The sequence below is a fragment of the bacterium (Candidatus Blackallbacteria) CG13_big_fil_rev_8_21_14_2_50_49_14 genome (assembly GCA_002783405.1).
Classification (GTDB): domain Bacteria; phylum Cyanobacteriota; class Sericytochromatia; order UBA7694; family UBA7694.
This window is the reverse complement of sequence record PFGG01000044.1, coordinates 1-40,480: the sequence shown is the minus strand read 5'-3', so window position 1 is coordinate 40,480 and position 40,480 is coordinate 1. Positions and strand designations below refer to the sequence as shown.

Annotated in this window: 33 protein-coding genes; 27 read left to right on the top strand and 6 right to left on the bottom strand. The window is 46.9% G+C overall.

Annotated elements, in window-relative coordinates; all coding sequences use genetic code 11:
* The first annotated feature begins 800 nt into the window (after nucleotides 1–800).
* The 3 genes from COW20_10695 (at nucleotide 801) to COW20_10685 (ending at nucleotide 3,805) form a co-directional block, all read left to right on the top strand.
* Complete coding sequence (locus COW20_10695) at nucleotides 801–1,589, top strand: hypothetical protein (protein ID PIW48128.1); 789 nt, start codon at nucleotides 801–803, stop codon at nucleotides 1,587–1,589.
* 404 nt (nucleotides 1,590–1,993) lie between these two features.
* A complete protein-coding gene (locus COW20_10690) occupies nucleotides 1,994–2,365 on the top strand; it encodes a hypothetical protein (GenBank protein ID PIW48130.1) in 372 nt (123 codons plus the stop codon).
* A 171-nt stretch (nucleotides 2,366–2,536) separates the two neighbouring features.
* Nucleotides 2,537–3,805 carry a hypothetical protein gene (locus COW20_10685; protein ID PIW48127.1) on the top strand — a complete coding sequence of 423 codons (1,269 nt, stop codon included), beginning with the start codon at nucleotides 2,537–2,539 and terminating at the stop codon, nucleotides 3,803–3,805.
* 15 nt (nucleotides 3,806–3,820) lie between these two features.
* On the opposite strand, the gene COW20_10680 is transcribed toward COW20_10685, so the two are convergent.
* The gene (locus tag COW20_10680; GenBank protein PIW48126.1) at nucleotides 3,821–4,399 is read right to left on the bottom strand and encodes a hypothetical protein; all 579 of its coding nucleotides are present in this window, start codon (nucleotides 4,397–4,399) and stop codon (nucleotides 3,821–3,823) included.
* A gap of 78 nt (nucleotides 4,400–4,477) precedes the next feature.
* On the opposite strand from COW20_10680, the gene COW20_10675 reads away from it, so the two are divergent.
* Nucleotides 4,478–5,884 (top strand): recombinase RecQ, encoded by a 1,407-nt coding sequence (locus COW20_10675; GenBank protein ID PIW48125.1) that lies wholly within the window; start codon nucleotides 4,478–4,480, stop codon nucleotides 5,882–5,884.
* 38 nt (nucleotides 5,885–5,922) lie between these two features.
* The gene (locus COW20_10670; GenBank protein ID PIW48124.1) at nucleotides 5,923–7,392 is read left to right on the top strand and encodes a sodium:solute symporter; all 1,470 of its coding nucleotides are present in this window, start codon (nucleotides 5,923–5,925) and stop codon (nucleotides 7,390–7,392) included.
* A gap of 84 nt (nucleotides 7,393–7,476) precedes the next feature.
* On the opposite strand, the gene COW20_10665 is transcribed toward COW20_10670, so the two are convergent.
* Nucleotides 7,477–8,904: a hypothetical protein gene (locus COW20_10665; GenBank protein ID PIW48123.1), complete on the bottom strand. Its 1,428-nt coding sequence runs from the start codon at nucleotides 8,902–8,904 to the stop codon at nucleotides 7,477–7,479.
* Between the two features lie 144 nt (nucleotides 8,905–9,048).
* On the opposite strand from COW20_10665, the gene COW20_10660 reads away from it, so the two are divergent.
* The 3 genes from COW20_10660 to COW20_10650 all read left to right on the top strand — a co-directional run bounded on the left by COW20_10660 (nucleotide 9,049) and on the right by COW20_10650 (nucleotide 11,030).
* Complete coding sequence (locus tag COW20_10660; protein ID PIW48122.1) at nucleotides 9,049–9,726, top strand: hypothetical protein; 678 nt, start codon at nucleotides 9,049–9,051, stop codon at nucleotides 9,724–9,726.
* 81 nt (nucleotides 9,727–9,807) lie between these two features.
* Nucleotides 9,808–10,404 carry a D-glycero-beta-D-manno-heptose-1,7-bisphosphate 7-phosphatase gene (locus COW20_10655; protein PIW48121.1) on the top strand — a complete coding sequence of 199 codons (597 nt, stop codon included), beginning with the start codon at nucleotides 9,808–9,810 and terminating at the stop codon, nucleotides 10,402–10,404.
* Between the two features lie 104 nt (nucleotides 10,405–10,508).
* Nucleotides 10,509–11,030 carry a hypothetical protein gene (locus tag COW20_10650; GenBank protein PIW48120.1) on the top strand — a complete coding sequence of 174 codons (522 nt, stop codon included), beginning with the start codon at nucleotides 10,509–10,511 and terminating at the stop codon, nucleotides 11,028–11,030.
* A 67-nt stretch (nucleotides 11,031–11,097) separates the two neighbouring features.
* Here COW20_10650 and COW20_10645 read toward each other — a convergent pair whose 3' ends face one another.
* Nucleotides 11,098–12,255, bottom strand: coding sequence for a hypothetical protein (locus tag COW20_10645; GenBank protein PIW48119.1), 1,158 nt, complete (start codon nucleotides 12,253–12,255; stop codon nucleotides 11,098–11,100).
* A 523-nt stretch (nucleotides 12,256–12,778) separates the two neighbouring features.
* Between COW20_10645 and COW20_10640 the strand changes: the two genes are divergently transcribed.
* From COW20_10640 to COW20_10605, 8 genes are read left to right on the top strand one after another with little or no spacing between them, the layout of a single operon-like run.
* Nucleotides 12,779–14,623 (top strand): hypothetical protein, encoded by a 1,845-nt coding sequence (locus tag COW20_10640; protein ID PIW48118.1) that lies wholly within the window; start codon nucleotides 12,779–12,781, stop codon nucleotides 14,621–14,623.
* A 5-nt stretch (nucleotides 14,624–14,628) separates the two neighbouring features.
* Nucleotides 14,629–18,738, top strand: coding sequence for a hypothetical protein (locus tag COW20_10635; GenBank protein PIW48117.1), 4,110 nt, complete (start codon nucleotides 14,629–14,631; stop codon nucleotides 18,736–18,738).
* Between the two features lie 20 nt (nucleotides 18,739–18,758).
* Entirely contained in the window at nucleotides 18,759–19,163 is a 405-nt protein-coding gene (locus COW20_10630; GenBank protein PIW48116.1) for a hypothetical protein, read from the top strand.
* Nucleotides 19,164–19,176: 13 nt separating this feature from the next.
* Nucleotides 19,177–19,602, top strand: a complete 426-nt coding sequence (locus COW20_10625) for a hypothetical protein (GenBank protein ID PIW48115.1) — start codon at nucleotides 19,177–19,179, stop codon at nucleotides 19,600–19,602.
* Nucleotides 19,603–19,636: 34 nt separating this feature from the next.
* Complete coding sequence (locus COW20_10620) at nucleotides 19,637–20,173, top strand: hypothetical protein (protein PIW48114.1); 537 nt, start codon at nucleotides 19,637–19,639, stop codon at nucleotides 20,171–20,173.
* Between the two features lie 29 nt (nucleotides 20,174–20,202).
* Nucleotides 20,203–22,098 (top strand): hypothetical protein, encoded by a 1,896-nt coding sequence (locus COW20_10615; protein ID PIW48113.1) that lies wholly within the window; start codon nucleotides 20,203–20,205, stop codon nucleotides 22,096–22,098.
* A gap of 27 nt (nucleotides 22,099–22,125) precedes the next feature.
* Nucleotides 22,126–23,148, top strand: a complete 1,023-nt coding sequence (locus COW20_10610) for a hypothetical protein (protein PIW48112.1) — start codon at nucleotides 22,126–22,128, stop codon at nucleotides 23,146–23,148.
* A 59-nt stretch (nucleotides 23,149–23,207) separates the two neighbouring features.
* Complete coding sequence (locus COW20_10605; protein ID PIW48111.1) at nucleotides 23,208–25,505, top strand: hypothetical protein; 2,298 nt, start codon at nucleotides 23,208–23,210, stop codon at nucleotides 25,503–25,505.
* On the opposite strand, the gene COW20_10600 is transcribed toward COW20_10605, so the two are convergent.
* On the bottom strand, nucleotides 25,502–26,878 hold the full coding sequence (locus COW20_10600) for an ammonium transporter (protein ID PIW48110.1): 1,377 nt from the start codon (nucleotides 26,876–26,878) through the stop codon (nucleotides 25,502–25,504). The two genes, COW20_10605 and COW20_10600, sit on opposite strands and share 4 nt — an antisense overlap.
* A 217-nt stretch (nucleotides 26,879–27,095) precedes the next feature.
* Here COW20_10600 and COW20_10595 point away from each other — a divergent pair, with 217 nt between their 5' ends.
* A complete protein-coding gene (locus tag COW20_10595; protein PIW48109.1) occupies nucleotides 27,096–28,292 on the top strand; it encodes a hypothetical protein in 1,197 nt (398 codons plus the stop codon).
* On the opposite strand, the gene COW20_10590 is transcribed toward COW20_10595, so the two are convergent.
* Nucleotides 28,289–30,166: an RNase adapter RapZ gene (locus COW20_10590; GenBank protein ID PIW48108.1), complete on the bottom strand. Its 1,878-nt coding sequence runs from the start codon at nucleotides 30,164–30,166 to the stop codon at nucleotides 28,289–28,291. The two genes, COW20_10595 and COW20_10590, sit on opposite strands and share 4 nt — an antisense overlap.
* Before the next feature lie 134 nt (nucleotides 30,167–30,300).
* Here COW20_10590 and COW20_10585 point away from each other — a divergent pair, with 134 nt between their 5' ends.
* Genes COW20_10585 through COW20_10575 form a run of 3 tightly spaced genes read left to right on the top strand, consistent with a single transcriptional unit; the run spans nucleotide 30,301 to nucleotide 31,530 of the window.
* Nucleotides 30,301–30,744 carry a hypothetical protein gene (locus tag COW20_10585; GenBank protein PIW48107.1) on the top strand — a complete coding sequence of 148 codons (444 nt, stop codon included), beginning with the start codon at nucleotides 30,301–30,303 and terminating at the stop codon, nucleotides 30,742–30,744.
* 20 nt (nucleotides 30,745–30,764) lie between these two features.
* Nucleotides 30,765–31,220 (top strand): hypothetical protein, encoded by a 456-nt coding sequence (locus COW20_10580; protein PIW48106.1) that lies wholly within the window; start codon nucleotides 30,765–30,767, stop codon nucleotides 31,218–31,220.
* Between the two features lie 52 nt (nucleotides 31,221–31,272).
* Complete coding sequence (locus tag COW20_10575) at nucleotides 31,273–31,530, top strand: TIGR02450 family Trp-rich protein (protein PIW48105.1); 258 nt, start codon at nucleotides 31,273–31,275, stop codon at nucleotides 31,528–31,530.
* 5 nt (nucleotides 31,531–31,535) lie between these two features.
* Here the strand turns inward: COW20_10575 and COW20_10570 are convergent, their stop codons facing one another.
* Complete coding sequence (locus COW20_10570; protein PIW48104.1) at nucleotides 31,536–33,098, bottom strand: hypothetical protein; 1,563 nt, start codon at nucleotides 33,096–33,098, stop codon at nucleotides 31,536–31,538.
* A gap of 224 nt (nucleotides 33,099–33,322) precedes the next feature.
* Here COW20_10570 and COW20_10565 point away from each other — a divergent pair, with 224 nt between their 5' ends.
* The 7 genes from COW20_10565 to COW20_10535 form a co-directional block, all read left to right on the top strand.
* Nucleotides 33,323–34,345, top strand: a complete 1,023-nt coding sequence (locus COW20_10565) for a hypothetical protein (protein ID PIW48103.1) — start codon at nucleotides 33,323–33,325, stop codon at nucleotides 34,343–34,345.
* Entirely contained in the window at nucleotides 34,338–35,150 is an 813-nt protein-coding gene (locus tag COW20_10560) for a TlyA family rRNA (cytidine-2'-O)-methyltransferase (protein PIW48102.1), read from the top strand. Before COW20_10565 ends, COW20_10560 begins: the two co-directional genes overlap by 8 nt.
* A gap of 625 nt (nucleotides 35,151–35,775) precedes the next feature.
* Nucleotides 35,776–36,639: a ribulose-phosphate 3-epimerase gene (locus tag COW20_10555; GenBank protein ID PIW48129.1), complete on the top strand. Its 864-nt coding sequence runs from the start codon at nucleotides 35,776–35,778 to the stop codon at nucleotides 36,637–36,639.
* Between the two features lie 150 nt (nucleotides 36,640–36,789).
* Entirely contained in the window at nucleotides 36,790–37,416 is a 627-nt protein-coding gene (locus COW20_10550; GenBank protein PIW48101.1) for a hypothetical protein, read from the top strand.
* 228 nt (nucleotides 37,417–37,644) lie between these two features.
* Complete coding sequence (locus COW20_10545; protein ID PIW48100.1) at nucleotides 37,645–38,997, top strand: hypothetical protein; 1,353 nt, start codon at nucleotides 37,645–37,647, stop codon at nucleotides 38,995–38,997.
* Nucleotides 38,998–39,004: 7 nt separating this feature from the next.
* On the top strand, nucleotides 39,005–39,532 hold the full coding sequence (locus tag COW20_10540) for a hypothetical protein (protein PIW48099.1): 528 nt from the start codon (nucleotides 39,005–39,007) through the stop codon (nucleotides 39,530–39,532).
* A 97-nt stretch (nucleotides 39,533–39,629) separates the two neighbouring features.
* Nucleotides 39,630–40,480: hypothetical protein (locus COW20_10535; protein PIW48098.1), on the top strand; the 851-nt coding region annotated here is incomplete at its 3' end.

The window sequence follows — 40,480 nt, the reverse complement described above, 5'->3', positions numbered from 1 at the left end:
ATGAATATTACGAACTCCGAGTGAGCTTAAACAAAGCGTCACGCAGGGCCGGGTGTAAGTCCCGGTCGGAAGTCCAAGAAGGAAGGCAGCGTTCAGCCAGCCGATCCGATCTGAAGAGGCAAAGCCTTGAAGCCAGGTTCTCGCAAGGGAATAAGGGCAAGAAGGCAGTCGGGCAGAAGTGCCGGAGAAGTTTCAGACGGGGAGAAATCCTTGAAGGGCCAAATCCAGGAGGGTCAAGTTCTGGTGGCAACACCGGAAACACTGCACGCAGGGTTATAACCCCCTGAAACCGTAAAAACGGTAAGAGGGGCAGGCGCCGGTAACGGTGGTCAATCTGCGGATGGTGAAACACCCTGAAGGAATGAAGTACAGGAGGGGAGCGGGTTTCTGGCGACAGGAACTACGGATCTGGTTCGGGTGAAAAGCCTTGAAGCTGTTAAAACAGCAGGAAGGCCCAGGCAGAAGCGGTAGCAATCGGTTTTGCACAGACGAGCCAGGGGAAAGCCCCTGAAGTACCCAGATGAAAGTCTGGAGGAGGATCGGGATCTTCGGGTTCCGATAGTCGTGTCCGGCAGCTCGGGCTGAAAGGCCCGGTGTCAGGTGCGCTGAAGGCGTTTCAAACGTCAGGAGTGCAACCGGGGCGCCTGAGATGGAATGGCCCCGCCGGTCAACGATGAAGACTCCATGAGACTGCTAAGGACGCGGGAAGTTTAAGGTTCGCCGGAGTTCTTCTCTTTTTTGTTTTCCTTTTTTCAAGGGCGTATAATAAGCTCAGGTGAGAATTCACCCAGGAGGCATATATGCCAGGAATTTTACCTATTATCTTTGTCATTCTACTTTTCCTGATTATTTCCAGCATTCGTATCGCCCAAGAATATCAGCGTGCAGTTGTTTTTCGTTTGGGACGTTTTGTGGGTGTCAGGGGGCCAGGTCTCTATTTTCTGATTCCTGTTTTTGAATGGGATCGCAAGGTGGATATCCGCACCAATACAGTGGATGTAGAGCAGCAGGAAACCATTACCAAAGACAGCGTAACCGTCAAAGTCAACGCAGTGCTCTGGTACCGTGTCACAGATCCTGAAAAAGCCCTGATCAGTGTTGCCAATTACAGTGAAGCTGTTTACCAAGTTGCCTTGACCTGTTTGCGAAACATTATTGGCCAGCATCAATTGGACGAAGTTTTGAAAGAGCGCAGCTCGATCAATGCTACCTTGCGCCAGATTGTGGACGACGCCACGGATCCCTGGGGGGTAAAGGTTGAAATGGTCGAAATGAAAGATGTTGAAATTCCTTCTTCCATGCAGCGGGCCATGGCCCGAGAAGCTGAAGCCTATCGTGAAAAACGGGCGCGGATTATTAAAGCAGAAGCCGAACTTGAAGCCTCTGAAAAACTGGCCGAAGCATCGCGCCAAATAGCAGAAAACCCTGCTGCACTTGAATTGCGGCGCATGCAGATGATTTCAGAGGTGGGAGCTGAAAACAATACCACCACCTTGATCATGATCCCCTCTGATTTTGTGACCCTTGCCAAGGATGTCAGCCAGAATCTTCAAAGCAAACGCAAACAGGATATGGCCTCAGAGTCTTAGTTCCAGATTTATCCTTTAAAGATTTTCTTTGTATTCAAGGCTTGAGAGCGTTGATAAAAGATCTTTGATATAAAATACTTGATATACCATAGGGGGTATGGTAAGATAATTTCAAAAGAGAATTTGGCAGGAGAAACAAATACATGAAACTCGCATATTTTAGAAAAAGTACCCGTTCCTTTGACGAAACCCTGGCAGCTTTGCAGGCCACCGCAGCTGAGCAAGGCTGGAAAGAGTTAGGCACCACTGCTTTACCGGAGGATCAGGGAACAATGGTTTTGCTCTGTCGCCCAGATTGGTTGGGCGAGCTGATCAAGCACGATCACCAGGTTTTGGGATTTGCGCCTTGTTCAGTGACCCTTTTGAAAAAAGACAATGAGGTTCAGGTGGGGGTCAGCCAACTCATGCAGTTGTTGGCTCAAAGCCCTGATTTCGCCAAGATTGCTGCTCAAGCCAGCGCACAGCTCAGAGAACTGGTACATGCCGCTGCCGGCGTGGGGGAGCCAAAACTGGAAAAGGTCAAGCTTTACTCCACAAAATCCTGTCCCTATTGCCGAATGGAAAAATCCTGGCTCGAAGGTCAAAAAATAGAGTTTGAAGAGGTTTATGTGGATCTTGATCAAGCTGAAGCTGAGCGTTTGGTTCGCAATACCGGTCAATTGGGCGTCCCTGTAACTGAATTTGTATATAACGAGGGTGAAGCCGAATATGTTGTAGGGTTTGACCGCGCACGCCTGCAAGATTTGCTTAAACTTGAAACACCTGTAGCGGTCTAATGTCCTCCTGACCTCCTCTTTTACAGGCCATCCCGGAGAGTTTCTCTCCGGGTTTTTTCGTTTTAAGAATAAAATCAAACAAAATAAAGATTAAAAAATATTTAATCTCCGCAAGAACCCTGTCGAAATACCAGATGATAGAGTTATCGGGATCGCGCAGAGAGGTTATTTATGAAGCGAGCATTCAGCTCAAAATTTGTGAGTTTAAAATTGCAGATGGCAAGCGCTTTGAAAAAAACAAGCCTGGGTCTTTTCGCTGCTGCTTTGAGTGTAAGTGCTTTTTCTGCCTGTTCCTCTTCACCGCTTCCGTTTTTACCTCCTGTTGCGACGAATTCTGCTCTGCGCGCCTATGCTCCGCTTTATTTTGGTGATTTGGCAGTTAAATTCAACAATGCCTATCATGCGCTCTATGCCGATAATGAAATTGCAGGGCACCAAGATCCACAGAACCCCGATAAAATATTTGCCAAGCTGATTTCTGAAGCCCAAAAAACCATTGATATTGCAATTTTTGATCTGGAAGAACCCTCTGCTGCTGAAGCCTTGATCGCTGCACGCAAGCGCGGGGTGCGGGTCAGAGTCATGACCGACAGTGACAATATGAGTGTCTCAGGTAAAGACGGCGCACCCCGCCCGATTCATACCGCCATGCGCAAGGTGGGTATTCAAATCAAAGGCGATAACCGCCGGGCCTTTATGCATCATAAATTTATGATCATTGATGGGCAGCACGTGATCACAGGCTCTCTCAACCTAACTCCCTATTCCATGTACCGCGACAACAATAATTCTATCAAAATTACGTCTCCACAATTGGCTGCGAATTATCAGGCCGAGTTTAACCGACTTTTCGTCAAGGGCCTGTTGGGACCCAATGACCATCAGATTCCCTATCCTGTTGTACAGGTCGATGGGGCGGTAGTGCAAACCTTTTTCTCTCCCAAGGGAGGAACCAAGCAGGCGATTATGGATGCCCTGGGCAAAGCCCGAAAACGGATTCGTTTTATGGCTTTCTCCGTCACTGATGAAGACCTGCAAAAATTATTGGTGAAGAAACATCGGGATGGCGTGAAAATTGAAGGTATTTTTGATGGCTGTATGATCACCCAATATTCGGTTTATCAGGATTTGTTGACCAAAAATATACCGGTGATGATTGATGGCAATCAGGCACTTTTACACAGCAAAGTCTTTATTGTGGATGATCAGGTTGTAATTACAGGGTCGTATAACTTTTCTAAAAATGCCGAAGAACGCAACAATGAAAATACGCTGATTATTCGTTCTCCCAAGGTCGCTCAGTTTTACCTTGCCGAATTTGAACGCTTAAAACAGGCTTCTTTAAACAACCGAGTGCCCCCTTATGACAACCGTTCCTGTAGCAGCACTGAAAGTGGGAATGATACCCAACTGCCTCCGGCTACACAGCCTGGAGAATGATGCCCAGTCTGAGATTCAGGCGATAAGTTCTTGGATACTGAGCATCAATTGAGAAATGCCTGTCAGCAGGCCCAGAAAACTGAACCCCAAAACCAGCATGCCGCTGATGACCAGGCTGCCGATGGCCTTATCCAGGCTGAATTTTTGAGCAGATTGTATCCCCATGACAGAGAGTACCAAAACCCAAAACCCAATGCCGATGCTCAGGAGCAATTGAAGGGTGACACCCGCTTGGCCTAAAAAATTGGGCAAAGCGCTGATGGGGGCCAACAAGACCAAGGGCAAGGCAGCCAGACCCAGACCTGTCATGGTATCTGTGATGCGACCCGTTCCACCAAAAAGATCAGCACTCAGGCTGATCATCAATGAAAAGATCATCCAGAGCACAAAACAGCCCCCTCCATTTACCATCAATTGAGGCAAAAGGGTGAACAAAGGTTGATGCGATGAACCCGCTTGGGTAAGGGTGTGCAAAAGAGTAGTCAGGGCCAGAATGCAGGCCGCCAAACCCCAATGACCGCGCTGGGCCAATTTGGGCAAAGCCTGCGCTGGGCGCAGGAGCAATTCATAGCAATTCAGGCTCCAGGTATTCACAGGGCTTCCTCTTTGGGGGTAGGATCAAAGGCAGGATAACGTATTTTTGCCCTGATGCCCAGGGTCTGAAAAGGAGATCTGTTTTTGCAAGCAAAAGCGTGGCCCACTGTTTTAGCGCGATATTGGGGTAAAGAATTTCAATTGCGTTCGCATCAGCAACCCATTGTAGAAAACCTGACTGAAAAGCGTGATGTTTTGGCTCTTTTGCCGACAGGTGAAGGAAAAACCCTCTGTTTTCAATTGGCAGGTTTGGTTTTGGGAGGGCTGACCTTGGTGGTTTCACCACTTTTGGCTTTGATCCAGGAGCAGGTAGAAGACTTACAGGCCAAAGGATTGCCTGCTTGGCAACTCAGCAGTCAACTCAGTCCAGAACAGCGACGCAAACTGCTAACCGCCTTAACGAACACTGCTCAGGCCTTTCTTTATTTGTCCCCAGAACAGCTCCAAGGAGCCGCTTTGCAGACCTTTCTTGCAGAACTGCCTCCCCGTTTATTGGTCATCGATGAAGCGCATTGCATTTCTCAATGGGGCCGTAGTTTTCGCCCGGCCTACCGCGAGATTGGTTCATTATTATCAAGCTGGAAGCAGCGCCCTGTGCTTGGAGTCTTTACCGCGACAGCCCCTCCCCAGGTTCAGGCGGATATTTCACAGGTTTTGGGCTTAAAGGCTCCGAAGCTCTTCCAGGGATCCGTTTTGCGTGACAATATCGCGATTCGGATTCAGCGATGCTGGACACCCCGCAGCAAACGCAAGGCATTATTGGCAGGTATTCAGGGCAAGACCCTGATTTACGCACGGTCTCGCCAAGCGACAGAAGAATTGGCTCAGGCACTGCGTGAAAAGGGCTTCCCAGCAAGTTTTTACCATGCAGGGGCTTCGTTGACTCAGCGCCAGGCAGCCTATCAGCACTTTCGCTCAGAACCCCTGGCGGTTTTGGTGGCGACCACCGCCTTTGGCATGGGGGTGGATATCCCTGATATCGCAACGGTGATTCATTGGCATTTGCCCGAGAGCCTAGACGCCTATGTTCAGGAAATTGGGCGGGGGGGACGAAATCGCAAGTTTCAGGCCCAAGCCCTGGCGCTTTGGCTTTGGGGAGAAAAAGGCGGCGGATTTAACAAACTTGAAGCTGAATTGCCCAAGCGGGTTTGGCAGCTCTTGGGCAAAGGACTTTCGCTGATAGAGGTTCAGGATCGTCTGGATCTCAGTGACCAATCTCTGAATACCATGCTTTTGCCATGGCTGGCGCAAGGCTGGATTCAACCCTTGGCAGGTAAGCGTTACCGTTTGAATGCAGAGGTTTTGAGTCGCGAAATGGAATGGGCTGTGTTTCGGGCAGAAAAACAGGAACAGCAGTTTTTGCGAAATCAGCAAGCGGCTTTTAGACGCTATTTAAAAACCCGGCGTTGTCGCAGAGAGCAATTAGAGCGTTATTTTGAAGTTCCTTTACAGCCTGGCTGTGGACTTTGCGATTGCTGTATTTAAGAGGCTGTTTTCTAAATGCAGAGCTGATATACTGAACCATGCTTTTTGGCTTTGTACTTCTCTATCTGTTTTTATCGGTCGGGATTGGGCTTTGGGCCGCGCTCAAAGTCAAAAATACCCGCGATTTTGCTGTGGCGGGTCGGCATCTTTCTTTTCCTGTGGTGACCGCGACAGTTTTTGCGACTTGGTTTGGCGCAGAAACCGTTTTGGGACTTTCAGCTACCTTCTTGCAAGAGGGCTTAAGCGCTACGGCATCAGATCCCTTTGGCGCCAGTATGTGCCTGATTTTTGCGGGTCTCTTTTTTGCCCGCAAACTCTACCGCCTCAATTTGCTGACGATTGGGGATTTTTTCAGAATTCGCTATAATCGCGTGATTGAAATTTTAGCCACGGTTTGTATTGTTGTTTCTTATCTGGGCTGGGTCTCTGCTCAGATTCGCGCTTTGGGGCTGGTCTTTGCCGTGATCAGCGGCGGGGAAATCTCGGAACACAATGGCATGATTTTAGGGGCCCTGATTGTTTTGACCTATACGGTTTTTGGCGGCATGCTCTCGGTTGCTGTGCTTGATTTTGTGCAAATGATCGTGATCATGGCTGGTCTTTTGGGCATTGGTTGGTATGTCACCACCCTGCCGGGAGTGGGGGGGCTGGGCAATGTGGTGCATCAAGCCGCCAGTCAGGGGAAATTTGTATTTTTTCCCCGCCAGGCTTCGGCCTGGATGCCCTTTATTGCGGCCTGGTTGACCATGATGTTGGGATCGATTCCTCAGCAGGATGTTTTTCAACGCATGACCTCAGCCAAAGACGAAGATACTGCCGTCTACAGTACGGTTTTGGGGGGAGGCTTGTATTTTGTCTTCGCTTTTGTGCCCATGCTGCTGGCTTTTACCGCTTTGCTCGTGGCACCTGAAAAATTTCAAGCTATTTTGGCAGTAGATGCCCAGAAAATTTTACCCACGCTGATTTTGGAACACACGCCGCTCTTTGCCCAGGTCTTGTTCTTTGGTGCTTTGCTTTCTGCCATTATGAGTACTTCTTCGGCCACGCTGCTGGCACCCTCAATTACCTTTTCTGAGAATATTCTCAAGGGCTTTTTCCCGCAAATCAGCGATGTTGCTTTTCTGCGCATGATTCGAATGGTTTTGCTGGTTTTTGCGCTTTGCGTGCTTTATTACGCTTTGCAATCTGATTCTTCCATTCATAAAATGGTGGAAAATGCCTATAAAATTACCCTGGTTGCAGCTTTTGTGCCGCTGACAGCAGGACTGTTCTGGAAAAAAGCCACGACCCAAGGCGCTTTGGCTGCTATGTTGGGGGGCTTGGGAGTCTGGTTGGCGATGGAAATCTTCTTACCCAAGCCATTGCTTGAGGTTTGGCCCCCCCAGCTCGGGGGGCTCTTGACCGCGATTCTGGCCATGTTGATTGGTTCACTTTTGCCCCAATGGTACCAAGCCAAAATCAGTACGCTCGAGAGTGAGTTTTTACAGGCCGAGCATGCTGATGCCTGAATTTGATGGCTGAAAAATACGGTAGTCCGCATTAAATTCCAAAGAAAAAAGCCCGGCCAAAATCCGGGCTTTTGTTTGGCGGGCTTAGCTATAAATCACAGTGGTAAGGTATTCATCCGCATTGGCCCGGAAGATATTTTCCATCATGTCTTTATAGTAGTTGAAGAAATGGCCATGTTCATGCTCAGGGAAATCGCTATACTCCATGAAGACACCCATCAGTTGATCAAAATACTGATCATAGAATTCAATCATGCGCTCGTTTAGATCGCTGAAATTGTCTTCGCAGAACTGATTGAAATCATCAATGCTGAAATAATCGCGGGCTTTGGCCATGCAAAGCTCGTATTTCTCTTCTTGGCTCTTGTCAGGGTCATTGATAATCGCGAGATAATCTTCCTGCTCAAGATCCAAGCGCATATCCTTCTGTGTGACAGCGCAGAAGGAGAACCATTTCAGCAGTGCGCAGATCAGCCAGGGGAAATGCACGTGTAAGGAAGTGAAATTGCTGTCAGGACAGGCATTGGCGAAATCAATCGGGTGAATGGCGCCATCTTTGATCAGGGCCTCAAAGGAATTGTAGGTCCAGCGGTGAAAGGCATTGATAAAGCTTACATAGTTTTCAAGGCGACCGAACATGTCTTTTTCAACCCGCAGTTTTTCAGGGCTGTAGTGTTCGTGTAGGGGGGCATCGGGTTGGAAGCGCATGGGCATAATCTGAGGGCCAATGCCCATACAGCGGATAAAGGCATCGTAGTTTTCGACGGCTTCCTGCAAGTGAAAGGCACGGCCTTTGGTGACCGTATCATATTTTTCATAGAGTTCTTGCATGGAATCAATTTTGTAGACATCGCTGCCGCCTCCCCCGAAAGGTTTTTTCAGAAAGAGCGGGAACTTATTGTCGAAAAATTTATCAACGGCGTCTGCGACATAATTGCCTTGAACATAGAATTGTTCACGCAAAAGCTGTTGCTTGGCCATGTGTTTTTTTGCGCGATCCAGAGTGCTTTTGACTTTGGCCCAATCCGTTGTGCGGCGGCTTTCATCCCAGCCAAACTGGGTATTTTCGATAATGACTTCCTGTTCGTATTTCCACCATTCCTCCATTTTCTGGTCATAGGTATAGGGGCTGAATTGAGGTAGCAAAACGGTGGTGGGGACGCGATCGCGAGGGTGAACCACGCGGGTCAGCAGATCGGTGGTGCTGTGTTTGTCATAAATATTAAAGGTATAGCTGTGATTGGCGAAAGAAAGTCCAGAGTTGACCGCTGTACCTGCCCAGCATTTATAGTAATCGTTCCAATGAATGGTGCGATCGACAATAAAATCGGTACTGCCCTGCAAATTGGCGCCGCAGGCGACAGGTTCCGCAATGACACGGTGCAGTTCAATTTTGTATTCCTTGCCTTTATAGTGCAGGGTGCGATCGAGAAAATCTACAAAGGTGCGCATGGCATAGCGCATGCTCCAGTCCTGGGAGGCCATCAGGCTGATTTTTTTGATTTCGGCCATGATACTCTGAATCTCCTTGAATAATAGATTGAGGATTTTTAACTTCGGATTCCCTTTCAGTTGGAACCTGATGATCAGGATACCTGATCTCATCAAAGTCTGGGTGATAGACTGAATTATTCCAGAAAAGAGAGGCATAAGCAGATGTGTGGGCGTTTTGTGAGAAAAACTGAATTAGAAGCCTTGGCTGAAATTTTTGATGCACAATTGGAGACCGATCTGGCGCCGAGTTATAATATTGCGCCCACAGAGGAAATCGCCGTGGTATTGTGGCATGCCCGTTTGCATAAACGCGCATTGGTGGCTGTGCGTTGGGGCTTGGTGCCCGCCTGGAGCAAAGATGCTTCGGGGGCTGCGCGCATGATCAATGCCCGTGTGGAGTCAGTTGCAGAAAAACCAAGTTTTCGTGAAGCATTTAAACATCGACGTTGCCTGATTCCCGCAGATGGCTTTTATGAGTGGAAATCCGGTCAGGAAAAGCAAAAGCAGCCCGTTTATATTCATTCCGGTCAGCCTCATCCGATTGCTTTTGCCGGTATATTTGAGCATTGGAAAAAACCGGAGGGAGGATGGCTTTCGACCTGCGCCATTTTGACCACCGAAGCCCATCCAACTTTACAGGAGGTGCATCATCGCATGCCTGTCATTTTAGCGCCTGAACAGCAAAAATTGTGGCTTGAACCCAACTTGAATGATTCGGAGCAGGTTCTGGCTCTGCTACGTTCTTTACCTGAGCAGGAATTGCTTTATTATCCGGTTTCACCCCAGGTCAATGCTGTACGTTATAATCAACCCGAATGTCTTTTGCCTTTAGAAGCTTGAGTCTTTCAAGCCATTTGGGCTGACAGCACTTGTCTGGCCTTGTAAAATACAGAGTAACGAAATTAAATCAGGAATTGAACTATGACTTCTTCACCCAGACCTGCTGTTTTTTTGGATCGTGATGGAACGATTAATCAGGAGGTGGGCTATATTCGTGAACTTGAAAAATTGGTTTTAATTCCAGGCGCTGCTGAAGCTATTCGAGGTTTAAATCAGATGGGAATTCCTGTTGTCTTGGTCACCAACCAGTCGGGTGTGGCGCGGGGGTATTACCCTGAAGATTGGTTGGGAAAACTTCACCAACGTCTGGCTGAGCTTTTAGCGGTCGAAGGGGCTCATTTGGATGGCGTTTATTATTGTCCCCATTTGCCAGAGGGCAATGTGGCTGAATACAGTTATGCCTGTGATTGTCGTAAACCCGAGCCCGGCATGCTTGAGCAGGCGGCTCGGGACTTGAACCTCGATCTCGCTCACTCATTCATGGTGGGTGACAAGGCCACGGATATTGATGTGGGGGTTCGGGTGGGGGCCCAAACGGTTCTTTTGCGTTCAGGCTATGGAGAACAGGTTTTACGGGGTGAGTACCAGCATCGGCCAGATCCTGATTACGTCTTCAGCAGCCTGAATGAAGCCTATCAGACCGTGATGAAAGCTTTTTTTGAAAAACTTTTAAATTAAAACTTAATCTAGTTTTATTATTGAATGCTTCTAGCTTTGTAAGAATGAAAAACTCTTCTGTATAAAATAAAATGGGTTATTTTTTATCTAGGAGATAAAACAGTGTGTTCAAGGGATTAGAGCCTCATAATTTGGATCAGGTTCTTGAGTTGGTAGCAGTTTGGAAAAATGCCTTTTTAAAAAGTCCTGAATATTTTAACCTTTCTGAAGACGCGCAGGATGAATCGGGGCCTGTGATCTTAGGCTTTGGGGAGTATATGTTCAGTTATCGATCGCTTTCACCGGCTGAATGGGCGCCCGACGCCGCGCAGGAATGTTGCTTAGAAGATTTTCCTGCACATATGATTGCAGAACCCAATTTTTTTGAATCAGTCTCACCTGTACTGGTGGCTTTTTTTGAATTTTTGGGAAGAGAGCGTCAATATTTACAAGCCAAGGATTTATCTGAACGGGTATCGGGTTTGAAAGATGAAATTACCCGTCTTTCCGAGGATCCTGCCCGTTGGAGTAAGGAAAAACTTCTGATTATGCAGGCGACTTTAGATGGGCATGACTTAAATGATTTGGATATTTTAGTCGATTATGCGCGTTCATATGAAGAACAGTTTCATGATTTGGTTTTTTAAAAAAAAATGCCGGAGGAATTTTCCTCCGGCAGCGTCATGCTGAAAGCCAGATGGTGGCTGTGGTTGTTTAGAACCAGATGCCGGTATTGGCGAGTATTTCGAACCGATTGCTGGATGTATTGCCATTGGCATCCATAAACAATTGGTTTTTATTGGGATCCATCATCAATTCACGGGCTTCAAGGCGAACATAGGATTGTTTGGTTGGGCGGTATTCCAAACCGAGAGTTGCCCCCCAGCCTTGAAGCTTATCTGCAGTTACAACCCCATTGGGATCCTGAATCATTTCACCACGAACGGTGACGCCAAAATGCTCAAGAAAATCGTAACGGGCAGTCAGTTGTCCACCGTAGTAGAGACCTGCATTTGATTGATTGGCCACATCGACCTGGCCACGAATACCCAGGTTTTCGAGGATCATATAGTTCAGGTTGAAGTTATTGTAAAAGCGAACGAAACTTGCATCGCCAGTATTGCTCTCATCGCCGACAAGACCACTCCAGGAAACACCGAGATTGTCCATGGGGTTATAGCCAATCAGCCAGCCCACACTTTTGTTTGCATTGTTGTCTACGATATTTCCGTAGCCATTCAGAACATGTAATTGTGCGGTGAGCATGCTGCCCAGATTGTAGCTGACACGAACGCCAGACTGATAAAAGGGTTCGAACATCGTGACCAAGGCCAGATTACTCAACCAATTATAGCGGGGCAAGAGCGCTTCATTTCCAATATGGGTTAAAAATATTCCGCCATCGACCCAGAGATCATTGCCTTCTCCACCCAGGTTGCCCAGGGCTTTAAAACCCAGATTTGCTTCTTGGATCGCACTATAGGCTGCAGGTGTCCAAGACTGTTGGCTGATGGTTCCTACTTGAAGTGTGGTGCGTCCACGATACCAATCTTGTTCCAAACTGGCTGTGATTTGTGCAGTGTTCAGGTTGAATTCATTTCTGCGCCAGCCAATGGTATTGAGTGAAGATTCAATTTTGGGACTTAGGACACCCTTGGCATCTTTCATGTGGGTATCCGTGTCATAACTATAATAAGCATCTAAATAAACTTCCAGTTTGAGGGGAGAGGCTGCAGCCGTTTCTGTAACGCTCATTGTAGCGGTGCTTTCCTCTTGTGCCAAAGCAGGAGCTGCAATAAAGCTGCACAATAAACTTAATGCAAGTGTTTGATGCAGTTTCTTTTTCAGATTCAACGAGATATTTTTCTTCATTCAGATGTCCCTTTCATTTCCTTCAGTGTGCAAAATATTGCATATTAATTATTTATTTGGTTTGTGATTGAATTTATTGTAAAGATAGCTTTTGCTATTTTTACACTTAAAACCCTCACGGACTGCTTGTTTAAAGTTAATTGGTATAGTAATAACTTTTATTCTCTCAATAGTATAGTCTAGGTCAAATGGGTTCTGTCAATCCCTCCATTTATCGTGTCTTAATACAGAGACTAAAAGCTCTGAACATTTAATTGAAAGAGATTCAGGGGGGATATGGGAATGATTGTGACTTAAATGGTTATTTAAAATTAACAATTATCATACAAAAATTTACAATATTACATTTATGACGCTTAAGCCCTTTGTTTGTGACTGTTTCGCTTTCGCTTATATTAAAAGTAATTACTTAACAGTTCTTGCAATTGTTGTTTGCAAATACTATCATGTGTAGATTAATCTCCACGAACTGTGGATTTATTGATTCAAACCGGCCAAAGGGCCTGAGGAGGAAGAATATCTCGTGTCACTGCTACGTATAAATATTTCAGCCAAGATGGCATTGGTCGGAGCAGCTATCCTGTTTCCGATTATTACGCTTTTGTTTTTGCTGGTTTCGGAAAAAAATATCGCGATTAATTTTGGTACCAAAGAATACTATGGGGATGCCTATTTGGTGCCCCTTAAAAAAATGTTGGATTCCATGCCTGAACACAAGGTGGTAGATAATCGCCGCAAGTCGCTTAAATTAGGGGGGGATCTTGCGCCTTTGCAAGCAGCTGTGAATTCTGCCTTTGAAGAATTAGAAGCTGTCGATGCTAAATATGGGAAAGACAAAGGTTTTCTTGAGTCCACCAAGCGCATTGCAGATTTGAAGTCTGCTTGGGCAGGCATTCAACAGGGTGTGGGCAGCATGTCCCATGCGCAGAGTATGAAAGTCCATGATGATCTGATTGCCAATCTGCGCAGTGTAATTACCTATATCGGGGACTATTCAAACCTGATTCTTGACCCTGACTTGGACAGTTATTATTTGATGGACGTGACCCTGCTGAAAGTACCCAGCATGGTTGACAATATGTATAAACTTCAGGTTTTGGCAGAAGATATTATTCAGAAAAAAGCGGCATCTGCTCAAGAAAAAACAGACTTAACTGTTCTTTCTGGCTTGGTTGCTACAGATTTGGCTGCTCTTCGCTCAGACCACGACGTTTCTTATAAAAATACAACGGATAAAGATCTTAAAAATGAGCTTGAACCCAATGTGGTAGCAAGCCAGAATGCAGTCAACGCCATGTTGAACTATGTGGATCGCAATATTCTTAAGACCGCCAATGTGGGAGGGTCAGTAGGCCAGTTTGCTGCAGTCAGTAAAGCCGCAGTACAAAAAACGATGGCCATGTATGACACCTCAATCAAAGGTGAAGATCGTTTGCTTTTGACCCGTGTAGGCCGTTTTAAAGACAACCGTACTTTCACGATTACTTGGGTAAGTCTTTTGACCCTTTTGATTCTGGCGATTGGGGGCTGGATTATTTACCAGATCGTTCAGGGCATTACCAAGTTGAAAGTTGCAGCCGAAGAAGTTACCAATGGCAATTTGGGCGCTGAAGTGAATATTACTTCACAGGACGAATTGGGAAATCTGAGCCAATCCTTCAATGAAATGGTCAGCAATATTCGTCAGTTCACGATTAAAGCTGAAGAAGACAAACTCTCTCTGCAAAAACTGGTAGAAGAGATTTCAGAAGAAGTCAGCAATATTAAATCTGACGGTGAAATTGTAACGGATAACGCCAAGATCGTATCTGAAATGGCGACTACCTCCGCTGAGTTTTCAGGCGAAGGGGAGCGTGCGGTTTCTGACTCGATTGAGGGCGTTGAACGTATTAAACGTCAGATTGAGGATGTGGCCGAGAAGATTCTCGAACTCAGCTCTCAGACCCAGGCGATCGGAAATATTATTTCAACTGTGGATGATATTGCCAAACAGTCCAAATTCCTGGCTTTTAACGCTTCGATTGAAGCCTCTAAGGTCGGGGAGTATGGTAAAGGTTTTGCAATCGTTGCGAATGAAATTAAGAACCTTTCTGAAGAATCCAAAGAAGCCACCAAGAAAATCTCTGAAATTCTGAATGAAATTCAGGGCCTGACGAATACCTCCGTAATGCTGGCAGAAGATGCTACCAAGCTGGCTGACGCAGGTTATCAGTTGTCGAGTACAGCAGGTCAAACCATTAATAAACTGACCCTCTCGATTCAGAATTCATCTGAGGCCGCTTTCCAGATTACCTCTTCGGCTCTGGAACAGCAGACCCGTCTTGAAATGCTGGTGAACACGCTGCAAACCGCTGTAGAGACCAGGTAAGCACCATGCAGACCTCTGAAGAACAGGACGCACTGCGTCAGGAATTGCAGGCTGATGGGTACAGCTATATTGGTTTTGCCCGTCAGTTGCTGGAGGAGGTCAGAGGCTTGCCCTCTGACGCCTCCAAAGAGGTTGCCACGAAAGTGGCAGCCCTCTTTGAAGACACGCATCAATTAAAAGACAAAGCCAATGCGGCAGGTCTTTTGGATATCTCCAATCTGGCGTTTCAGTTGGAAGGAGAAATTAAGCGTGTTCAGGAAAGCAGTGAGTTTTTGTCTTCAGAGGTTCAGGACATGCTCCTGTCTTATGTGGACAGCATTGAAACCTTTCTCAACTATTATTTTCGCAATACGGCCAATGCCGCAACGATTGACCAATTGATGAAGGCTGAAGAGGGATTTCAATTGACTCCTCAGATTCAAGAACTCTATTTGGTTGAAACCCGTGAACATTTGAATGATATCAGCACCATTCTGCTCAATATTGATACCCGAAAAGTAGATGCGACCAAAGGGCTTGAAGAAGTTTTCCGCTTGGTGCATTCGATTAAAGGCGATTCCAATGCCCTGGGGTTTGAAGAGGTTGCTGATAAATCCCATGCTTTGGAAGGTTTTCTCAGCAACCGTCAGAATGCAGGAAAACTTGAAAGTACGCAAATTGAACTGCTCTTTGCCAAAATTGAGGAATTATCCCGTTTGGTGGATCGGGTAGAGGCAGGAAAGGGTCGACGTAAAAAAAATCAGAAGCCCGAAGAGGGGGATGCAATGGCCAATCCTTCTGATTTGCCCCAAGCTACGTCTGAATTTGCAGAGACTGATCAGGACGAGGCTGATGAGGACACTGGAGATGCGCAAGAGGGCTTGATTTCTCTGAATAATGTTGAAGCCTACGCTTTTTCCGCTGAAGTACGCAATTTATATCTGACAGAGGCCAAGGCTTCCTTTTCACGTCTTGCTGATTTATTGAGCAGTCTTGAAACCGGGGCCAATTCAGAAAAAGCAAGCCTGCTACAACAATCTTTGATTACGGTTCAAACCTTGGCCGCTAAATCTGTTGCCCTGGGTGTTTCCCCGATTGTGCTTGCTCTGAGCGCTGCAGAAAAGAGTCTCAATAAGGCGCTAAAAAACCCCGAAAAGACGTCAAGCCGTTTTTTACAGCGTTTGCGTAGCCAGTACGATCAACTTACACATTTGCTTGAAACCTTTGCCACAGAAAGTCTGGTTTCAATTGAAACCCCATCTGTTGAAGTGAATATGCAGGAGCCCGACATGGATAAGAGTGCGGCGTCTGAAGTGTCAGCGCAAGAAGAATCAAGTTCAGAGACAGAGACTTCCCTTCCTGAAACTGCCCCCTTGGCTTTTCCCCCGCATGAAGAACAGGAACCACCTGCTGATCTTGAAATTCCTGAAGAAGTACGGGATATCTATCTTGAAGAATCTCAAGAGATTATGGATACGATCAGCCAGACCTTGCTTGAGCTTGAGCAGGAAAAAGCAGAGGTGGGTGAAGCACTTCAGGATATTTACCGTGCAGTTCACACTTTAAAAGGCAATTCCAATGCTTTGGGGGTGAGCTGGGTAGGGGATGCTGCTGCAGAAATGGAGCCTCTTTTACGCGAGTTGCGTGACCATCCCGATATCTTTAATCCGTCTAAAATGGAGCATATTTTCTGGCATCTTGAAAAAGTTCGCATGCGTGTTCGCAAACTCACGCATCCTGTCAAAACAGATGAAGATCTTTCTGTTTTGGGCTGGGAAGCTTATCAACCTGAAGAGGGGGCTGAAATTCCTGAAGAGGTTCGCGATATCTATTTGATGGAATCGCAAGAGCTGATTGAAACCGTCAGCCAGACGATGTTGGATCTTGAGCAGGAAAAATTGGATCTGATTGAGGCCATCGAAGAAATTTACCGCGCGGTTCACACTTTAAAAGGCAATTCCAATGCCTTGGGGGTGACCTGGATTGGCCAAGCTGCTCATGATATGGAAACATTTATGAGCGAATTGCGCGAGAATCCCGATATCTTTGATGCCACCAAAATGGAGCGTCTTTTCCGTTATCTTGAAACCGTGCGTGTTTTGGTGGATCAGGTCACGAAACAGGCCAAGGCAAGTGCTGAAGAAGAGCTTAAACGCACGACTCTGGACACTCCTGCCGCTATTCGTCGTACCCTGGATACCTCACCCACCCGGATTACCTTGAACAAAACGCCTCAACAGGTGGTGGCAGCTGTGCAGCGCGAGAAATCGCTGTTTGATGAATTTGAACAGAAAATTTCTTCGGGTTCGGGTTCGCGCAAGGTGGATTTAAAAACCACCCAGGAAACCAAAAAAGAGAAAGTGGCCCAGTCAGCAACACCGGCCAGTCAGGACGACACGATTCGCGTCGCGGTCAATAAGGTTGATAAGATTATCAATTTGTCTGATGAGCTTTTGATCAATAAGATTGCCTACGAACAGCGCTTGGCTGATATTCGCATGATGTTGAGTGTGGTTGAAAGTTCACGCCAAGAAATGAAGCGTCGGGAAGAGCATTTCCGCCCGGAAGATGCACATGAGGTATTTTCACGTTTACAGGATGTCTTCAGCGATCTTGAGGACCAGATCAACGGGGTGGTCAAAACTTTCAAAAACAACAATGGCAGCTTTGCACTTTTGGTTGAAGAAATTCAGTACAACTCCCGTACCACGCGTATGTTACCGGCCAGCAATCTGGTCAATCCCCTGCGTTTGGTGGTTCGCAATACCAGTTCTAAACTGGGCAAAAAGGTTCGCCTGCAGGTAATTGGAGAAGAGATTGAGTTGGATCGTCTTCTGATTGAAAAGCTCAAGGATCCGCTCGCCCATATTTTGCGCAACGCTTTGGATCATGGAATTGAATCGGCGACTGAACGTACCCAGGCAGGCAAAGATGCCGAAGCGGTTATTTCGGTTGCGATCTCGCTTTCAGGCAATAATATTGTCTTTCAAATTCATGATGATGGCCGTGGCATTGATTTTTATAAGGTGCGCGACAAGGCGATCCGCTTGGGTCTGGTGACGCTTGAACAATCTGCTACGCTCAGTGATCATGATTTGAGCCAGTTGATGTTTACGCCCGGTTTCTCTACGGCCGATCAGGTTACGGATATTTCTGGCCGTGGGGTCGGTTTGGATGTTGTCAAGAATACGATTGAGGGTTTGAACGGGTCTGTTGTTGTCGTGTCTGAGCCGCAACGCGGAACGATTTTTACCCTCTCACTGCCAGTTACGTTGACGACCTTTGATGCCTTCCTGGTTGAGATTGCAGAACAAACCTTTGCGCTGCCGCGCTCAGCCGTTTTATCGACCTTGACCGTGAAGCCGGGTGATCTTGCCGATAATGGCGTCAGCAAAGCGATTTATTTTGACGGTTCGCCGATCAAACTGGTGAGTCTGAAAAATATGCTGCGTTTGCCGGGTCGTGAGCGGGACGACGAGGAGTTTTCTGCCTTGATTGTGGAATCGAACCGTCTGCGTTTTGCCTTGGTGGTGGATCAGGTTCTGGAATCTCAGCAAATGGTCATGAAAAATTTGGGTTCTCAACTGCTCAAAGTTCCCTATATTTCAGGGGCAACTCTGATGGGCAGCGGGGAGCCTGTCGTGATTCTGAATATTGCGGAGATTATCAACCAATTGTCTTCGGTGCGTGTAGAACGCATGAGCCTGATGGTTGATGCCGCAGAAGAAGAGGGTCGCAGCAGTAAAAAAGGCCGCAAAACCCGCGTTTTGGTGGTAGATGATTCGGTCACAACCCGTACACTTGAGAAAAATATTCTTGAAGCCGCTGGTTTTGAGGTGTTTATTGGTAAAAATGGGCTTGAAGGCAAGCAGCAGGTTCTCAATTTGATGCCTGAGCTGGATTTGGTGATTACCGATGTGGAAATGCCAAAAATGAATGGTTATCAATTTGCTTCCTGGCTGAAAAAGGAATCAGAGTACCGGAACACCCCCTTGATTATGGTGACCTCTTTGGCCTCAGATGAATTCAAGGCCAAAGGATTTGAATCAGGGATTGATGCCTATATTGTCAAAGGTGAATTCAATCAGAAAGTTCTGTTGGATACGATTTCTCGTCTCCTGCAGGATGCGGCTTAAAAAAGAAAGGAAAACCCAAAATGACCAATGTATTGATTGCAGAAGATTCTTCGATTATTCAAAAACTCTTGGCTGGGGTGCTTGAAAAAGACACTTCCATCAAGGTCGTGGGCATGGCCTCTGATGGTCAGGATGCAGTAAAGAAAACGCTGGAGCTCAAACCCGATATTGTGCTTATGGATTACCGCATGCCCAAACAGAATGCACCAGAAGCGATTAAGCAGATCATGAGTTCTCAACCTACTCCAATTCTTGTGATTACTTCTGCAGAGCCTCCTGAAGAAAAGAAAAACGAAGTTATGAAATTAGGGGCGGTTGGTTTTATGGAAAAACCAAAAAATATGGACTATAACACCCTTGCTGTTAAGATTTTAACCAATGTAAAAACCTTGAGTCGTTTGAAGCCCGCGAAGCGGACCTACTAAGGAGGATTGCGCCGTGCTTTTTGTATTGTGTCAGACCCAAGAGAGTACGTTTGCCGTAGATGCGGATCATATTGTGGAGATTATCCGCATGGTTCAAATTACGCGTTTGCCTTCAGAAGCAGGGCGTTTGGACGGTTTGATCAACTACCGTGGAGATATGATTCCTGTGATGGACAGTAACCGTTATCTGCAACAGGAAGCAGCGCCTTATGGTGCTGATAGCGCCATGGTTGTTGTGCGCTATGCCAATCAAACCTTTGCACTGGTTTTGAATGAAATTGTCAGTGTATTGGATCTTCCTGTGGAGGCTCTGATTGCCTATGAAGCCATCGAGCAGGAATATTTCAACTCTGCTTTACAGCATGAAACTCGGATTCACCCAGTTCTCAATTTGAAGCGGATTGTACAGGATATTCGTACTTCTTTGCAGAGTGTTTAAAAATTAGAAGCGTCTTAAAAATCAGGAGCCTTTCATGTCCGAAATCAGTTTAAATATCAGACCCCAGGAACTCAGTATTCTGAATCGCAGAACCGAGGAGTTGGCCCGGCGTTCTCATCAGGATGAAGCGCAATCACAGGGTGAAAAAGTTGATTTTTTAATGTTTACCATCAATGGCGTGCGTTATGCCTTGGAAAAACATTATGTTCAGGAATTACATCTTGAAGTTCGCCCCATTTTTGTGCCCTGTGTGCCTGATTTTATCAAGGGAATCGTCAATGTGCGCGGAGATATTCTCTCGGTGATGGATTTGGCTGCATTTGTGGGCAATCCTGAACTGAAAGAACAAGAGCAATATCCGATGTTTCGTGTCACGCAGGGAAAACTGGATTTTGGCGTTTTGGTGGAGTCGATTGAAGATATTTACCCGCTCAGCCGGGAAGATGTTCATCCTTTTGAAGTTTCTGACAATGCCCGTATTAACCGCTTTCTGATTGGTATGACTCACGATATGGTGCATGTTCTGGATGGCGATGGCCTGCTCAGTGACGAAACCTTGATTGTGAAGTAAGCAACAAACTTATCCTGGATTATTGAGCAATGTCCTTAGAAAATAAACCCAGGATTCTGATTGTCGATGATTCTCGACTGATGCGCATGATACTGACGCAACATCTTCATGCACATGGCTATTTGGTCATTTCAGTTGAAACCGTGCTTGAGGCGGTAGATTTGATTCGCCATCAGAATTTTAATCTGGTGCTGGCCGAAGTGAATCTTTCCGGTGTCAGTGGTCTTGATTTTTTGCTTTGGCTTAAAAAAAACAAACCACTTTTGCATGTGATCATGATGGCGCCCTCCATGCAAGAAGAGGTTAAAGCTTTTGTGCTCGAGCATGAGGCGCTCTATTTTATTAAATCGAATAACTACGATACCCTCATGCAAATCATCACTTTGAAAATCAACAAACGGGGGTTTGATATTCAAATTAAAGATATTATCCTCTTTGACCTGGCGCAGCTGTGTATCCTTTCTGGCCGCCCCCGTTCGATCAGCCTGGCTGATCCGCTCAGCGATCAGGATGGCATGATCTATTTTAATTCGGGCAAGGTGGTTCACGCTGAGATCGGTGAACAGGAGGGAGAAGACGCTCTTCTGCGGATTATGCGCATGCCCAAAGGAACCTTTAGCGAGATTTTACCTTGGTCTGAGCCTGAGGAAGAAACCATTTATATGCCCTTTGATATGTTGATTATGGGCATTGCGACGGTGATTGACGAACAGGATCGCGATAAGGGCACCCATGATTCTCTGGCTTTGGGGAAAAAAGAGAATGCTGAATCGCTTCCTTTGATGCTGATTGTGGATGACGATAATTTGATCCGGCGCATGATGGTGGACTATTTCAGCATGCAGGGCTTTTCGGTCAAGGGCTTGGCCTCTGCCCGCGAGGGGGTGCAATGGCTCAGTGAGAATCCCTGTGATTTGGTGCTGGCGGATGTGTATATGGCAGATATGACCGGTCTTGAATTTTTGGAATGGATTCATGATCGGGGACTGAATGCCAAAGTTATTCTGATGACCAGTCTGGTATCGGATCATATTGTAAAATTCGCAGCCCAGTATGGTGCTGTAAAAGTATTTCGCAAACCTGTGATTTTGGGAGAGCTTGAGGCTTTTATCCGTTATTTGTTTTCCCAGCGCTATTTTGCAGGCAAAATTCGCAATATCAACCTGCTGGATTTTTTGCAGGTGATTTCGTTTGGCAAGGCCTGTAAGGCATATAAGGTGCATGACCTGGCCTTAAATATCAAAGGTTTTTTGTATATGAAAGAAGGCAGTGTGATTCACGCTGAATATGGAGAGATGGAGGGGGAAGAGGCGTTTTTTGAAATTGTAAAAATTCAGCGCGGTTTTCTCAGCGAACTCTTTTTTGCACCCCCCGCCCAACAGAGCATTGACATGCCTTTGACCCGTTTGATCATGCGTACCATGGGGCGTTTAGACGGCTCGATGTCGCAATTGGATGACAGCAGACAGTTTGGCCGTGAGACCTTTCATTTGCGTGTAAGCTCCGCCAAAATTGAGGAGTATATTGCCAGTCAACAAAAATTTAATGAGCTCACGATTGGCGAACGACTGGGGGAGTTCGCAGGTATTATTGTGGGCGAAACTTCACGCGAAGAAGCTTTGCAATTGCTTCAATATTATAAAAAAGAACCCAGTTTAACTGATTCTGATGAATATTCTCTGGTCTACGATGATTTTGGTTTTACGCTGCAACTGGATGCCAATGGCTGTGTTGAAGAAATGGTCTTCGATACCCATTTTCGGGGCAAGACCAGTCGCGGCATCAAGATTGGCGATGATATTCACAAAGCCGTATTGATTTATGGCAAACCCCGTTTTTCAGACCAGAGTTTTTCGGTCTGGAATAAGATCTCGTTTTTTTGCGACTCAGGCAAAATCACATCCATCAGCCTGGGAGCGATCTGAAATCATGGAAAAAGAAAGGAAAGCCCCATGCTGAAAAGACTAATGGCAGGTGTCTATAAACAGGAGTTGGCGAGTTTAGCCAAAGAGCATGAGACGCAAATAAATGATTTGCGTGCCCAGCTTGAGCAGACTCAAACAAGTTTAGAGCACATGCAAACACAGCAACAATCGCTGCAAGCGACCCTTGATTCCAAGCAGGCTGAGCTGGATACGGCCCACGAAAAGCCCCAGAAGATTCAGGCTGATTTGGAGGCTCAACTGCAAGCGTTAGAGCAAGCAAAGCTCAGTGTTGTTTTGGAATTGGACCAGGTCAAGTCTGAATTAGCGCAATTGCGTTCAGCAGGCTCAGAAATTCAAGGCGCCCAGAATGCAGGACTGGAACAGGAGCTTGCTGAACTCAAGACGCAGTTGGAGCAGGCAAAGGAAGAAACTACGGCCTTGCAACAGCAAAAAGGTTTCTTACAGGGGCAATTGCGTCAGTTTGAGCTTGAAAAGCAAGAGCTTGAACCTGGTTTTAAGGCGCAACTGGCCGAGCTGGAGCGCAATAAAAATGCTGAAATTGAACAGTTGAAACAGCAGTTGGAGCTCTTGCAGCGTGAAAAAAATATGGGCTCAGCCAGTCTTTCTGCTGCCGATTCGGCAACGCCTGTCGCTCCGGCAACGCCTGCCGCAAGTTCTGGCCGACAGAAAAAGTTGGTTTTAATCGTAGACGATGCACTGACCACCCGGGTTTTGCAAAAGAAAATGTTGGAGTCTGCAGGCTTTGAGGTGGTTTTGGGCAAAGATGGCCTGGAAGGACAAAGCATGTTTCAGGAACACCTTCCTGATTTGGTGATCACAGACGTTGAAATGCCAAAAATGGATGGTTTTGAGCTGACCAGTTGGATTCGCAAGGATTCTCAACATCAACGGGTGCCGGTTTTAATGGTCACCTCTTACGGTGATCCTGAGTTCCAGAAAAAAGGAAAACAGGCTGGGGCCGATGATTTTATTCAAAAAAATAATTTTAATCAGCAAACCTTTTTAGAGATTGTCAGTCGCTATCTCTAAATTTGTGAGATGAACCGTGTGGATATCAAGAGAAGAGTTTTAAAGAGAAGAGTTTTGGTATGAGTGATGAAAACACCTCCCTGATAGGGGCCCTGGTTTTGGGCAAGTATCGGGTGATACGTGAAATTGGTCGGGGAGGCATGGGGCTGGTCTATCTGGCTGAGGATATTCGTTTGGGGCGCGAAGTGGCGCTGAAAGAATTGGTACTCAGCCGAACTATTCAGGGGCGGGATCGTGAAGATGTCATCAGCCGCTTTCAGCGAGAGGCCCGTACCACCTCAACCTTGAACCATCCCAATATTGTGACGATTTTTGATGTGGGAGAAGATAATAAACGTCATTTTATTGCGATGGAATATCTTCCAGGCAATACCCTAAAAGACTATTTGGACCAAGGCCATAATTTTTTACTTGAAGAGCTTCTCGATATCTTGATTCAGGTCGCGAGCGCACTGGATCATGCCCACAGCAAAGGGGTGATTCACCGCGATATCAAACCCGACAATGTCAAAATTCTGCAAGACGATATTGTCAAAATTATGGATTTTGGGATTGCGGGGCTGGAGAGCAAAAGCAGTAATTTAACCCAGGATGGCACCATTTTGGGAACGATAGCCTATATCTCTCCAGAACAGCTTTATAATTCCAAAAATGTTTCGACCCGTGCAGATCTATTCTCTTTGGGCGTGATGATGTATGAGCTGTTTACACGCAAATTGCCCTTTGATGGGGATACGGTCGGCGCGACGATTATCAAGGTGATGAATGATTTGCCGGTTTCTCCCAGTAAATACAATCCCAAGTTGCCCGATAAAATTGAGCAGGTGATTTTGCGCTGTCTTGAAAAAGACCCCATGAAACGTTTTGCCAAGGCCCGTGAAGTTATGCAGGAGCTTTTGGCTTACAAGATCAGTTTGAGTCACCGTGAATTGCAAGAACCGATTATGGACGGTGAAATTGCCTCTGCCAGTCGTCTGCAGAAATCGGATACGGCGATGGCGCCGTTTCGTATGACTGCGATTACCACGGGGCGGATCAAGCTGGGCAAATATAAATTATTGCATCTTGAGGATGATCCGATCCGCAAACGTATTTTCTCAGACCTGATCAAACAGGAAGGTTTACCCTTTGATTGGATGCAGGTAGATACGGTTGCTGAAGCCCTGCAACTTTTGGGAAAACATGATTTTGATTTCTTGATCTGCGATTATCTGCTGAAAGATGGCTATTCTGATCAGGTCTTGGATAAGGCCAGGCATATGCCGATTATTGTCGTTACCTCGACTTCTCATCCCCAGACGATTATCAACCTGATGAAAAAAGGCATTGTGGACTATATTCTCAAATCCAATGCAGTGGATGAGGTCAAAAAAATCATTCAAATTATTCAGGAAAAAACCGGCGATCAACATTTGGCGCAGGTTGATCTTGAGGGTTTTGAAGAAAAATCTGAGGCCTTGGTGCAAAGGACAACGCTTGAAACAAAAAAACAGGATCAGATTCCGAAGTGTTTGGAGTTTAAACAGATTTTAGGTCGCAGTGGTTCCGCTCCGGGAGAATTTGCCTCGCCGCGTTGGGTTTATGCCTGTCTGCGCACCCATCATCTCTTGGTGGCAGATACTCAGAATGGTCGCGTGCAGGTTTTAGACGCTCAAGGGCATAGCAAACTTCAGATTCTGATTGAAGAAATGAAAGCCCCTTGTGCCGTCGCTACCAGCCCTGAAGGGAAAATCTATGTTTTAGATGCCGCCGACGCCTTGGTTCGGGTTTTCGATGGGGAAGGCAAACTGCTTGAATCCTTTGGGGGAAAAGGGGATACACCGGGAAAACTGGTCTCGGCTTTTGGTTTGGCTTATTTCAACAGCAAAATTTATGTTACCGATCCAGAAGCGCATAAGGTGCATGTTTTCGATCAGCAAGGCATGATTCAGGAGGTCATTTTGAATCCTTCTGAATCAGGTGAATTTAAAAATCCCTCTGGAATTTTTGCCAGTGATACCCATTTGTATATTCTCGATCACGGTTTGTCCCAGGTACATGTTTTGAACGCTGCGCATCAGCAGGTGTTGATTTTTGGCAAACGGGGAACAGGCAAGGGGGATTTTGTCATTCCCAAGGGCATTGCGGTTGATCGTGAAGGCCATATCTTTGTGACTGATGTGCTGGGACATCGGGTGCAGATTTTTGATCGTGAGGGAAAATGGCTCTGCGCCTATGGTAAAAAAGGTGTGAACAACGGAGAATTTAACAATCCGGAATCGGTTGCGATTTCACCTGAAGGGCAGGTCTTTATTTTGGATCGGGGCAATCATCGATTGCAGGTTCTTGAGTTTAAACGAGCAGAAACATGCGCTTAGCTATGCTCTGCTTCGAGCAGCGAATCCAGTTCTGCCTCGGTCAAGGGGGTTTCTTCCGGCAAAAGCCGGGCCAAGGACACTCCCTGCATTTCCTCCAGCGGAGAAACCCGCAAACCAATATATTTTTTCAGAACAAAAAACATCAGACCGGCTGTCAGGCAGGTCCAGAGCAAACAGACCCCCAGCCCCAGAACCTGCACGCCCAATTGAGCCAGTCGAGAGCCAGCAGGGAGCAGTTCTGCTTTGCCAAAGAGAGGAACACAGAGGATGCCCAGACTGCCACAAACAGCATGGACGGGAACAGCCCCAACCGGATCATCCAATTTAAGTTTGTGGCTCAAAAAGACAAAGGCCAGATTGTGAAGAATACCCGCGAGAATGCCTGTGGCAATCGCGCCCAGGGGCGAAACGATATTGGCCAAGGCTGTGACCGCCACCAGACCTCCCAGGGTGCCCCCAATCAATTTCTCCATCAGATCACGTTGCTTTTGAAAAAATGCGCCGTGCAGATAGGCGCTGAGAGCGCCAGCTGCACCAGCCATATTGGTGTTCAAGATAATGCTGGCAACCTCGCTCGATTTAAATTGAAACAGACTGCCGCCATTGAAACCCCACCATCCCAGCCAGAGCACCAGTACGCCAGCCCCGGCCAAAGCAATATTCGAAGGCTCGAATTTGCGCAGGTGTCCTTTTCTGTCGAACCGTCCCAGACGGGGCCCTACCAACCAAATCCCCATCAGAGAAACCGTTCCCCCAATGATGTGAACAACGCTCGCTCCTGCGAAATCCACATAGCCGATTTGCTTCAGCCAGGCGTGATTGTGGTTCAAAAAGACGTCTCCCCAGACCCAATGACCATAAATGGGAAAAATCAAGGCACTTACGACGGCGGTCGCAATCAGGTAGGGAATAAAGGCTGTGCGTTCGGCCATGGCCCCCGAAACGATGGTGGTAGCCGTGCCTGCATAGGCCAATTGAAAAAGAAAAAAGACGATCCCCAAGGGCAGGGTATTGGGCAGATTGAGATCCGTGAAGGCAAACAGGTTGCTGCCCAGCAGGCCGTGAATGCTTTCTCCGTACATCAGGCCAAAGCCCAGCAGATAAAAGCAAAGGCTGGCAATACACCAATCGGCTACGTTTTTGAGGGCAACTGAAATGACATGTTTATTGCGGGTTAACCCCGTTTCCAAACAAAGAAAACCGGCTTGCATGGTAAAGACCAATGCGGCTGAAATCATGACCCAAAGGCGATCCGCATCGTTTAACTGGAGGTTTTCAGGATGGGCTTCAGCATTCATGCCCGGCACGAAAATGCCGAATAAAATTGACAAAACAACCAGAATTGGTAAAATCCAGCGAAGATATAATGGCATAAATGTATGTGAAAGACCCGATTTTTTTGACAATGCGATACACCCTTTAATAGATAATTATAGCTTAAGAGCAAGGTGTCTTATGCATGGGCCTTTGAACTTTGAACGTATTTTTAGGTGTCAGATAGGATGAATTGTTGCTTAAATAGGCAGGTATTCATCTCTCTCTGTAGATTATTTGGCTGAGAATCGGGTTTAGAAGTTTGTGAATTTTGGTATGCTTAAAAAAAGGAAACATAAAGTGCAGCTTGAAATGGGTGATACTTACAATACGCCAATTGTTCTCTTTCGCAAGGAGCCTGAAACCAGTCGTTTGGGCAAGAAACTAATCCGTGAAGCGATCGATTTTTTAATTGCTCAGGGTTTAGAACGCTTGACCTTTAAGAAATTGGCGGAACAGATGGGTTCTACCGAAGCCTCGATTTATCGCTATTTTACCAATAAACATCAAATGTTTTGCTATCTTGTTTTTTATGCCTTAAAACACCTGCTTTACTATCTTCAACAGCAGAAAGCCGAAGTTGCAGAAACACAGCAGTATCAAATTCTTTTACGTTTATTGAATCCTGAGCTGGATTTGTATGAACACCAGTATGCCTTAAAAATTCTGGGGTTATTTTTTAGCTGGCAGAAAAGTGAGACTGAAGTTCAAGCTCGCCAAGAAATTGACGCTGCCATTGAACCGCTTCAGCCCCTCTGTGATTTGGGCGTTTGTTTTCTTTTGAATTCTGGCGTGCCCCCTCGTCGGGTGGGTATATTGAAATGCCTGTTGATGTTTCAGATTATGAGCGGGGCTCAAGATTTCTATCAGTTTATGGGGCTGTCTTCTTCAGAGTATTTGCTCTTTTGGGAGGATATTCTGATCCGTGAAATTATGGCGCAGGGGCAGGAAGCCCGTTTCTCCTTTATGCGTGGCCCAGACGTGGTGCTGGGGCTTGACAGTCCTTCTGAATTTTTAGAAGAACCAGAGGCGGCTGTGGCTTTCGATACGCCAGAAGAATGGGAGAGTGAGGAGGATGCTGAACCAGAGAGCGCTGAAGAGGAACCTTCACTTGAACAGATCCCTCCTGCTGAAATCTCTACATCGGATACGCTGACAGAGGTGTCTCAAACCTCTGAAACATCTCAGGCTGAAAGCGAATCCCCCTCTTCTGCGCAAGATCTAGACGCCTTACCTGCGAATGCCTATTTTGTCCACAAGCCTGAAGAGGAAACCTTTCAGATCGCCTCTGTAATGGTTAGAAAAGCAGGCGGGTACAGTATGTTGGATCTCAAAGAATTTTTTACCTATGAGCATGAAACCCGCTTGAAACTGGTGCGCGAAGGCAAGGTCTATTTTATTTCTGATGAGGGCTTGCCCATGGAAATGGTGCAGGTTTTGGATGCCTTACAGGCTCAGGGCTTGAGACTCTAAAGCTGAGGAAAATACCATTCCTGAAGAATTTGACGAATGGCCCCTGCCAGTTTCTCTGAATCATGGCGGATATAATCCCCCGTACTGAGAAAATCACCGCTTACGATTTTGAGGGGATAGTTTTCAAGACGTTCAGCATCGAAACTGACCACATGCGAATTCTCTTCTGCGTAGCGTTGGATCAAGGCCTCGTCAGGTTGGCGGGTATTGACCAGCACGCAGTCGAGCCAATCGCGTTGACCGGCATGGCGGTAGAGCGTTTCGATATAATCACAGACACTGTAGTCAGTGGTTTCTCCGGGTTGGCTCATCACATTGCAGATAAAAATCCGGGGGCCGCTGTGTTTGCAGAGGGTCTCTACCACTTCAGGAAAAAGCAGGTGGGGAAGGGTGCTCGTATAGAGACTGCCGGGCCCCAGAATCAGAGCATCCGCTTTGCGGATCGCCTCCAAGGCTTCTGGAAGCGGGCGTGTCTCATCGCCTTTGAGCTCCAGTTTTTCAACCTGTCCGCCATAGCAGGTAATCGAAGATTCTCCAACAATGATCTGCCCATCCTGCATCTGGGCCTGGAGCGTGATATTGTCCAATGAGATCGGCAATACCCGGCCCCCGATGGCCAAAACCTTGCTCGACTCTTGAATGGCGCTTTGAAAGTCGCCTACGACTTCGGCCATGGCGGTTAAAAAGAGGTTGCCGAAACTGTGACCTTCCAGCTCGCTGTTGCCCTGTTCAAAACGGTAATTAAACAATGCCGTTAGCAGGCCTTCTTCATCGGCCAAAGCCGTCAGGCAGTTGCGGATATCTCCTGGCGCAATAATTCCCAATTCCCGCCGCAGGCGGCCACTGCTGCCGCCGTCATCTGAAACGGTGACAATGGCGGTGATATCGTGAAAAATGTGTTTAAAGCCTCTTAAGATCGTGGAGAGGCCGGTCCCTCCGCCCAAAGCGACCAGGCTCAACTCTTCTGCACGTTGTTTGCGTCCTGCCTGGTAGCGTGCTTCGTCCTTGCTGATATCGCGGTGTTTTTCGAGCACGTAATAATTTTTTGTGCGCAGAACACGTGCCAGTTCATGGGTAATGGCCACAGAGCGATGGCGCCCGCCTGTGCAGCCAATGGCCACCGTTAAATTGCTTTTGCCTTCCTGGCGGTAATGGGGAATCAAATAGGCCATAAAGTCAAAGAAACGCTGGATAAACTCCTGGGTGACCTGTTTTCCGAGTACATAATCGCGCACGGGTCGTTCCAGGCCCGTAAATGAGCGTAAATCGGTATTATAGTAGGGATTGGGTAAGAATCTCACATCAAAGGTCAGATCGGCATCCATGGGAATACCGTAGCGGTAGCCAAAAGAAGTTACATTCACGACCAGGCCTTGCTGAGATTCGGCTTGTCCCATCAGGCGTTCAGAAATGACCTGTTTGAGTTCAGCTGCTTTCATCAGGCTGGTATTGATAATGATTTCAGCTTGCTCGCGAATATCGCGCAGGCGTTCTCTTTCTCTTTGAATACTCTCAAGCAGACTCATGTCTTCATGTTGTAAGGGATGGCGCCGGCGGGTTTCACTGAAACGACGCACCAAAACCTCGTCACTGGCTTCCAGGAACAGGATTTGGTATTGAAAGCCCCGTTCTTTCAGGGTATGTAGGCAGCCTGAAAGCTCATCGAAAAATGCCCCTCCGCGTAAATCCATGACCACGGCAATGCGGTTGAACTGGGTAGAAATCAGATCGGCAAAAGAGCCCAAAAGTGCAGGCACCAGATTATCTGCACAGAAATAACCTAAATCCTCAAGATGTCGCAAAACCATGCTTTTTCCCGCGCCAGAAGCGCCAGTAATGACCGTGAATTGAAAGGTATGGGGTGCAAAAGGCATGGTGAAATTGAACCAACAGAGGAAAGTTTTTTATGGTATGATGCACTTGCTATTTAAAGCAAAAACGCACATTCACAGCTTATCGCAGGATAGCAGCTGAACCTGAGGAAATCAACAGGAAAGGTGGACGAAAGATGAGTATTTTACTGGATGCACTGAGACACCGGATTGAGTCCTATTTTAAACGCTTAGGCGCTGATTATAGTGAAAATGAAGGCGAATATCTCTTAACCCGTGGCAGTGCCGCTGTGGTTCTTTATCTTTCAGAATTTGACGACCACGTTTTCCTGGATTTTCATGGTGCAATTGCCCACAATATTCAGCTCAGTCCTGAGAGCGAAGTTGCCTTGTATAAAACCCTCTTGAATTGGAATGTTGCCGATGTATTCGGCAAATTTGCTCTGGTAGACAATCAGGTCATTTTGAAATACCGCATGCCCGCCGATGAAATTTCCTTTGATACTTTTTGCTTCGTCGTTGACTCGGTGCTTGAGTATGCGGATTCTCTCGATGAAATGGTGGCGACGCTTTCAAATGGTCAGCGTCATATTGATGCCAAAGCGGTCGCCGAAGTCTGAGCTCTATCCCTCGATTTTTGATGCGGGCCCAGATTTTCAGCTTGAGTGCTGTGTTGGGCCTGGTTTTTTGGAGCGCTTCTGCTTTCTCTACAGATTTTCCGGTGCAATTGCCTAGCCGTGAAGACTACAAGCCAATTTTGAGAAGAGAAGCTTTCAATCAGACACTAAAAATGGCGCAGATTCACAAAGAAGCCTGGACACGTCACCCTTTTCTGATTGCTTTGCGTTTTGTCGGTGAAATACCAGAAGCCCCCCAGCGCAGCGTGGAATATTTCAGTATGCCGGAAAAACCAGCTTTGGTTCGTGTGGTGATTACCGATCAGGGTTTTTTAGATGACTCAATTCAGTCCAGCCGGTACCGTATTTATCTTGAATATATGTCTCCAGGGTTTTGGTACGTGACACGGGCTGAGGAAGCTTGGCGCTGTCAGCCCAACCGGGGGCATCAAAATTATTCTACCCAGGCCTGTCATTAAACCCTGAACCTCAGACTTGAATTTCAGTTCTTTTATATGCTAAGACTGGAATATGCCAAAACCTTCTTTTTCAAGGATTCTTCGGCAACGTCCTGTCTTGCCGGATAACCGTATCAGCCGAAATAAACTGCCGGGTTCAAAATGGACGGCCTGTGAGCCTTTGAACCAGGAAAAACATTTTGTGGTACATGATTGGGTGGCTCCTGGTTCAGATGAACTTGAAATGGAGGCAATTCATTCACATCGCTTTTTTACGATTCATTGGAAAGCACTCAAAAATTCCCAGAATTGGCAAATGGGCTGGCATTGAACGCCTTAGATTTCGCTCTCTAAACCCTGCAAGCGGTGGGTAAAGCTTTCATTGAGATGGTTCATTCGTTCCATATCACCGTTTTCAATCGCCTGCAGGATATTTTTATGCAATTGCTGGACTTCTTCCAATTGACGGGTTTGGGCGGGTGTTAATTTCTTCTGAGCCGCTCTCTGTTTTAAGCCCTCTATCCTTTGGCGCAGGTCTTGATGAAACTGCAGCCAGAGATGGGGTAGGGACTGAATCTCGCGTTCCAGTTTACGCAATTCTTTCAGCCATTCCTGAATCTGTTTTTCAACCCGCATCGGATCTTTGCTGTTCAGGCTTTCATATTCCTGTAATTGTTCGTGGTGGCGCTGAAAAACGGGAGAAAGCTTGGTGAGTTTCAACTGAGGGTGAAGTTTGCGCAATTCGTGAAGTTCTTGGCTGAATTTATGTTTTTGCGTTTGCAGGCTTTCCAGTTGATTCTGATTGTTGCGGTTAAGATCTGTCAGATTTTTCAGAATGGTTTGCGCTTGTTGAAAGAGCTTTTGACCTTTTTCTAAGCCCTTTTCAAGCGAGAGAAAAAAATCGATGGCATCGGCCTGCTCCTGCTGATGGGCCAAAGCTTTGACCTCTTCTTCATAATTATCAAAAATATCATCGTATTGATTTTGCAGGGCAGACACTTCCTGAAGAAAGAGTTTGAGTTTTTCGCGGGTATCCCCCTGGTATTTGTGAAAGTTTGGCAAAAGGCCATCAAATTTGGCATACAGCATTTCAATCTCATTAAAGGCAGCCTGACCCTCCAATGAGAATTTGTCGATTAAGGCCTCCTGGGCCTGGCGTTTTTGCCAGAGACGAAAGCCGAGAAAAAAGAGGCCGGTGAATAACAGAATTCCTAAAAAAATATAAACGGGGAGCAATTGTCGGGGAGAGAAGTTTTCCTGGCGTTTGAGCGGCTTGCTTTCGTTGATATTGCTCTCCAGCAGGTTTTCAGAACGTGAGGCCGCGCTTTGGGGGGGCTCTTGCTGCGCTTGCTTGTTTTGTTTTTGTAGAGACTGTGAAATTTCTTCAATCACTTCAGGCAACCGATCCAAATGTTCATTTTCAGACGGCTCTGCGCTTGCGGTTGTTTGGGGTTGGGAAGCAGAACTTTGTTCGTTTTTTTTTAACCCCATTGGCATTTCAGAGGGAGGAACCTGACGCAATTCGTTTCTCAGTTCAGAGCCCAGATGCAGGCCAATTTTGCGGCGGTCCAAAGCCACCACCATGAGCATGCTTTTGGGGGGCATTTTCCAGGCTTTGAAAAGTTTTTCAGCGTAAAAGGCCAATTGCAGGTTTTGGGTTTTGGCCAAATAAAGGGCCCTGACCTCAAAGGGATAGCGCTCCAGACGGGCGCTCATGGCAGATAGGTATTCAGGACTTAATGTCCCTGATAGATCGGTGAGCGGAGAATGGGGGTTGGGGGAGGGCAGGCCTGATTGGGCCTGGGCTGGAAAAAAAAGACTGAGCAGCACCAGTATGAAAACACTCAAACAGCCTCTCTTGAAGGCAAAAGAGGCGATTGTTTTGCTGGTGTTGCGCATGCTCTAATTATAGCTGATTTCCATTCCTTGAAAATTTGATCTCAAAAAATTTTCTGGGTAGCTTTGACTTCGTTTTTGTCTATGTGATAAGATCAATGGTTGCAGCATTCTTTTTGTTCTGGAACCATTGAAAGCGTAATTCTGCTGTTCTTTTTAACGTTTTCGTAAACTTTTGGTATCCAAATTTTATATTTATAATTTGAGGAGTACGTTAACATTCAGGAATGAGAAGCAAATCAAATAGCTTAACGGTGGATGACGAACTCATGGAAGACGACCTGACCGAAGAAACGACTGTAGCCGGTTCCGAAGATGATGATGATGTTTTTAATGATGATTTGAAGGCGGAAGAAGGCGATAAGGTTGAGTCCCTGGATATCGATCTGTCCACTAAAGACCTGAATCGTGAAGATGACATCAGCTCCATCCAGGTATACCTGAACTCGATAGGGAAAACCCCTCTGCTGACAGCCAAAGAAGAAATTGATCTTGCCAAGCGGATTGAAAAAAATGATATTCAGGCCAAAAATCACCTGATCATTGCCAATTTGCGCCTGGTGGTCAGTATTGCCAAACGCTACTGCGATTTGGGACTGCCTTTATTGGATCTGATCCAGGAAGGCAATACCGGTTTGATCCGCGCCGTAGAAAAATACGACTATAAAAAAGGTTATCGTTTCAGTACCTATGCTACCTGGTGGATTCGCCAGGCGATTACCCGCGCGATTGCGGATAAAGGACGTAATATTCGTCTGCCTGTTCACGCCACCGAAGCGATTCAACGTTTGAAAAAAATCCGGCGCCAGCTGACTTTTGATCTGGGACATTATCCCTCTGATGAAGAGCTTGCGACGGCAGCAGGTTTGCCTTTGAGCAAAATCCGCCAATTGAAAAGGGTGGTGAAACGGACTGTTTCACTGGCGACCCCGATTGGGCCCGATGATGATCGCAGTCTGGTGGATCTGATTGAAGATGAATACAGTGTTCATCCTACCAAGACCGTGATTGACAAAATGCTTTCAGAGGATATTCAAGAATTATTGGATACCCTCTCTCCCCGCGAGCGTGAAATTCTGACCATGCGTTACGGAATTAACGATGATCGGCCCTGTTCTCTGGCTGAAATCGGCGCCAAAATGGGCGTAACCCGTGAGCGTATCCGCCAGATCGAAGCCAAAGCTTTGCGCAAATTGCACTATTATGGGCAGCGCAAGCGCTTAGACGAGTATCTTCACGACGATGCCTGATCCCCGTCGGCAGCGGTTGGATCTGCTGTTGGTAGAAGCGGGCCTTTTCCCCACACGGGAAAAGGCCCGCGCTGCCATCATGGCGGGTTTGGTGCGCAAAGGAACACAAATTCTTGATAAGGCAGGTCTGGCCTTATCTGGGCTGGATCAAATCACGGTGATTCAAAATGATTGCCCCTATGTCAGCCGTGGCGGACTGAAACTTGCGGGCGCCCTTGAGACCTTTCAACTCTCAGTGCAAGGGCGGATCTGTTTGGATATTGGGGCCTCAACCGGAGGCTTTACCGACTGTTTGCTGCAAAAAGGTGCTCAGCGTGTCTATGCGGTGGATGTGGGCTATGGACAATTGGATTGGAAAATTCGCAACGATCCCCGTGTCATTTGTCGTGAAAAGGTCAATGCCCGCTATCTCAAACCCGAAGATTTATACGCCGAAGATGCCGAAAAGGCCTCTTTGGCCGTGATGGATGTTTCGTTTATTTCACTGCTCAAGATTTTGCCTGCTTTGCGGGAGCTGCTCGCCCCAGAGGGGCTTTTACTCAGTTTGATCAAGCCCCAGTTTGAAGCGGCTCCTTCGCAAAACCGCAAGGGCATTGTGCATTCACCCGATGTGCATTTTGAAGTGCTTGAAAATATTCAGAAGGGCAGTGCCGCAGAAGGTTTTTATCTGCACGATCTGAGCGTTTCTCCTGTTTTGGGGAAGGGTGGCAACCGTGAGTTTTTGGGTGTATTTTATAGGTACGAACCTGTAAACGCACTCAAACCTGAACTCTTTTGGAAAGCCATACATGAAGAACTTACCTGAACACGAATCGATTCAACTTCCTCTTTTACAAACAAAATTAGGCATCCCAGCTCTTCAATTGGATCCCCAGTTGGTACGACAGGCTTTGACCCATAAATCGGTTCAGACCGATCGCGGCCAAGAAGAGGCTGTTCACAATGAGCGCCTTGAATATCTGGGCGATGCCATGATCAAGGCCAGTATTACAGAGTGGCTTTTTCGCAGTTTTCCGCTTGCTTCTGAAGGGCAAATGAGTCAGGTGCGCAGCTATGTGGTTTCAGACAGTGCGCTCTGTAAAGCCGCAACCCGCATAGGTTTGGATACGCATATTGTTCTGGGGGCAACCGAAAGAATGGCTGGGGGAATCCGTGAATCGATTTTGGCGAATGTTTTTGAAGCCCTCTGTGGCGCAGTCTTTCTGTGTACGGATTTAAAAACAACCGCTGGCATGATTCTCAATCTGGTCAGGCCTGAATTGGCCATGGCGGTTCAGGGAGAAGCCGACGAGGTTTTAAACTATAAGGCAATGTTTCAGGAATATGCCCAGGCAGAATACAAGCTCTTACCAGAGTATAGGGTTTTGGCTGAAGAAGGCCCCGACCATGACCGCGTTTTTACCATGCAAGTAACACTGAATGAGCAGATCATGGGCCAAGGCCAGGGGCGCTCCAAGAAAAAAGCTGAACAGGAATGTGCGCGTGCTGCACTTCAGGCATTGGGCCGCCTGGAAAGCCACAGCGCCGCTTTGCCCGGATTTACGCCAGAAATTGAAGCTTTTTTGCAACCGCTGGCTGCCGAGCCCACTCAACAGCCGCTTCCTTTGCCTGCTTCGCAACGCCGTGCTTTGCTGGCTCCCTCTATTCTTTCTGCTGATTTTTCAGATTTGGCCAAGGCTTTGCGTGATATTGAGGCCGGAGGCGCCGATTGGGTGCATCTGGATGTGATGGACGGACATTTTGTGCCCAATTTAACCTTGGGCCCTCCTGTGATTCAGAGCTTGCGACCGCTGACAAAAATGTGTTTTGACGCGCATTTGATGATTTCTGAACCTGAGAAATATATTGAATCCTATGCCAAAGCTGGCTGTGATCGGATTACGGTTCATGCTGAAGCGTGTGTTCATCTGGATCGGGTGATTTCTCAAATTGAAGAAGCAGGGGCTCTACCAGGGGTGGCCTTGAACCCAGCCACGCCTGTTTCTGTCTTGGAGCATGTTTTGGAGCGCCTGAAATTGGTTTTGGTCATGTCGGTCAATCCTGGATTTGGGGGACAAAGCTTTATTCCCCAGGCTTTGGTTAAATTGCGCAGTCTGCGCCAGATGGCTGAGGCGCGTGGTTTAAACGATTTGCGTTTGCAGGTGGATGGGGGCATTCACTTTAAAACCTTGCCTTTGGTTCTGGAGGCTGGTGCCGATGTCATGGTGATCGGCTCTGCGATTTATAACCAGAAAAATGTGCCTGAAATTACCCGTCAGTATCTTCAAGCCATGGCGTTGGCTCCCCAGGCTTAAACGCTCTCAGGATCCCGTTTTTTAGATCAGAAAGGCAATTCTGTGGCTTTACTCTTTTTTCATGTGAGCTTAACCTAAGGCTAAGAAAGTTTCCTGCTTTGCGCTGCGATAAGTAAAACATCGAAGCGTTATTTATGGAGGAAAGGTCCCATGCAAATCACGAACCCGACCGCTCTCAAGATTCAACAGTTCTTAGCTCCCGTTGAAAAGGCCGCCAATCAGGTGAATACTGCCATGTATGGCTCACCCACCATGGGCACAGATAGCTATGCCGCTACAACCGCCCCTGCCGCCCCCACCCAAAAAGTTCCCCTTTATCAGTTCTTTGACGACAATATGCGTCCTCCCAATCCCCTGGATTATAAGATCGCCAATCGTTTGAGCTGGGTCGGCATTACCGATTCCGAAAAATTCCTGAATGCTGCAGACACGCCTTTCAAACGTAAAATGATTTCTTACCTCGCCGGTGGTTTGTTCCTGAACAAACAAGATCGTCAGTATGTTGATTATCAAGTAGCTGCTTGGGCTGGCCAAGCCGATCTGATGCGTGTTCCCGGTGTGGATTTAACTACTGCCCGTCTGATGCAGACCAGTGGTGCCGGTGATGTACCTACCCTTTCTCGCTATACCGGTGGTTTTGGTTTGGACAAGGGTGCCTTCTATGCCGCCATGGCAGCCAATGCCGTTCAGTATGGTTATTGGATGCCCAACTTCACCAGCGTTTCTGCTGCGATTGATCGTTCAAAAACCGTTCCTCCCCAGGTTCGCTGGTACTAAAAATTAGTTTTTTCCCTCTTCCGTATAACGCATCCCCGCTTCGGCGGGGTTTTTTCTTGCGCAAATCAGGGTTTTCTAGACTGTGTTTTGAGCTGAATGAGAGGAGCGGTTTTTACCTTTTCAGATTTCAAATGGTTTTACATGATTTGAAGAGGAAAGGCCAAGCGCTCTAAGTACCTTGAGCCTTATGTTAGAATAGGGTACAAATTCTGCCGGGAGAATAATCGCATGTTGGGAAAATATGACGGAGTCAAACGCCTGGCCAAAGATCAGGTCAGCCGGGGCTATAGTTTTCATTCAGAAGCCTATGATGTTTTAGGCAAAGAAATTGAACTCAAACTGGATCCTATCATCCGCAAAGCGGAAGAATATGCCCAACGTGAAGGTCGTACCGAGGTTTTGGCTGGCGATGTGGTTAAAAGCGTTAATTTTAACAATGGTAAAAAGTCTCCTCGCATTTTGATTGCACATGTTACCGCTGGTGCGGGGCATCAGCGCGCTGCCGAAGCGATTGCCAAAGCCTTTCAAAATCTATATCCCGGCGCCAATGTGAAATTGGTGGATACCCTCGACTATATCAATAGCGTCTACAAAAAACTCTACAGCACTTCCTATTTGGCGCTTGTCAAGCATTCCCCACGGCTTTGGGGCTATATTTATGAACGCTATGATAAGGATGAAAAAGAGAAAATTGATGATAAACTTCGCCAGAGCATGGAGAGTCTTCAAGCCAGTGATTTTCGTGAGCTTTTAGATGATTTCTCTCCAGATGTTGTGATTTGTACTCATTTCTTGCCGATGGAGCTAATCTCTCGCTGGAAGAAAAAACGCAAGTCTTCTTTGCCGCTCTACGCTGTTGTAACTGACTTTGCCTTGCATGCCATGTGGATTGTTGAAGAGGTCAATGCCTATTTTGTCGCCAGTCAGGAAGTGGGGCGCGAATTGGAAACCCGTGGCGCAGGTGTGAGCAGTATTTATCAAACGGGGATTCCGGTTGACCCCATTTTTGCGACCTTGCCTTTGCAGTCTGAAATGCGTGAAAAACTGAACCTGAATAAGGATTTGCCCACCGTTCTCTTGATGGGGGGAGGCTATGGTGTGGGAGATTTGAACAGCTTGGTACGCTCTTTTCGTTCGGTCAGTACAGAAATGCAGCTTTTGGTGGTGGCGGGACGCAATGAGCAATTGCGGGATGAACTCAGCCAGATTGCCACCACACTGCCGATTTCATGCCGGGTCTATGGCTTTGTCACCAATGTGCATGAATTGATGCGGGCTTCTGATCTCGTGATTACCAAACCCGGTGGGCTTTCAAGTTCGGAAGCCCTGGCTGCGCAGTGTCCGCTGATGATTATCAATCCTATTCCAGGGCAAGAGCAGCGCAATAGCGATTATTTGCTGGAAAATGGTGCGGCCTGTATTTTGCATAATATTTCAGATGGGGCCTATTATGTTGAAAACCTCTTGAAAGATCAGGAGCGTTTGGCCTATATGACACAACAGGCCCGTAAGAACGGACGCAAAGATTCATCCATGGAAATTGCGCGTAAAGTTGTTGAATTGGCGCAATTGGAAGTCTGAATGTTTTATGATTGATAATCTTGACCAAATCAGGGAAGTGGCGCAAAAAGATACGTTTATTAATGAAATTACGGTTTTTGTAGATAACCTGATTGCACAGGACAAAACAAAAGCTCTGTATCTTCTCAAACAGCTTTTTTTTGCGCCTGAAATTCACCCTCGGGTGCGCTATATGTTGGCTCAGCGTTTGGGTAAAATGGGGCCTATACAGCTTTTTCAGCAATTGCTCAGTTATTTTATCCTGCGAAAATTTCCTGATACCCTGTCTCTGATTTCGGCGTTGCGGAGTTTTAACCAGCCCGAAGCCGTTCCTGCTTTGGTCGACTATTACCCGCATGCTTCTTACCGTGAACAGTTGGAAATCATTGAAACCCTGGCACAAGTTTCTGCACCAGAGACTGTCGAGTTTTTAAGCCAGATTTTTAATGACCAGATTGAATACGCAAACGCTCTTGAGCCGGAGCAAAGAGAAGAAATCAGACAAAATGCCAGTTCTGCGCTTAGTCGAAAAATTATGCGTTTTGATTCTCTGTGAGCAGGCAGCAAAAAGCCGCAGAGGCTGGTCGCATCTCTTATCCATGCTATAATAATCTGTTAAATCAAAGCTTAAGCAAGGACGCGTATTTCCACTGATGCTGGAGCAATTGAGACTATTTCTGGAACCGTTGCTAGAAAAATATGGCCTGTGGTTTGCCCTGGGCCTGTTTTTACTTGTCTTGGGACCAAGTTTGTTTATTTTCTTCTTGCGTTTACAACAGCGTCAGGGTTTAAACAGTCAATTACAAGACCTTTTGGATGCTTCGGGCCTGCTGATGAATCGTCTTCTGGCAACAGATGCTGGTTTGCGTAAATACCAAGAGCGGGTGGAAGCCTATACAGGTAAGACCTTGCAACAGGTTCAGCCGGTTGCTTCACAGATCAGTGAAGAATTGGCCAAAATTCACCGTTCACGGGTTCAGATCAAAGAATGGGAAGCGGCTCTGCCTGAGTTGGCGGCTGCTGAAGCCGAGCAGCAGTGGCAAAGTTTGGAAGCGCAGGCCACAGTACTTTTGGGAAGCTCAGAAAAAATAGATGCTTTCTTAAAACGTCTTTCAGAAGTTGAAGCTGCCTTGCAAAGTCAATTAACAGAAATTGGTAGACTTTTGCAGCCTTTTGTAAGCTCGCCGACTCAGGGCTCTCCTGTTTTGAACTTGCAGGAACGCCTGTCTAAGCTTGAGGCTTCACTGCCCGTTACCGATCCCCTGACCGATCTCGAAATAATCCGGCAGCTTTTGCAGGATGTAAACGCCTGGATCGCCACACAGCCAGTTCCTGAGGCTGAGCTTGTTGCTGAGACTGAGCTTGTTGCTGAGGCTGAGCTTGTTGCTGAGACTGAGCTTGTTGCTGAGGCTGAGCTTGTTGCTGAGACTGAGCTTGTTGCTGAGGCTGAGCTTGCCCCTGAGGCTGAGCTTGCCCCTGAGGCTGAGCTTGTTGCTGAGGCTGA

Excerpts from the sequence above, each read along its gene's own strand:
- COW20_10695 (PIW48128.1), top strand. The coding sequence starts at position 801 with ATGCCAGGAATTTTACCTATTATCTTTGTCATTCTACTTTTCCTGATT.
- COW20_10690 (PIW48130.1), top strand. The coding sequence starts at position 1,994 with ATGCAGTTGTTGGCTCAAAGCCCTGATTTCGCCAAGATTGCTGCTCAA.
- COW20_10685 (PIW48127.1), top strand. The coding sequence starts at position 2,537 with ATGAAGCGAGCATTCAGCTCAAAATTTGTGAGTTTAAAATTGCAGATG.
- COW20_10670 (PIW48124.1), top strand. The coding sequence starts at position 5,923 with ATGCTTTTTGGCTTTGTACTTCTCTATCTGTTTTTATCGGTCGGGATT.
- COW20_10665 (PIW48123.1), bottom strand. The coding sequence starts at position 8,904 with ATGGCCGAAATCAAAAAAATCAGCCTGATGGCCTCCCAGGACTGGAGC.
- COW20_10660 (PIW48122.1), top strand. The coding sequence starts at position 9,049 with ATGTGTGGGCGTTTTGTGAGAAAAACTGAATTAGAAGCCTTGGCTGAA.
- COW20_10655 (PIW48121.1), top strand. The coding sequence starts at position 9,808 with ATGACTTCTTCACCCAGACCTGCTGTTTTTTTGGATCGTGATGGAACG.
- COW20_10645 (PIW48119.1), bottom strand. The coding sequence starts at position 12,255 with ATGAAGAAAAATATCTCGTTGAATCTGAAAAAGAAACTGCATCAAACA.
- COW20_10635 (PIW48117.1), top strand. The coding sequence starts at position 14,629 with ATGCAGACCTCTGAAGAACAGGACGCACTGCGTCAGGAATTGCAGGCT.
- COW20_10630 (PIW48116.1), top strand. The coding sequence starts at position 18,759 with ATGACCAATGTATTGATTGCAGAAGATTCTTCGATTATTCAAAAACTC.
- COW20_10620 (PIW48114.1), top strand. The coding sequence starts at position 19,637 with ATGTCCGAAATCAGTTTAAATATCAGACCCCAGGAACTCAGTATTCTG.
- COW20_10615 (PIW48113.1), top strand. The coding sequence starts at position 20,203 with ATGTCCTTAGAAAATAAACCCAGGATTCTGATTGTCGATGATTCTCGA.
- COW20_10610 (PIW48112.1), top strand. The coding sequence starts at position 22,126 with ATGCTGAAAAGACTAATGGCAGGTGTCTATAAACAGGAGTTGGCGAGT.
- COW20_10605 (PIW48111.1), top strand. The coding sequence starts at position 23,208 with ATGAGTGATGAAAACACCTCCCTGATAGGGGCCCTGGTTTTGGGCAAG.
- COW20_10600 (PIW48110.1), bottom strand. The coding sequence starts at position 26,878 with ATGCCATTATATCTTCGCTGGATTTTACCAATTCTGGTTGTTTTGTCA.
- COW20_10595 (PIW48109.1), top strand. The coding sequence starts at position 27,096 with ATGCTTAAAAAAAGGAAACATAAAGTGCAGCTTGAAATGGGTGATACT.
- COW20_10590 (PIW48108.1), bottom strand. The coding sequence starts at position 30,166 with ATGCCTTTTGCACCCCATACCTTTCAATTCACGGTCATTACTGGCGCT.
- COW20_10585 (PIW48107.1), top strand. The coding sequence starts at position 30,301 with ATGAGTATTTTACTGGATGCACTGAGACACCGGATTGAGTCCTATTTT.
- COW20_10580 (PIW48106.1), top strand. The coding sequence starts at position 30,765 with ATGCGGGCCCAGATTTTCAGCTTGAGTGCTGTGTTGGGCCTGGTTTTT.
- COW20_10575 (PIW48105.1), top strand. The coding sequence starts at position 31,273 with ATGCCAAAACCTTCTTTTTCAAGGATTCTTCGGCAACGTCCTGTCTTG.
- COW20_10570 (PIW48104.1), bottom strand. The coding sequence starts at position 33,098 with ATGCGCAACACCAGCAAAACAATCGCCTCTTTTGCCTTCAAGAGAGGC.
- COW20_10565 (PIW48103.1), top strand. The coding sequence starts at position 33,323 with ATGAGAAGCAAATCAAATAGCTTAACGGTGGATGACGAACTCATGGAA.
- COW20_10560 (PIW48102.1), top strand. The coding sequence starts at position 34,338 with ATGCCTGATCCCCGTCGGCAGCGGTTGGATCTGCTGTTGGTAGAAGCG.
- COW20_10555 (PIW48129.1), top strand. The coding sequence starts at position 35,776 with ATGGGCCAAGGCCAGGGGCGCTCCAAGAAAAAAGCTGAACAGGAATGT.
- COW20_10550 (PIW48101.1), top strand. The coding sequence starts at position 36,790 with ATGCAAATCACGAACCCGACCGCTCTCAAGATTCAACAGTTCTTAGCT.
- COW20_10545 (PIW48100.1), top strand. The coding sequence starts at position 37,645 with ATGTTGGGAAAATATGACGGAGTCAAACGCCTGGCCAAAGATCAGGTC.
- COW20_10540 (PIW48099.1), top strand. The coding sequence starts at position 39,005 with ATGATTGATAATCTTGACCAAATCAGGGAAGTGGCGCAAAAAGATACG.